The organism is Mucilaginibacter hurinus (assembly GCF_003324525.1).
GTDB classification, from domain to species: domain Bacteria; phylum Bacteroidota; class Bacteroidia; order Sphingobacteriales; family Sphingobacteriaceae; genus Mucilaginibacter; species Mucilaginibacter hurinus.
The window spans coordinates 115344-173014 of the sequence record NZ_QGDC01000005.1; the positions used below are offsets into that span (position 1 = coordinate 115344).

The 57671-nt window shown below is 42.6% G+C and carries 53 protein-coding genes (2 of these 53 cut by a window edge); 37 read left to right on the top strand and 16 right to left on the bottom strand.

From position 1 onward, the window contains the following. From DJ568_RS09890 to DJ568_RS09910, 5 genes are all read right to left on the bottom strand, one after another. Positions 1–10: the start of a quinone oxidoreductase family protein gene (locus DJ568_RS09890; protein WP_114005111.1), read on the bottom strand. 992 nt of this gene lie to the left of the window's left edge; the window shows 10 of its 1002 coding nt (coding positions 1–10); the start codon lies at positions 8–10; its stop codon lies beyond the left edge, outside the window. 101 nt (positions 11–111) lie between these two features. Then, on the bottom strand, positions 112–720 hold the full coding sequence (locus DJ568_RS09895; RefSeq protein ID WP_114005112.1) for a superoxide dismutase: 609 nt from the start codon (positions 718–720) through the stop codon (positions 112–114). Between the two features lie 147 nt (positions 721–867). Then, positions 868–1335, bottom strand: coding sequence for a nucleoside deaminase (locus DJ568_RS09900; protein ID WP_114005113.1), 468 nt, complete (start codon positions 1333–1335; stop codon positions 868–870). Next, positions 1335–1703 carry an SdpI family protein gene (locus DJ568_RS09905; RefSeq protein ID WP_114005114.1) on the bottom strand — a complete coding sequence of 123 codons (369 nt, stop codon included), beginning with the start codon at positions 1701–1703 and terminating at the stop codon, positions 1335–1337. The genes DJ568_RS09900 and DJ568_RS09905 overlap by 1 nt, the downstream gene beginning before the upstream one ends. A 1-nt stretch (position 1704) precedes the next feature. Next, complete coding sequence (locus DJ568_RS09910) at positions 1705–2040, bottom strand: tRNA-binding protein (protein WP_114005115.1); 336 nt, start codon at positions 2038–2040, stop codon at positions 1705–1707. 154 nt (positions 2041–2194) lie between these two features. Here DJ568_RS09910 and rlmF point away from each other — a divergent pair, with 154 nt between their 5' ends. Further along, positions 2195–3160 carry a 23S rRNA (adenine(1618)-N(6))-methyltransferase RlmF gene (gene rlmF / locus DJ568_RS09915; RefSeq protein ID WP_114005116.1) on the top strand — a complete coding sequence of 322 codons (966 nt, stop codon included), beginning with the start codon at positions 2195–2197 and terminating at the stop codon, positions 3158–3160. Positions 3161–3329: 169 nt separating this feature from the next. Here the strand turns inward: rlmF and purD are convergent, their stop codons facing one another. Further along, positions 3330–4604: a phosphoribosylamine--glycine ligase gene (gene purD, locus DJ568_RS09920; protein ID WP_114005117.1), complete on the bottom strand. Its 1275-nt coding sequence runs from the start codon at positions 4602–4604 to the stop codon at positions 3330–3332. Positions 4605–4812: 208 nt separating this feature from the next. Here purD and secA point away from each other — a divergent pair, with 208 nt between their 5' ends. The 5 genes from secA to DJ568_RS09945 all read left to right on the top strand — a co-directional run bounded on the left by secA (position 4813) and on the right by DJ568_RS09945 (position 12765). Further along, entirely contained in the window at positions 4813–8118 is a 3306-nt protein-coding gene (secA, locus tag DJ568_RS09925) for a preprotein translocase subunit SecA (RefSeq protein ID WP_114005118.1), read from the top strand. Between the two features lie 131 nt (positions 8119–8249). Then, positions 8250–8696: an SPOR domain-containing protein gene (locus DJ568_RS09930; RefSeq protein ID WP_114005119.1), complete on the top strand. Its 447-nt coding sequence runs from the start codon at positions 8250–8252 to the stop codon at positions 8694–8696. Further along, positions 8689–9873 carry a M20 metallopeptidase family protein gene (locus DJ568_RS09935; RefSeq protein WP_114005120.1) on the top strand — a complete coding sequence of 395 codons (1185 nt, stop codon included), beginning with the start codon at positions 8689–8691 and terminating at the stop codon, positions 9871–9873. Before DJ568_RS09930 ends, DJ568_RS09935 begins: the two co-directional genes overlap by 8 nt. 45 nt (positions 9874–9918) lie before the next feature. Continuing rightward, complete coding sequence (locus tag DJ568_RS09940) at positions 9919–10857, top strand: hypothetical protein (protein WP_114005121.1); 939 nt, start codon at positions 9919–9921, stop codon at positions 10855–10857. Positions 10858–10977: 120 nt separating this feature from the next. After that, positions 10978–12765, top strand: coding sequence for a glycoside hydrolase family 15 protein (locus DJ568_RS09945; protein ID WP_114005122.1), 1788 nt, complete (start codon positions 10978–10980; stop codon positions 12763–12765). A 217-nt stretch (positions 12766–12982) separates the two neighbouring features. Here the strand turns inward: DJ568_RS09945 and DJ568_RS17545 are convergent, their stop codons facing one another. Continuing rightward, complete coding sequence (locus tag DJ568_RS17545) at positions 12983–13249, bottom strand: TFIIB-type zinc ribbon-containing protein (RefSeq protein ID WP_114005123.1); 267 nt, start codon at positions 13247–13249, stop codon at positions 12983–12985. Between the two features lie 195 nt (positions 13250–13444). Beyond that, positions 13445–15646, bottom strand: a complete 2202-nt coding sequence (locus DJ568_RS09955; protein WP_114005124.1) for a bifunctional alpha,alpha-trehalose-phosphate synthase (UDP-forming)/trehalose-phosphatase — start codon at positions 15644–15646, stop codon at positions 13445–13447. A 111-nt stretch (positions 15647–15757) separates the two neighbouring features. Here DJ568_RS09955 and DJ568_RS09960 point away from each other — a divergent pair, with 111 nt between their 5' ends. Continuing rightward, positions 15758–16861, top strand: a complete 1104-nt coding sequence (locus tag DJ568_RS09960; RefSeq protein WP_114005125.1) for a mechanosensitive ion channel family protein — start codon at positions 15758–15760, stop codon at positions 16859–16861. Between the two features lie 31 nt (positions 16862–16892). Here DJ568_RS09960 and DJ568_RS09965 read toward each other — a convergent pair whose 3' ends face one another. Continuing rightward, positions 16893–17375 carry an SRPBCC family protein gene (locus DJ568_RS09965; RefSeq protein WP_114005126.1) on the bottom strand — a complete coding sequence of 161 codons (483 nt, stop codon included), beginning with the start codon at positions 17373–17375 and terminating at the stop codon, positions 16893–16895. Between the two features lie 65 nt (positions 17376–17440). Then, positions 17441–18877 (bottom strand): asparagine--tRNA ligase, encoded by a 1437-nt coding sequence (gene asnS, locus DJ568_RS09970; protein ID WP_114005127.1) that lies wholly within the window; start codon positions 18875–18877, stop codon positions 17441–17443. A 162-nt stretch (positions 18878–19039) separates the two neighbouring features. Between asnS and DJ568_RS09975 the strand changes: the two genes are divergently transcribed. The 4 genes from DJ568_RS09975 to DJ568_RS09990 are packed head-to-tail and all read left to right on the top strand — an operon-like array spanning position 19040 to position 23357. Next, on the top strand, positions 19040–19912 hold the full coding sequence (locus DJ568_RS09975) for a DMT family transporter (RefSeq protein WP_114005128.1): 873 nt from the start codon (positions 19040–19042) through the stop codon (positions 19910–19912). Positions 19913–19956: 44 nt separating this feature from the next. Further along, the gene (dnaG, locus tag DJ568_RS09980) at positions 19957–21900 is read left to right on the top strand and encodes a DNA primase (protein WP_114005129.1); all 1944 of its coding nucleotides are present in this window, start codon (positions 19957–19959) and stop codon (positions 21898–21900) included. 1 nt (position 21901) lies between these two features. Next, a complete protein-coding gene (locus DJ568_RS09985; protein ID WP_114005130.1) occupies positions 21902–22270 on the top strand; it encodes a YraN family protein in 369 nt (122 codons plus the stop codon). A 4-nt stretch (positions 22271–22274) separates the two neighbouring features. Further along, positions 22275–23357 (top strand): glutaminyl-peptide cyclotransferase, encoded by a 1083-nt coding sequence (locus DJ568_RS09990; protein ID WP_114005383.1) that lies wholly within the window; start codon positions 22275–22277, stop codon positions 23355–23357. Positions 23358–23505: 148 nt separating this feature from the next. Here the strand turns inward: DJ568_RS09990 and pgi are convergent, their stop codons facing one another. Next, positions 23506–25152 carry a glucose-6-phosphate isomerase gene (pgi, locus tag DJ568_RS09995; RefSeq protein ID WP_114005131.1) on the bottom strand — a complete coding sequence of 549 codons (1647 nt, stop codon included), beginning with the start codon at positions 25150–25152 and terminating at the stop codon, positions 23506–23508. Positions 25153–25401: 249 nt separating this feature from the next. Between pgi and DJ568_RS10000 the strand changes: the two genes are divergently transcribed. The 3 genes from DJ568_RS10000 (at position 25402) to DJ568_RS10010 (ending at position 28012) form a co-directional block, all read left to right on the top strand. Further along, positions 25402–25839 carry a hypothetical protein gene (locus DJ568_RS10000; RefSeq protein ID WP_114005132.1) on the top strand — a complete coding sequence of 146 codons (438 nt, stop codon included), beginning with the start codon at positions 25402–25404 and terminating at the stop codon, positions 25837–25839. 125 nt (positions 25840–25964) lie between these two features. After that, positions 25965–27054, top strand: a protein-coding gene (prfB, locus tag DJ568_RS10005) for a peptide chain release factor 2 (RefSeq protein ID WP_114005133.1) whose coding sequence is annotated in 2 segments (ribosomal slippage) — positions 25965–26024 and positions 26026–27054 — 1089 coding nt in all. Because the reading frame shifts where the segments join, the coding sequence is not laid out codon by codon here. 58 nt (positions 27055–27112) lie between these two features. Continuing rightward, positions 27113–28012 (top strand): alpha/beta hydrolase, encoded by a 900-nt coding sequence (locus tag DJ568_RS10010; protein ID WP_114005134.1) that lies wholly within the window; start codon positions 27113–27115, stop codon positions 28010–28012. A 20-nt stretch (positions 28013–28032) separates the two neighbouring features. Here DJ568_RS10010 and DJ568_RS10015 read toward each other — a convergent pair whose 3' ends face one another. Continuing rightward, the gene (locus DJ568_RS10015) at positions 28033–28896 is read right to left on the bottom strand and encodes a transglutaminase-like domain-containing protein (protein WP_114005135.1); all 864 of its coding nucleotides are present in this window, start codon (positions 28894–28896) and stop codon (positions 28033–28035) included. A gap of 42 nt (positions 28897–28938) precedes the next feature. Between DJ568_RS10015 and DJ568_RS10020 the strand changes: the two genes are divergently transcribed. Further along, positions 28939–29724 (top strand): O-methyltransferase, encoded by a 786-nt coding sequence (locus DJ568_RS10020; RefSeq protein ID WP_114005136.1) that lies wholly within the window; start codon positions 28939–28941, stop codon positions 29722–29724. Positions 29725–29779: 55 nt separating this feature from the next. Here the strand turns inward: DJ568_RS10020 and DJ568_RS10025 are convergent, their stop codons facing one another. Further along, positions 29780–30916: a BamA/TamA family outer membrane protein gene (locus tag DJ568_RS10025; protein WP_114005137.1), complete on the bottom strand. Its 1137-nt coding sequence runs from the start codon at positions 30914–30916 to the stop codon at positions 29780–29782. A gap of 189 nt (positions 30917–31105) precedes the next feature. Between DJ568_RS10025 and DJ568_RS10030 the strand changes: the two genes are divergently transcribed. The 19 genes from DJ568_RS10030 (at position 31106) to DJ568_RS10120 (ending at position 50584) form a co-directional block, all read left to right on the top strand. Further along, entirely contained in the window at positions 31106–32089 is a 984-nt protein-coding gene (locus DJ568_RS10030; protein ID WP_114005384.1) for a deoxyhypusine synthase family protein, read from the top strand. A gap of 255 nt (positions 32090–32344) precedes the next feature. After that, positions 32345–33601 carry a cytochrome c3 family protein gene (locus DJ568_RS10035; RefSeq protein ID WP_114005138.1) on the top strand — a complete coding sequence of 419 codons (1257 nt, stop codon included), beginning with the start codon at positions 32345–32347 and terminating at the stop codon, positions 33599–33601. 40 nt (positions 33602–33641) lie between these two features. Then, the gene (locus DJ568_RS10040; protein ID WP_114005139.1) at positions 33642–36719 is read left to right on the top strand and encodes a TAT-variant-translocated molybdopterin oxidoreductase; all 3078 of its coding nucleotides are present in this window, start codon (positions 33642–33644) and stop codon (positions 36717–36719) included. Between the two features lie 28 nt (positions 36720–36747). Continuing rightward, the gene (nrfD, locus tag DJ568_RS10045; RefSeq protein WP_114005140.1) at positions 36748–38223 is read left to right on the top strand and encodes an NrfD/PsrC family molybdoenzyme membrane anchor subunit; all 1476 of its coding nucleotides are present in this window, start codon (positions 36748–36750) and stop codon (positions 38221–38223) included. Beyond that, on the top strand, positions 38223–38759 hold the full coding sequence (locus DJ568_RS10050; RefSeq protein WP_114005141.1) for a DUF3341 domain-containing protein: 537 nt from the start codon (positions 38223–38225) through the stop codon (positions 38757–38759). The genes nrfD and DJ568_RS10050 overlap by 1 nt, the downstream gene beginning before the upstream one ends. Then, complete coding sequence (locus tag DJ568_RS10055; protein ID WP_114005142.1) at positions 38743–39318, top strand: c-type cytochrome; 576 nt, start codon at positions 38743–38745, stop codon at positions 39316–39318. Before DJ568_RS10050 ends, DJ568_RS10055 begins: the two co-directional genes overlap by 17 nt. A 10-nt stretch (positions 39319–39328) precedes the next feature. Next, complete coding sequence (locus tag DJ568_RS10060) at positions 39329–40618, top strand: quinol:cytochrome C oxidoreductase (RefSeq protein ID WP_114005143.1); 1290 nt, start codon at positions 39329–39331, stop codon at positions 40616–40618. 50 nt (positions 40619–40668) lie between these two features. After that, positions 40669–41877: a cytochrome c oxidase subunit II gene (locus tag DJ568_RS10065; protein WP_114005144.1), complete on the top strand. Its 1209-nt coding sequence runs from the start codon at positions 40669–40671 to the stop codon at positions 41875–41877. A 20-nt stretch (positions 41878–41897) separates the two neighbouring features. After that, positions 41898–43781, top strand: a complete 1884-nt coding sequence (locus DJ568_RS10070) for a cytochrome c oxidase subunit I (protein WP_199560952.1) — start codon at positions 41898–41900, stop codon at positions 43779–43781. A gap of 96 nt (positions 43782–43877) precedes the next feature. Beyond that, complete coding sequence (locus tag DJ568_RS10075; protein ID WP_114005146.1) at positions 43878–44939, top strand: COX15/CtaA family protein; 1062 nt, start codon at positions 43878–43880, stop codon at positions 44937–44939. Beyond that, positions 44936–45799: a heme o synthase gene (gene cyoE / locus DJ568_RS10080; protein WP_114005147.1), complete on the top strand. Its 864-nt coding sequence runs from the start codon at positions 44936–44938 to the stop codon at positions 45797–45799. The genes DJ568_RS10075 and cyoE overlap by 4 nt, the downstream gene beginning before the upstream one ends. After that, positions 45796–46380 (top strand): cytochrome c oxidase subunit 3, encoded by a 585-nt coding sequence (locus DJ568_RS10085; RefSeq protein ID WP_317047538.1) that lies wholly within the window; start codon positions 45796–45798, stop codon positions 46378–46380. Before cyoE ends, DJ568_RS10085 begins: the two co-directional genes overlap by 4 nt. 19 nt (positions 46381–46399) lie before the next feature. After that, complete coding sequence (locus tag DJ568_RS10090) at positions 46400–47119, top strand: cytochrome c oxidase subunit 3 (protein WP_114005148.1); 720 nt, start codon at positions 46400–46402, stop codon at positions 47117–47119. A 20-nt stretch (positions 47120–47139) separates the two neighbouring features. Then, entirely contained in the window at positions 47140–47496 is a 357-nt protein-coding gene (locus DJ568_RS10095) for a cytochrome C oxidase subunit IV family protein (protein WP_114005149.1), read from the top strand. 29 nt (positions 47497–47525) lie between these two features. Continuing rightward, entirely contained in the window at positions 47526–48194 is a 669-nt protein-coding gene (locus DJ568_RS10100) for an SCO family protein (protein ID WP_233496672.1), read from the top strand. A 5-nt stretch (positions 48195–48199) separates the two neighbouring features. Continuing rightward, entirely contained in the window at positions 48200–48775 is a 576-nt protein-coding gene (locus tag DJ568_RS10105; protein WP_114005151.1) for a DUF420 domain-containing protein, read from the top strand. A gap of 12 nt (positions 48776–48787) precedes the next feature. Next, positions 48788–49066 carry a hypothetical protein gene (locus DJ568_RS10110; RefSeq protein WP_114005152.1) on the top strand — a complete coding sequence of 93 codons (279 nt, stop codon included), beginning with the start codon at positions 48788–48790 and terminating at the stop codon, positions 49064–49066. 45 nt (positions 49067–49111) lie between these two features. Then, entirely contained in the window at positions 49112–49774 is a 663-nt protein-coding gene (locus tag DJ568_RS10115; RefSeq protein ID WP_114005153.1) for a DUF2461 domain-containing protein, read from the top strand. Beyond that, positions 49775–50584, top strand: a complete 810-nt coding sequence (locus DJ568_RS10120; RefSeq protein ID WP_394339545.1) for an OmpA family protein — start codon at positions 49775–49777, stop codon at positions 50582–50584. It begins immediately after the preceding gene. Positions 50585–50667: 83 nt separating this feature from the next. On the opposite strand, the gene DJ568_RS10125 is transcribed toward DJ568_RS10120, so the two are convergent. Both DJ568_RS10125 and DJ568_RS10130 read right to left on the bottom strand, forming a co-directional pair. Beyond that, positions 50668–50973, bottom strand: coding sequence for a DUF4286 family protein (locus DJ568_RS10125; protein ID WP_114005154.1), 306 nt, complete (start codon positions 50971–50973; stop codon positions 50668–50670). Between the two features lie 14 nt (positions 50974–50987). Next, a complete protein-coding gene (locus DJ568_RS10130) occupies positions 50988–52799 on the bottom strand; it encodes a tetratricopeptide repeat protein (protein WP_114005155.1) in 1812 nt (603 codons plus the stop codon). Positions 52800–52939: 140 nt separating this feature from the next. On the opposite strand from DJ568_RS10130, the gene DJ568_RS10135 reads away from it, so the two are divergent. From DJ568_RS10135 to DJ568_RS10145, 3 genes are read left to right on the top strand one after another with little or no spacing between them, the layout of a single operon-like run. Next, positions 52940–54820, top strand: coding sequence for a S9 family peptidase (locus DJ568_RS10135; protein WP_114005156.1), 1881 nt, complete (start codon positions 52940–52942; stop codon positions 54818–54820). 10 nt (positions 54821–54830) lie between these two features. Further along, positions 54831–56462 carry a sensor histidine kinase gene (locus DJ568_RS10140; RefSeq protein WP_114005157.1) on the top strand — a complete coding sequence of 544 codons (1632 nt, stop codon included), beginning with the start codon at positions 54831–54833 and terminating at the stop codon, positions 56460–56462. 1 nt (position 56463) lies between these two features. Next, entirely contained in the window at positions 56464–57153 is a 690-nt protein-coding gene (locus tag DJ568_RS10145) for a response regulator transcription factor (protein WP_114005158.1), read from the top strand. Between the two features lie 45 nt (positions 57154–57198). Here DJ568_RS10145 and DJ568_RS10150 read toward each other — a convergent pair whose 3' ends face one another. Next, positions 57199–57671: the 3' portion of a class I SAM-dependent methyltransferase gene (locus DJ568_RS10150; RefSeq protein ID WP_114005159.1), read on the bottom strand. It continues 157 nt past the right edge of the window; only the last 473 of its 630 coding nucleotides appear in the window; the start codon falls outside the window, past its right edge; the stop codon is at positions 57199–57201.

A 57671-nucleotide genomic window follows, 5' to 3' on the forward strand; every position in this document is an offset into this window, starting at 1 on the left:
TCGCTTTCATATTAATAATAGTGATCCCTCATCTTCTGCATGAGAGAATAACAAAAAAGCGGCAGAATGGAAAACACCCTGCCGCTCTGTATTTATTTCCTTAAATAGGAGTTATTTTGCTTGCTCGTAAAGTTCAGCAACTTTATTCCAGTTGATAACATTCCAGATAGCAGCCAGGTAATCCGGTCGGCGATTCTGGTATTTAAGGTAGTAGGCATGTTCCCATACGTCTATGCCTAAAATTGGGGTGCCCTTCACTTCAGCAACATCCATCAACGGGTTGTCCTGGTTAGGTGTTGAGGTAACTGCCAGCTTTTTATCTGCGGTAACAATTAACCACGCCCAGCCGGAACCAAAACGGGTAGCGCCTGCGTCAGACATTTTTGTTTTAAGTTCGGCAAATGAGCCGAAAGTGCTGTTGATTGCCTCGGCTAAGGCACCAGTCGGCTCGCCGCCTGCGTTAGGGGCAAGTAATGTCCAAAAAAGACTGTGATTATAGTGGCCGCCGCCATTGTTGCGTACAGCAGGAGGATATTTTGAAATGTTTTTAATAATGTCCAGTATATCGCTGTCAGCCTCAGGCTTGCCTTCCAATGCTTTATTCAGGTTAGTAACGTAAGCCTGGTGGTGCTTCCCATGGTGAATTTCCATGGTAGCAGCATCAATATGTGGTTCTAATGCGTCAGGAGCGTAAGGTAACGCCGGTAGTGTAAAAGCCATAATATTATGTTTTAAGTTCTCGATTATGAACAAATATAAGCGATGAATGTGTGTTTTGTTCTAAATTAATGTCATGTTTTACTGGCGTATCGCGCGGTGTTATAAAGTCGCACTGTAATAATAAGCTATTCAATGCGGCTCAATCGCCTAACGCCTTGCCTTAAAAAAGTTTCGTACCAGTTCGGCGCATTCGTTTTCACGTATACCGCCTACTATCTCGGTTTTTGGGTGGGTTATTTTTTGATTAAGGCGACCAAATCCCATACGTGCGTCATAAGCGCCAAACACAATTTTACCTATCTGAAACCAGTAGGATGCGCCGGCACACATAACACAGGGCTCAAGGGTAACATACAACGTGCAATCTTTTAAATATTTGCCGCCCATATAATTAGTTGCAGCGGTAAGTGCCTGCATTTCTGCGTGCGCCGACACATCATTAAGGCGCTCGGTAAGGTTATGCCCGCGGCCAATGATCTGCCCTTTACATAATACAATAGCACCTATAGGAATTTCATCTTCGGCTAATGCCAGTTTGGCTTCGCGAAGCGCTTCATTCATAAAAAAGTCGTCGGGCGAAATGTTGTCGTCGCCCTCAAAATTGATATAACGCATCAGGTGTCAAATTTTTTTGATAAATGCTTTTCAGTAAGCACTATAAGCAGTATGCAGCTAATGATGGATGTAGCCATTAGTATAATGGCCGATATACCCACCCGTAAATCGTTTTTAATGTTGAGTACGCCAAGTGTTGCTGAGAGCGCTACACCGGTGACAATAAGAACTATACCTATTTTTATCATGAGGATGGCCGAGTACCTGTTAGCAGTGTCCCAGGTTTGCTGTGTTTTCATAGATGATGGCATACGGTAACCATAAAAAGCGTTAATGCTTTTTGGCGGAAAACGTTTTTGAATAAACCCCACCGCTAAAAGGATGATGCCGATAAGCTGTGGCCCAATAAACAAACTCTCTGCATTCATATTAAATTAATTTACTGCCGTTTGGTACCCAACGCTCTATAGCTGCCAGCACGATATCGCCGTTTTCATCGGCAAAGCCGGTAACCAGAAACTCCGACATAAACTTGCCAATTTGCTTATTCGGAAAATTGATCACCCCTATAACCTGCCTGCCGCAAAGTTCTTCCTTTGTATAATGTTTGGTTATTTGCGCGCTCGACCACTTGATACCGAATTCACCAAAATCAACCTTTAACTTGTAGGCAGGTTTGCGGGCTTCAGGATAATCAAGAGCTTCCAGTATGGTACCCACCCTTAACTCTACCTTCTCAAAATCGTTCCACGTTATAGGTTCCATCCTGCAAAGGTAATTTTTTAACGTATCAATTAAGGTTGCCTAAAGCAAAGTGCCTTGGCTTATATACAATATTTCAAGCAAATATGCTCTATCGACATCGTGCAAGCTTATGCGACAATTCTGTTTTGTATCTTCGCGTACTCACTAAATATCCATGTCCGAAAAAAACCAACAACCGCTTATCGAAAAAAGCAACCTTCACCCGCGCAATGCGCATCGCTACGGATATGACTTTAAACAGCTCATCAAAACCACACCTGCACTTAAGCCTTTTGTTAAATTGAGTGAACACGGTGTATTATCAATAAATTTTAGTGACGCCGAAGCAGTTAAGATGTTAAACAAAGCTTTGCTACAGCAACATTATGGCATTAGCGGGTGGGATATACCTGACGGCTATCTTTGCCCGCCTGTACCGGGCCGGGCAGATTATATCCACTATATAGCAGACTTACTGGCAGGGGACAATAGCGGTAAAATGCCTCCCGGGAGAAAAATTAAAATTTTAGATATTGGCATGGGAGCCAATTGTATTTACCCGGTTATAGGCAACAGCACTTATGGCTGGCAATTTGTTGGTACCGACATTGATCCGATAGCTATCAGATCAGCAAAAGATATCCTGGCAGCCAACAAGCAGACAAAAAGTCAAATCTTACTACGCCAGCAAACTAATAAACACAATGTTTTTAAAGGGATAGTACTGAAGGATGAGGGATTTGACGCCACTATTTGCAATCCCCCTTTCCACGCCTCGACCCTTGAGGCGCAGTTGGCCAGCGTGAATAAGTGGAACAAATTAGGCGCTGACGGTAAACAGCGGTCGGCTTTAAATTTCGGCGGGCAAAAAAAGGAGCTATGGTATCCGGGCGGTGAAGCCGCTTTTATCAGGTTAATGGTAGAGCAAAGCGTGCTGGTGGCCAAACAATGCTTATGGTTTACAACGCTGGTGTCAAAAAAAGATACGTTGCCGGGAGTTTATAAAGCAATAAAAAAAGCCGGTGCCGCCGAGGTACGTACCATCAATATGTCTCAGGGTCAAAAGGTAAGCCGAATGGTGGCCTGGACCTTTTTTAGTGAAGCTGAAAGGACGGAATGGGCAGCTACCTGGTGGAAGTGAATTGGAATCAAGATTAAGAGTCAGGAATTGGGAAGGATATTGCCGTAAAATTCCCGCTGGGTCATTGCCAAACGTGGTAACCGTATTTAAAAACGGAATAACTGTTTTTTAAAATACGATTCACACAGCAATTAATCTTATCTCAATTTTTGCTTCTCAATTCCTGAATCTATAGTAAGTCAAACCCTATATCTCTCCTAAAATATACACCGTCATAATATATCCTGCTGGCATCCGCCGTGGCCTGCTGCAGCGCATCAAACATATTATCCTGTAAAGTGGTAATTGCCAAAACACGGCCGCCGGTTGCGTGCACTTCGTCACCTGCCAGGCTTGTACCCGCATGAAACACGTGCGATTCGCGAACATTTTCCATCCCTGTTATAACTTTGTTTTTCAGGTATTCGCCGGGGTAACCACCTGCCACACATACCACAGTGGCGGCAACTTTGTTTGATATTCGTAGTTCCTGTTGGTTAAGGTTGCCGTCGGCTACAGCTTGCAGCAAGTCAACCAAATCATTTTCGATACGCGGCAGCACGCTTTCGGTCTCGGGGTCACCCATGCGACAATTGTATTCTATCATATAAGGATCACCGCCGCAGTTCATCAGCCCTATAAAAATGAAGCCTTTATAACTGATATTGTCTTTCTTCAAACCCTCAATAGTAGGGATGATAATGCGTTGCTCTACTTTATCCAAAAATTCTTTGTCGGCAAACGGTACCGGCGAAACCGAACCCATGCCCCCTGTATTTAAGCCGGTATCACCCTCGCCTATGCGTTTGTAATCCTTCGCGCTGGGTAAAACTTTATAATTATTACCGTCAGTTAGTACAAATACCGATAACTCAATACCCTGCAAAAATCGCTCAACCACCACTTTTGAACTGGCTTCGCCAAATTTGGCGTTGGTAAGCATTTCGGTCAGCTCAAGTTGTGCTTCTTCAAGAGTCAGGCATATCAGCACGCCCTTACCTGCAGCAAGACCGTCAGCTTTTAATACAACGGGTAAACCAACAGTTGGCAGATACTCAAAGCCCTCCTGCAATGTCTCGCGGGTAAAAGTTCTGGATGCTGCGGCAGGTATATTATGCCGCTCCATAAACTGTTTGCTGAAATCCTTGCTGCCTTCCAGCTGCGCCCCTTCAGCTTGCGGGCCTATCACCGGAATGTGTTTGATTTGCTCATCACCTAAAAAGAAGTCATGTACACCTTTTACCAACGGTTCCTCGGGGCCTACCACCACCATATTGATGTTATTAGCCAGCACAAAGTTTTTAATTCCGGCGAAATCAGTAACCTTTATATCTACATTGGTGCCGTATTGGCCGGTACCGGCATTGCCGGGGGCAATAAAAAGATTTTCGCATTTGGGGCTTTGTGTTAACTTCCAGGCGAAGGCGCTTTCCCTTCCGCCCGAACCAAGGAGCAGGATATTCATGGAAGCAAAGATGACCTTTTTAGTATCAAGTAGCAAGCCTCAAGTATCAAGATAGCCTGGGATTAGTGGTTTTAATCAAAAAATCCTGCGTATATACTTTATACTTGCTACCCGATACTGCGCAAAATCCTTACCTTTGCCTGTCAAAATGGCTTTGCTTTGCGCGTGGCGCAATTGTTGAGTTCATAACCAAATATATTTCAAAGTAATGTTAGATTTTTTCAGTAAGCTTTTCGGAAGCAAATCAGAACGCGACGTAAAAGCGATAAACCCGATAGTAGATAAGGTAAAGGCTGAGTTTGCAAAACTTGGCGACATCAGCAACGATGAGCTTAGAGCAAAAACCATACAGTTTAAACAAACCATTAGCGAAAAGCTTGCTGCTATTGACGAGCAAATAAACGGAATAAAAGAGCAAACCGAAAATCCCGAACTGGAAGTAAGCGAGAAAGTTGAGTTATATACCCAACTGGATAGGCTGATTAAAGACCGCGATAAGGAACTGGAAGTTGTTTTACTGGACATTCTTCCCGAAGCGTTTGCGGTAGTTAAAGAAACCGCCCGCAGGTTTACTAATAACAAAACAATTGAGGTTACCGCAACACAATTTGACCGCGACCTGGCATCTAAAAAGAAAAACGTTATTATAAATGGCGATAAAGCCATACATCATAATACCTGGATTGCTGCCGGTAACGAAGTGACCTGGAACATGGTGCACTACGATGTGCAACTAATTGGCGGTATAGTGCTGCATCAGGGGAAAATTGCTGAGATGGCAACAGGGGAAGGTAAAACGCTGGTAGCTACATTGCCTGCTTACCTGAATGCGCTTGCCGGCCAGGGTGTTCACATAGTAACGGTAAATGATTACCTGGCACGACGTGACTCGGAGTGGATGGGGCCGCTATATGAATTCCATGGTCTTGCGGTTGATTGTATAGATAGACATGAACCTAATTCAGAGAGCCGGCGTAAAGCCTATCTGGCTGATATTACTTTTGGAACCAATAATGAGTTTGGCTTTGACTATCTGCGTGACAATATGACACGCAGTCCTGAAGAGCTGGTGCAACGCAAACTTCATTTCGCCATGGTGGATGAGGTCGATTCGGTATTAATTGATGATGCGCGTACGCCGCTGATTATATCAGGCCCGATACCGCGTGGCGATGAGCATGAATTTTATGAACTGAAACCACGCATTGAGCGGTTAGTTAACGCACAGAAAAATTATATACTGGGTATACTCAATGAAGCAAAAAAACAGATAAATGAAGGTAAAACAGGTGTTGAAGAAGGTGGCTTAGCACTACTACGTGCACACCGCGGGTTGCCTAAAAATAAAGCCCTTATTAAATTTTTGAGTGAAGGCGCTAATAAATCTATACTTCAAAAAACAGAGAATCACTACATGCAGGACCAAAACAAGGAAATGCACAAAGTAGATGCCGAGCTGTTTTTTGTGATAGATGAAAAAAACAACCAGGTAGAACTGGCTGAAAAAGGTATCGAACTGATAACAGCGTCAGGTGAGGACCCGCACTTTTTTGTAATGCCCGATGTGGGTACTGAGATTGCAGAAATTGAAAAATCGACGCTAAGCAGCGAGGAAAAGATAGCCAAAAAAGACTCATTGATGCGCGATTTCTCCATCAAATCTGAGCGTATACACTCGGTTAACCAGTTACTAAAGGCGTATACTCTATTTGAAAAGGATACAGAATACATCCTTGACGACGGGAAGGTAAAAATAGTTGATGAGCAAACCGGCCGCGTGCTGGATGGCCGCCGTTATTCTGACGGACTTCACCAGGCTATCGAAGCTAAAGAGAATGTAAAAGTAGAAGACGCTACACAAACGTTTGCTACCATTACCCTGCAAAACTATTTCAGGATGTACCACAAGCTTTGCGGTATGACGGGTACAGCTGTAACCGAGGCCGGGGAGTTCTGGCAGATATATAAGCTGGATGTAGTAGAGATACCAACCAATACTCCTACACGCCGCGAGGACAGGCAGGATTTGGTGTATCGTACAGTACGCGAAAAGTACAATGCAGTTGCTGATGAGATAGTAAAATTAACCCAGGCAGGTCGGCCGGTACTGGTGGGTACTACATCGGTTGAAATATCTGAGTTGTTGAGCCGCATGCTTAAGCTTCGTGGTATAAAACATAACGTACTTAACGCCAAGATGCACCAGAAAGAGGCAGACATTGTTGCCGAAGCAGGTAAATCAGGAACGGTGACTATTGCCACCAACATGGCAGGCCGTGGTACGGATATTAAATTGGGCGAGGGCGTTAAGGAAGCAGGTGGTTTGGCCATAGTTGGTACTGAACGCCATGAATCGCGCCGGGTTGACAGGCAGCTGCGTGGCCGTGCCGGACGGCAGGGTGACCCGGGCTCTTCTCAGTTTTTTGTATCGCTTGAGGATAACCTGATGCGTTTATTCGGATCTGAGCGCATATCAAGCCTGATGGTACGCATGGGTATCGAGGAAGGCGAGGTGATACAACACTCCATGATTTCAAAATCTATCGAGCGCGCTCAGAAAAAGGTAGAAGAAAATAACTTTGGTATTCGTAAACGCCTGCTGGAGTATGACGACGTAATGAATTCGCAGCGTAGTGTTATTTACGCTAAACGTAAAAATGCCTTGTTTGGTGAGCGTTTGGAAGTTGACCTGAGCAATACGTTTTACGATGTGGTAGAAGATATAGCCACTGAGTATAAAGAGGCAAATAATTACGAGGGGTTTAAATTAGAGATCATCCGCATATTTTCGGTTGATACCGAGACTACAGAAGATGAATTCGGCAGATTGTCAGTAAATAATCTTGTTGAAAAAACATTTGCCGAAGTAACTGAATTTTACAAGCGTAAGTCAGACGCTATAGCCAAGCAAGCCTACCCGGTTTTAAAGGATGTATTTACTACACGCGGTGAACAGGTTGAGCATATAGTGGTGCCGTTTACTGACGGTGTGCATGGCATACAGGTTGCGGTACCGCTTAAAAAGGCGGTTGACAACCATGGTGCCGAAGTATTTAAAGCATTTGAAAAAAATGTTACCCTGTACCTGATAGATGATGCCTGGAAAGAGCACTTGCGTGAAATGGATGAGCTGAAGCAATCAGTTCAAAACGCGGTATATGAACAAAAGGACCCGCTGCTGGTATATAAATTTGAAGCTTTTGAGTTATTCCGCCAAATGCTGGCCAATGTGAATAAGGAACTGGTAAGTTTCTTGTACAGGGGTGGCATACCGGTGCAGCAACAGGCGGAGGAAGTACGCGAAGCAAGGCCGCAGCCACGTACTGATTTTAAAAACGTAAAAACATCAAAAGCCGAAGTTGTGAACGAAAGTAATGGCGTACCGGTTGACGATACCCGCGAATTGCAGCGCACCGCGCCGATACGCGTTGAGCAAAAGATAGGAAGAAATGATCCCTGCCCGTGCGGTAGCGGAAAAAAATATAAAAACTGTCATGGTGTAGGAATGGCGTAGCCCACCCCACCCCTCGGCGAGGAGAAAAATGATAAAGCGTCATTGCGAGAAACAAAGCAATCTCCCAGGGTTATTCGGCCTGTTTAATTGAGAGTTGCTTCGTTCCCCGCAATAACGGGAAAGAAATAAATATGAGAAAAGCAGTATCCACATACAAAGCCATAAGCAAAGTAACCGGGTGCTGCATTTTTTTTATCTTTTGTTCGGTATTGGCAAATGCCCAAACCCGCGGAAAAGTTGAGGTAATAAAAGACGCACGTTTTGATACGCTTATAAACCGCTGGTCAGACTTGAATAAAGGCAAGGTACGCTCATCAAACTGGGGCTATCGCGTGCAGATTTTCAGCGGGTCCAGCCGCAAGGATGCCTTTAACGCGCAGGCCAGATTTCAGCAGGAGTATCCCGAAATGCGTACGTACATTAGCTACCGCGACCCTAACTTTAAGGTGCACGCAGGTGATTTCAGGTCAAGACTTGAAGCACGCAAATTAATGGAAGATTTAAAACCCTTTTTTTCGGGTATGTTTATCATTTCAGGAAAAATAAATCCCCCCAAACTCCAGGCGACTAATGATTAAAAAAAAAATACAGGAATTAGCTAAAAACATCTACAATGATGTGGTAGCCAATCGCCGTCATTTACACGCTAACCCCGAGCTCTCATTTCATGAAGTGGAAACTTCTGTTTTTGTTGCCCGTAAACTGGAAGAACTTGGATTAGAATATCACAAAATGGCTGATACCGGTTTAGTGGCCTTAATTAAAGGTGATAAACCATCGGAAAAAGTGATTGCCCTGCGCGCCGATATGGATGCCCTGCCTATTACTGAAGCCAATGATGTACCGTACAAGTCAACAACCCCAGGTGTTATGCATGCCTGCGGCCATGATGTACATACATCGTCACTGCTGGGGACAGCAAAAATACTAAGCGCGCTTAAAAGTGAATTCGGAGGAACTGTAAAACTGATATTTCAGCCTGCGGAAGAAAAGCTGCCCGGCGGTGCCAGCCTGATGATAAAGGCCGGTGTGTTGGAGAATCCGAAGCCCCAGGCCGTTTTAGGCCAGCACGTTATGCCGCTGATAGACGCTGGAAAAGTAGGTTTCCGTTCGGGTAAATACATGGCCAGTACTGATGAGCTGTATGTTACTGTACGCGGCAAAGGCGGCCATGGTGCGCAGCCTCAGCAGAATGTTGACCCTGTGATTATTACAGCGCATATATTAACCGCTTTACAGCAGGTGATAAGCCGTTTTAACGACCCCAAAAGCCCTTCGGTATTGTCATTCGGAAAAGTTATCGCCAATGGTGCTACCAATGTTATACCAGATGAAGTGTATCTGGAGGGAACGTTCCGCACCATGGACGAGCAATGGCGCGAGGATGCCCATAAGCGTATGAAAAAAATGGCCGAGGGGATTGCCGAAAGCATGGGTGCAAGCTGCGAGTTCAATATCATGAAAGGTTATCCGTTCCTGATTAATGAGGAGAGATTAACGGCTGCTGCCCGCACATCTGCTGAAGAATATTTAGGAAAAGAGAATGTGCTAGATCTGGATATATGGATGGCTGCCGAAGATTTCGCCTATTACTCGCAAGCGGCACATAGCTGCTTTTACCGCCTGGGTACGCGCAATGAAGCGCGCGGAATAACGTCATCTGTACACACCCCTACTTTTGATATAGATGAAACCGCGCTGGAGGTAAGCACAGGGTTAATGGCGTACCTGGCTGTTAAAGAGTTGGGTAATTAGTGCTTGAGTGTAGTTAACGGTACGAGTTCAAAGTGTATGGTCATCATGATTAAAAAATCATTGTTAGTTTTCCTGTTCAGCGTAATTTGTTTTGGTGTAAAAGCCCAGCAAATAGACCGCTACAATCCGGATACTTTAATGACTGTGACAATAGATTCGGCCATTAACATCAATTCGCACCGACTAAATGCGCAGGATTTTATAGATGCTGTGCTAGCTGACACCAGTTTTTACAAGGCTTTTAGAGACATGAAGCGATATGGCTTCACCGCCGAGAACCGGATATATACTTATGACAAAAAGAACCGTGTAAACGGAAAGATATACCGAAAGATAAGGCATAGCAACAGCGGTAAGAAGCACAAAGTACAGTATTTAGCCAAACAAGATAGCGGCGCATTGTACAAAAAAAATGGCAAATACCAGATGTATACCGTTGAGATGTTCGACTACATCTTTATGAACGCTTACCAATCTGACTTTATGCAGGGGCCCGCATTGCCCGGAGGCGATGGCAGCAAAAACGCCGGGTACAAAAGCAAGCTTAAAACGCTGATTTTCCGTCCGGGTGTAAAGGTAAAGGGCATACCGTTTATTAGCGGTAAAACCGAAATATTCTCAAAGGATATGCGCCAGTTTTATAACTACCAGTTTGCCCGCGGCAAATACCTTGATACCATACCTGTTTATCGTTTTAAAGTTACGCGCAAACCCAGTACGGCACCGGGCGATGTAGTGATTAATGAAATGACTACCATTTTTGATACCCGCACTTTCCAGATATTGGGCCGGTACATTGACATGAAATTTAATAACTTGCTGTTTGAATTTAACGTGCAGATGAATATTGAGATGAACACTTTTGGCGGCGAACTATTGCCTGTTAAAATAAGTTATCAGGGCAATTGGGATATTCCTTTCAAAAAAGAAGAACGTGCGAGTTTTTTGATACTGCATAAAGATTATACCCCGCTTAGGCCATAAGGGGCAGGGATTTCATAACAATCAACTTGTTTTAGTAGCATTGTCGGGGTTAATTTACATTCCCTAAAACAAAACCTTTTCTCGCTGTTATTTATAAGGTTGCATTACTGCTAATACTTTATGGAAAAACACACCTATGAAACAGGCCTTATAGGCAATTGCGCTTTTTTGGCGCACATACATAAAAACACCAATGTAGCCTGGCTGTGCTGGCCACGCTTTGATAGTACTTTTGTATTTGGCAGCCTGCTTGACAAGCAAAAAGGCGGCGAGTTTTCCATACTTCCCGAAGGAGATTACACATCCGACCAATATTACCTGGAAAATACAAACGTATTATGTACCGAGATAACTTGCGATGGAGGCCGATACAAGGTAACTGACTTCGCGCCGCGCTTTCACCAGTATGAGCGTTACTTTAAGCCGCTTATGCTGATACGTAAGATTGAACCGGTAGAAGGCCTGCCACGTTTACGGGTGCGTTGCAAACCGGTTTGTGATTACGGACGAAGGGAACAAAAGGCCCGCCGCGCCAGCAACCATATTGATTACTCAGGCTGTGGCGAAACCATGCGGCTTACTACCGATATTCCGTTAAGTTACATATTAGATGAGCATTACTTTCAGCTTAATGAGCCAAAATATCTTTTGTTATCATATGGCGACCCATTGGAAGCGCCGCTGGTAAGCACGTCAGAGTTTTTCCTGCGTTCAACTATTGATTATTGGCGTCGTTGGATAAAGCACTCGGCTATTGCGGGATTCTTCCAAACGTATGTGATCCGTTCAGCACTTGCTTTAAAAATTCATCAGTACGAGGATACGGGCGCCATTATAGCAGCGAGCACCACCAGCCTGCCGGAGTATCATAACAGTACCCGTAACTGGGACTACCGTTATTGCTGGTTACGCGACACATACTATGTGCTTACGTCACTTAATCATATTGGCCATTTCGAAGAAATGGAAAGATATTTTAATTACGTAGCGGATATATCTTTTTCTGAAGGTGAGGATTACCGGTATCAGCCGTTATATGGCATTACCGGGCAAAAGAAGCTCTATGAAGAGGTGATGGATCACCTTGAAGGTTACTTGGGCAATCAGCCCGTACGCGTAGGCAACCAGGCGTATGAGCATATTCAAAATGATATTTATGGCCAGGTACTGATATCATTGCTTCCGCTGTATACCGACCACCGTTTCGTTTTCAGGGAACGTAAAGATTCCGTGCGCTGGATCGAGTCAATACTAAATAAGATAGACCGTACGATTGATGAAAAAGATGCCGGTATCTGGGAGTTCCGTAATATGGCTAATATCCATTGTTACAGTAACCTGTTCCAATGGGCGGGTTGTAAAGCCGCTGCAAAAATGGCGGCCTATATTGGCGACAAGGCGCTTGAAGCAAGAGCAAATGCCTTAAAAGAGCGCGCGGCAGCACATATTGAAAGTTGCTACGATCCAGTACGCAAGGTATATACTAACGCCGCAAACAGCCCGCACCTGGATGCCAGCACCCTGCAGCTCATCATGATGAACTACCTGGACCCGGCATCACAAAGGGCGAAAGACCACCTGGCAGCCTTAGAGGCAGAACTTAAAACGTCAAAAGGGCTATTTTACCGTTATCTGCATGCTGATGATTTCGGCAAGCCCAAAACCACCTTTTTAATATGTGCTTTTTGGTACGTTGAGGCATTGGCCTGTGTAGGCAGGGTTGACGATGCTGTACGTGAATTTGAAAATCTGATGCAGTATTGTAATCACCTTATGCTATTTAGCGAGGATGTTGATGAGGAAACCGGAAGCCAGTGGGGTAACTTTCCGCAGGCCTACAGCCACGTGGGTTTAATGAATGCGGCATACCGGATAGCCATAAAACTGGATAGGCCGGTGTTTTTGTAACGGCACGTTAATACTATATTGAATGCTGGTTTTGAACGATACCGCAACTAAACTACCGTGATGCCGATACAGAATGAGGTTTTTTTGTGAGACAGGATATCGTACTCAACTGCACGCAAAATTCGACTCAGCTATAACGTGCTGAGCAGTTGCTTTTTTAAAATTGTTGAGATGTCAATGATATCTGTAGCACAGCATATATCAAATCTTTATCCCATTAAAAGTCAAAGATGTCGCCAAGGAAAGACTTCTTTTTATGATGATGGGTTCTTTTATAATAGTCGTCGTTACGATCGCTGCTACCGTACCTATTATAATCTTCATTATAATTTTCTTTTTTGGAGTAATGTTCAGCAGATCGCTCTATGATTTTATCAAGTTCTCCACGATCTAACCAAATTCCGCGGCAATTTGGACAGTAGTCGATCTCTATTCCATTCTTATCGCTCATTAACAGATTCACGTCACACGTAGGGCACTTCATATCGTTTTATTGTTTAAAGGTGTTTTGATTAAAAACGTCAGAAATACTGTTTTGTATGTTGTACATCTGTAACTATCTGGTTACAGGTGGTATGCAATCGCGTTTTAAATTTTGATCAATAATAAAAACTGCTGCGTTATAAACTGTTCCATTTTTCTGTGAGGAAAATGAGATAGATTAATTTTATAAAATTGACTATTTATCAAGGTAGCCAGCTGCGACCGGTTGCACCAGGTTATGTAAAAGCTGTCTAACCTCGTAATGATTACGCAAGTAGAAACGAGCTGCCGAGATATTACTTCCCACCTTTATAGTGAGCGAATTATCAGGCATAGCTTTAAAAATATCTTCATCGGTATGGTCGTCGCCCAGCGCCATTATAAAATCATACTCACAATTGTGCAGTAAAGCTGACGTGGCTTTCCCTTTATTTATCTCGATATTTTTTATTTCGACAACCTTATTGCCGGGTAGTAACTGTAAGCCGCGGTCGTTGATAAGATAGCGCAGGTTGTTCATCAATTCATTGGTACGCAATTCGCCCAATCCTTTTTCAACCTTACGGTAATGCCAAACCAACGAAAAGTTTTTCTCTTCTATAAAAGCCCCGGGAGTACGATCTACATAGGTTTCAAGCACCGGATAAATGTCTTGTTTCCACTGATCATTTAAACCGGGTATGCTTTGCCATTTGCCATGTTGTTTTTGCCACGCTCCATGCTCGGCTACCAGGTCCAACTGGGTATGGCCAAACCAATTTTCAAGGTTTTGGTGGCTGCGTCCACTCACCAGGATAATTTTGTTGTTTGGATCGCCGCTTAGTTTCTCAAGTAACTGATACAATTCCTGGTCAGGCATAGCAGCATTTATATCTGTTTTAAAGCCCACTAAAGTGCCGTCATAATCTAAAAAGATAATACGGTTGGTTGTTTTGTTATATATTTTTTTGATGGCTTGCGTGGTCACTTCAGTTATATGTCGTGTATGCATAGCCTGCTGCATTTGCTTTACCTCTTTCATCCGTTCCATAAATATGCGCACCCAGTGCGAAATATTAAATTTTGATACTACCTGGCGCATCAGCCGCATGCGCCGTTTTTGCTCATCTGCCGGCATAGTTAACCCTGTCACCATAGCCTCCATCATCGAGTTGATATTGCTCGGGCTTACAATTATAGCGTCTATTAACTCTTTTGATGCCCCGGCCATTTCGCTAAGGATAAGTACGCCGGTGTCCTGTGTACGACTGGCTACATATTCCTTGCTTACCAGGTTCATACCATCACGCATTGGCGTAACCAGGCATATATCAGCGGTGTGATATAGTGCAGATAAGGTTTCGAGGGGAAATGGCCGGTAAAAGTAGTTTACCGGGCTCCAGTCTATAGTACGGTATCGAGCGTTAATGTCTCCTACTTTGCGGTCAATATTTTCTTTAAGCTCGCGGTACTGGGGCACGCTATCACGCGATGGTACGACTATCATGTGCAGTACAACTTTCTCTATATACTCCGGATAGGTTTCTAATAACAGCTCAAACGCCTGTAAACGCTGTAAAATACCTTTACTGTAATCAAGCCTGTCAATGCATAGCATTAGCTGCCGTTTTTTAAAGGTATCCTTTAAATGGGTAACCTCTTTTAGCACGTCATCACTCCGGGTCAACGCCGCGTATTTTGCATCGTCAATACCCATAGGAAACGACTCTACCACTACCGGCCTGTCGTCCACTGTAACCACATTTGATGTGGTGTTAACCGGCAGCAAACGGGTGGCGGCCGTTATAAAGTGACTGGCATCATCAAAGGTGTGAAAACCAACCAGGTCGGCACCTAAAATCCCCTCAATCAGTTCACTTCTCCACGGTATCAACCTGAACATTTCAAACGAAGGAAACGGGATGTGCAGAAAAAAACCAATTGTAGCGTCGGGCTTTACACTTCGCAATAATCCCGGCAACAGCAATAACTGGTAATCATGTATCCAAATGGTATCTTCCGGTTCGGTAATCTCCAACAACGCGGTCAGAAACTTTTTATTTACATGTTTATAGCACTCCCAATCGGCTTGTTTATAGTTGGCGTAAGTAGATGCGTAGTAATGAAATATAGGCCATAATATTCCATTTGAAAAGCCTTCATAGTACCCTGATATTTCGTCGGCAGTTAAAAATACCGGAACAAGATTGGCTTCTGTAAGCTGTTGCTTAATCTGGTTTTGATCATGTTCGCCATTTACTTCAATTCCCGGCCACCCTAACCAAAGGTTGTTACCAGACTGGTAAACGGAGCCTAAACCAGTAGCCAACCCGCCTTCGCTGCTTAAAATATCAAACTTTCCGTCGGCTTCAGTTATTTTTACAGGCAACCTGTTCGAAACTATAATCGTTTTACCCATATCTCCTAAATATCCATGCAGGCAAGTTGGCTGCAATCTGATTTTTCATGGTGGTAAAAGCCAGCTAACAAAATACCTGCAATTTGAGTTATACAATTTAAAGGAATAAACATGAAAGAAGTTTTAGAAAATTGGTCGGAAACGATTCCTCCGTGGATTTGGAACCTCATTGTTACACTAAGCGCTGTTGTTATCGGCCTTATTATAAAATTGATAATTAGGGCTATACTTATATTTTATCGCAACCGTAACGATTATTCGCTTTTTAAAAGTATTATCACAAATGTTGGCCGACCATTGAATCATTTTGTTCCCCTTCTGGTGCTCAACCTGATGTTGCCCATGATGGAACTTTCGAAAAAGCTATATGTTCCGGTTAGCCGCGCTGTTGAAATAGCGCTTATAATTTCATTTGCATCGTTACTCGTGAGTGCCATTAAGGTGTTTGAGGATTATACTTACCACGTATATGATTTAAATAAAGCGGATAACTTAAAAGAACGTAAGATACGTACGCAGTTACAATTTATCCGCCGTATTGTTGTCACCGTCATTGTATTGATAACTATAGCAGTTGTGTTATTGAGCTTTGATAATGTGCGTAAAATTGGTGCAGGCTTGTTAACCGGCGTAGGTATAGGTGGTATTATAATAGGGTTTGCAGCCCAAAGATCATTGGCTAACTTTTTGGCGGGTTTTCAGATAGCATTTACCCAACCGATACGTATTGATGATGTTTTGGTCGTTGAAGGCGAATGGGGTCGAGTGGAAGACATTACCTTAACCTACGTGGTGTTAAATATATGGGACCAGAGAAGACTGATACTGCCAATTAATTACTTTATTGAAAAGCCGTTTCAAAACTGGACCCGGGTATCGTCTGAACTATTAGGCACGGTAATTTTATACCTGGATTATAATATGCAAATGGATAAGTTGCGCGAAGAGTTTGACCGGTTGCTTGGCAATACCCCGCTTTGGGATAAGAGAGTAAAAGTGATACAAGTTACTGATGCTACCGAAAAAACAATACAGGTGCGCGTATTGGTAAGTGCACTAAATTCATCACATATGTTTGACTTGCGTTGCTACCTGCGCGAAAACCTGATAAAATATATCCAGGAAAATCACCCCGAAAGCTTACCGGCCAATCGTTCGGTGCTGGTAAATGCCAGTGCTGAAGTAAAAGAGATACCGGGCGCGGGGCGGGTGTAATTTTTTTACGGCAATTATAATATATGCGATATTAAACAGCCAAAACCTTTTCCCATTCATTGCTCTCTGCTATAGTTTTAATAACTTTATTACGAGTTGCAAGCAGCCGGGCCATGTAGCGTTTAAGTATCAGCTTATTGAATATCACTCCGGCCAAACCAAAAGGAACTTCATAAATGAATATATCTTTCATTAAAGTTATCCCTTTTATAGCTTCAAAATGATGCTCATGACAGATGCTTTTGAATACGCCCTTTACCATTTCATCAGTAAAGTGATTAGGTGGGTCAAACTCTGTGATAATCGTAGTTAATTGTTGCCAAACACCAAAATGCTTTGCCCGCCAGGTAACAGTTTCACCCAGGCCTATAAGGCCGCTGGTAACTCCCGCAATGGCTTGTTCGCCCGTCTGTTCAGTTGAGATAACGTGCAGGTCAATACTGCGTGATAAGTCAAATACACGTCCGATTGGCGCGTTAATTTCGGTAACAAGCCGAATTGTAGTTGCTTTCATCTTTACGCTTTAACCAAGAAGCTTCAAGGGCTTCAGCACAAGTAGGATTACCGTAGATCAGCAGTCTAAAATTCCGCGTTCTTCGGGAACCGTGGGAAAGGGATTACATCCCGTATGTTACCCATGCCCGTAACAAATAATACTAAACGCTCAAATCCTAAACCAAAACCGGCATGCGGGCAGCCGCCAAAACGACGGGTGTCCAGGTACCACCAAAGTTCATCTTTTGGGATACCTATCTCGTCCATGCGTTGCTCCAGTTTTTCTAAACGTTCTTCGCGCTGTGAACCGCCTACTATCTCGCCAATGCCCGGGAAAAGAATGTCCATGGCAGCTACCGTTTTTCCGTCATCATTCTGGCGCATGTAGAAAGATTTTATTTCCTTGGGATAATCTGTTAATATCACCGGTTTCTTAAAATGCTTTTCAACAAGATAACGCTCATGTTCTGACTGGAGGTCGGTGCCCCAGCCTTCAACCAGGAACTGGAACTTTTTCTTTTTGTTTGGCGTCGAATCTTTTAATATATCAATAGCCTCGGTATAGGTAAGGCGCTCAAAATCATTATCCAGGCAAAACTGCAGTTTTTCAAGCAGGGTCATTTCACTGCGCTCGTTTTGTGGTTTCTGCTTTTCTTCATCAAGCAGCCGGGTACTTAAAAACTCAAGGTCATCTTTATTTTTATCCAGCGCGTACTTAATAACGTATTTCAACAATGCCTCGGCAGTATCCATATTGTCTGTAATATCTGCAAACGCCATCTCAGGTTCTATCATCCAAAACTCCGCCAAATGGCGTGTGGTGTTGGAGTTTTCCGCACGAAAAGTAGGACCGAAAGTATAGATATCGCTTAATGCCATAGCACCCAACTCGCCTTCTAACTGGCCGGAAACGGTAAGATTAGTAGCCCGCCCAAAAAAGTCTTGCTTGTAATCTATCTCCCCATTCTCGGTTTTCGGTATATTCTCCAGGTCGAAGTTAGTGACGTGGAAGGTCTCGCCCGCGCCTTCGGCGTCTGAGGCAGTTATTACGGGTGTATGGAGGTACACAAAACCTCTTTCCTGGAAAAACTGGTGAATGGCAAACGACAATGTATTACGTACTCTGAATATTGCGCCAAATGTAGTGGTGCGAAATCGTAAGTGTGCTATTTCGCGCAAAAACTCCAGGCTGTGCTTTTTAGGCTGCAAAGGATATTTCTCAGGGTCACTATCGCCCAGTATTTCTATCTCTTTGGCTTTTATATCAATCTTTTGTCCCTTGCCTAATGACGGTACAACGGTACCCGTAACGCTTAATGCGGCGCCCGTTGTTATGCGTTTAAGTAGGGCTGCATCGGTGTTTTCAAAGTCGACAACAATTTGTACATTATTATTGGTTGAGCCGTCGTTTAAAGCTATAAACTGGTTGTTGCGGAAAGTACGTACCCATCCTTTAACCGTTACATCTACGTTGGTTTCATCACTCTCCAGCAATGCCTTAATTTTTGTGCGCGTGCTCATAGTATTCAATTGTATCTGAGCGGCAAAAATACAAATCTGTATCAGAATTTACAGAATTATAGAATTAACAGGATATATCAGTAGCATTAAAAATTTAATTCTAAAGATTCTATAATTCTGCAAATTCTGATTCAAGACAATATTACCTAAGTTTGTATTGCTATGAAGCTCAACCCCAAAGTAGCCCTTGTTGCAGGGCTGCTGTTCATATCCTTTTATCCCATTTTTATTAAACTGGCTGACGAACCGCCCTTTACTGCGGCGTTTTACCGCATTTTTACCGGGTGGCTGTTTCTGCTGCCCTATTGCTTAAAATATAAACTCTACCGCATAAGCCGTAAAGATATGTGGATGGCTATGCTGGCAGGCGTAATATTTGCGGCCGACATTGCTACCTGGAATATGTCTATGTCAAAAATCAGCGCTACTATATCAACGCTGGTAGCCTGTTGCGCGCCGGTTTGGGTAGGTTTAATATCCTGGCTGGTTTTAAAGAAAAAATCCAGCTGGTTGTTTTGGCTAGGTACTATTGTATCTATTGTAGGCATGGTTGTTTTGGTTGGCTATCAAAATGTGCTTAACCTGCACATCAACGCGGGTATTTTGCTTGCAACGCTTACCAGCTTTTTTTACGCCCTGTATATTTTAGTAAGTAAGGGTGTTCTGCGTCGCCTTAAGCCTGTAACGTTTATGTTTTACAGCATGATAGGTGCGGGAATTTTTTTGCTCGGGGGCGCTTTACTGCAAGGTGATGAGCTTATATGCTTTAGCGGGTCATCATGGTTTTACTTTATAGCTATGGGGGTTATGTCGCAGGTATTGGGCTGGTTATCGTTAAGCCACGCGTTGAAGTACCTGCCGCCTACAGAGGTATCCATCACCCTTCTTAGTCAAACGGTTACTACCGGCCTGCTGGCTGTTTGGTTGCTTAACGAAAATTTAGACACAGCGGAGATTATTGGGAGCAGCATTGTGCTGGTAGGCATTGCAATAACATTTTTAAAGCCTAACAATGCAAATAAAATTGTAAATTAACTTTTGTAACAGGTAAAAGCTCAATTGCTATAACTTTGCAAAATATGATCACCAAAACTACCGTAGACCGTATTATGGAGGCCACCGATATTGCGGAGGTGATTGGCGATTTTGTGCAGTTAAAAAAGCGTGGTGCAAATTACGTAGGGCTTTCGCCTTTCGCTAACGAGCGAACCCCATCATTTACGGTGTCACCGGCAAAGGGCATTTTTAAAGATTTCTCATCAGGTAAGGGCGGTTCGGCTATTACCTTTTTAATGGAGCATGAAAAGTTCACTTACCCCGAGGCACTTAATTGGCTGGCCAAAAAGTATGGAATTGAGGTTGAAGAAACAGTAGATACCACAGAGAACCGTGAAGAGGAAAATCACCGCGAAAGCCTGATGATCGTCTCTGGTTTTGCTGCCAAATTTTTCCAGGAAAGCATGTGGGAAACGGATGAGGGTAAAAGCATCGGTCTTAGCTATTTTAAGGAGCGCGGATTTACTACAGAAACTATAAAAAAGTTTGAGTTGGGCTACTCGCCCGATCAATGGGAGGCTTTTAGCAGTCATGCGCTTAAAGAGGGTTACCAGCAGCAGTTCCTGGTAGAGAGCGGGCTGTCTGTACTTAGGGATAATGGCAGTTTGTACGACCGTTATCGCGGCCGGGTAATGTTTCCTATACATAGCTTTACCGGCCGCGTTATCGCATTTGGCGGCCGTACACTCAAAAACGATAAGAGCGTACCAAAGTATGTTAACTCCCCTGAGTCGGAGATCTATCATAAGTCTAACATCCTGTACGGGTTATACTTTGCCAAAAAAGCTATTCGCGATGAGGATAACTGCTATTTGGTTGAAGGTTATGCCGACGTACTATCGGTACACCAGGCGGGTATAGAGAATGTGGTGGCATCCTCGGGCACATCATTAACTGTTGAGCAGATTAGGCTTATAAGCAGGTTTACCAAAAACATCACCATATTATATGATGGGGATGCAGCCGGCATTAAAGCCTCTCTTCGCGGGCTGGATATGATACTTGAAGAGGGGCTGAATGTAAAGGTAGTGCTGTTTCCGGACGGTGATGACCCGGACAGTTATGTGCGTAAAGTAGGCACCAATGCCTTTAAAAAGCACATAGACGAAAACAAGAAGGACTTTATTTTATATAAAACCGACATCTTGCTGAAGGAGGCCGGTACTGACCCTATCCGTAAAGCGGATGTTATACGCGAGGTGGTGGAGAGTATTGCGAAAATACCCGATTCCATTAAGGCATCGGTGTTTATTAAAGAGTGCTCGCATATTATGCAGATAGATGAGCGCTCGCTGCTATCTGAATTAAATAAAATGCGGCTGGCGAAAGCCCGTAAGGATGGACAGCAGCAAGGTAATCGAACATCACGGCAAACCCCCAACCCTGATATGCCGCCGGAAGATTTATTCCTGGATGAGCCCCAGGAGATAAAAAAGCAGGAGGATTATAACCAGGAAAAAGAAATTATCAGGCTGCTGCTGCTGTATGGTAGCCGTATGATTGATTGGGACGGTATTGCCAATACCTATATTGGCCCTTTTATGATAGCTGAGCTTAGCGATGTGACTTTTGAAAATGATGCCTGCAAGGCCTTTGTTGAAGACTACCGGAAAGAAGTTGAAAACGGTGTACTACCGGATGAGCAGTACTTTATTCATCATGCCAGTAAAGATGTGGTGGATTTAGCAGTTACTCAACTGGCCACTAAATATACCCTTAGCGATAATTGGTATGAGATGCATAAGATACACGTAAGTGATGAACAGGCTAACATGAAGGCTACCGTTTTGGGGGGCATATTTCATCTTAAAAAGCATAAGGTTGGTAAAATACTTGAAAACCTGCGTAACGAATTGCAAACCACCAGTAATGAGCATGACCAGGAAATATTGCTAAACCAATACATGCGGATGAAGAAGGTAGAAAAGCATATATCAGACTACCTTGGCTCGGTGATAATTAAATAATATGGCCGGGCATAATGATCTTGGCCGCCAGGGTGAAACAATAGCTAAAACTTACCTGGAAAGCCATGGATACGAAATACTTGACGAGAACTGGTGTCACGGCAAAGCCGAAGTTGACCTTATTGGTTATAAAGACGGCATTATTATATTTGTCGAGGTAAAAACGCGTACCGGAACAGGTTTTGGCATGCCTGAGGACTTTGTGGATATGCGTAAGCAACGCCTGCTGACAGAAGCGGCAGACGAGTATATTTATTTAATGAACCACCAGGGCGAAGTGCGGTTTGATATAATTGCAATACTATTTAATAAAAACGTCACTTATACGTTAAAGCATATTGAGGATGCCTTTTGGCCATCAGCAGAGTAAATTTATGAAGAACAGATTAAGTACAATTTTAGCCGCTGCGATTTTATTGACTGCTGGCTGTAAACAGGATAAACAAATAACAGAATTTACCATCAGCCCTGAAGCTGGTACAACTTACAACTCCGGCAAAGATGTTACGGTAAAGGTAAATTTTCCGGCTGATGCCAAAGTTGATTCAGTAGTATACCTGGTTGATTCTGTTCGGATTTTATCACGCAACGATACTCAGTCGGTCAGCATAAAAACGGATGGTATGAAACTGGGCAGCAAGGTAATTACCGCCCGGGTGTTTGAAGGCACAACCCATCATGAAACATCTACCAATATAGTGGTGCTGGCGGCAAAAGCGCCCGAGCTGTTAAGCTTTGTAGTTGAGAAGGTTTTTCCGCACGATACAAGTTCATATACCGAAGGGCTGGAGTTTCATGATGGCTTTTTATATGAAAGCGATGGTGGTTACCTGGAACCACCGCCTGAATCCATAGTGGATGGACAATCCAGTTTGCGTAAAGTTGACCTGGCTACGGGTAAAGTAGTTCAATCAGTATTGAACGATCCTAAAGTTTTTGCTGAAGGCATCACTATAGTTGGCGATAAGATTATCCAGTTAACCTATCGGGAAAAAACAGGGTACGTATATGATAAAAAAACCTTCAAGCTCCTTAACACATTTTCATATACAGCAGGCCGCGAAGGCTGGGGTTTGGCCTTTGATGGCGAAAAAATATATAACACCGATGGTACCAACCGCATATTGATACTGGACAAGGACAATTACCGTCAGATCGACTATATCGACGTTTACGATAATGAGAAACAAATAGATATGGTAAACGAACTTGAATATATTGACGGAAAACTATACGGCAATGTTTACCAGAGCAACGATATTTTAATCATCGACCCTAAAACAGGTGCGGTATTGCAAAAAGCAGATATGAGCAAACTGTACCCATCATATGCACGCAATGACAACGCCGATGTGTTAAACGGCATTGCCTGGGACGCAAAAGGTAAACGGCTGTTTGTTACCGGGAAAAAGTGGGATAAATTGTTCCAGGTAAAACTTCTTCCTGCTGCAAAGTAGTCGCTTTAGCTGTTTGACAACATCATACGCTACTTGCGAGGGACGAAGCAATCTATGGACTATCCAGGCTACTTAATCGCGCATATTTAGAGGTTGCTTCGTACCTCGCAAGGACGAATGAGGGTAGCCAACAAACAGTAAAATTGACTTACCTCCAGCTTTTATATTGGTTGATCAACCCGTTAGTTGATGAATCATGCGACTCAATCTCATCAGCTGTTCTTAGCTCAGGTAATATTTTGCCGGCAAGCTGTTTACCCAGCTCAACGCCCCATTGGTCAAAACTGTAAATATTCCAGACGATGCCCTGTACAAATATCTTATGCTCATACATGGCTATCAATGCCCCCAGCGTACGCGGGGTAACCTTTTTAACGAGTATAGAGTTGGTGGGGCGGTTGCCGTCAAATACTTTAAAAGGCGCCAGTGTTTCTATCTCGGCATCTGATTTTCCGGCGGCTTTCAGTTCAGCTACTACTTCGTCGTAGGTTTTGCCGTTCATTAAAGCTTCTGTTTGGGCAAAAAAGTTTGAAAGTAATAAGGTATGGTGCTCCCCGATTGGGTTATGTGATTGGGCCGGTGCTATAAAATCGCACGGTACTAACTTGGTTCCCTGGTGTATCAATTGGTAAAAAGCATGCTGGCCATTGGTGCCCGGTTCGCCCCAAATTAGCGGGCCGGTTTGATAATCAACCACGTTGCCGTTACGGTCTACATACTTGCCGTTGCTCTCCATATCCCCCTGCTGAAAGTACGCGGCAAAGCGGTGCAGGTATTGATCGTATGGCAGGATAGCATGACTTTCAGCCTCAAAAAAGTTATTATACCAAATGCCCAGTAACGCCAGTATAACCGGGATATTTTCTTCAAACGGCGTATCTCGAAAGTGCAGGTCCATGGCATGTGCACCATCCAGCAAAGCCTCGAAATTATCAAACCCGATACCTAAGGCAATAGAAAGGCCTATAGCGCTGCAAAGCGAATAACGACCGCCTACCCAATCCCAAAATTCGAACATGTTTTTAGTGTCAATGCCAAAATTTTCAACTGCGGTAGCATTTGTTGAGAGGGCCGCAAAGTGTTTGGCAATGTCAGCCTGGCTTGCCCCATTTGCTAAAAACCAGTCGCGTGCGCTATTGGCATTGGCCATAGTCTCTTGCGTGGTAAAGGTTTTTGAAGCTATCAGGAACAAGGTTGTTTCAGGGTCTACCTTCTTTAATGTTTCGGCGATATGCGTTCCGTCCACATTTGAAACAAAATGCAGGGTTAAATGCGTTTTATAAGCCTTTAAAGCTTCAGTAACCATTACCGGTCCCAGGTCTGAGCCGCCTATGCCTATGTTAACTATATCGGTTATAGCTTTACCGGTATAACCTTTCCAGGTACCGCTGATTACCGCCTCACTAAATTCTTTCATATGCGCAAGCACGGCGTTAACACCGGGCATCACGTCTTTACCTTCAACAAGTACCGGTGTGTTGCTGCGGTTACGCAAGGCGGTGTGCAGCACTTCACGGTTTTCGGTAACGTTTATTTTTTTTCCGGCAAACATAGCTTCTGTTGCCTCTTTTACACCACACTCTTTTGCCAGCTGTACTAATAAAGCTACTGTTTGCCCGTCTATCCTGTTTTTTGAGTAGTCAAGCAAGATATCCTCAAACCGAAGGGAGAATTTATCAAATCGTTGGTTATCGGCAGCAAATAATTCTTTTAACCCGGTGCCGGCAATATTAATGTAATGGTCGGCAAGATATTTGAAAGCATTTGTTTGAGTAAAATCGATTGCAGGGAGCATATATTTTTTATTTGAAGTACAAATTTAAAATTTTAGACAGCAAAACTGCTTTTAAATAACATAAACAGGTTTTAATACTTATTAAGTAAACATACATAGTGTTATGTATAAACTAAGTAAATTATAATTTTTACAATACAATTGAATTTTAATTTTGAAAATTAAAAATTTTATTTAATATATTTGTTGTATTGATAATCAATATAGCGTTTTATAATCAAATTGACAATCTGCTAAATCTTAAAAGAAATGTTTGAGAAACTTTTTCTTCTTGTAAAAGATAACGCCGGGATGGCTGTTATAGATAATCCTGTGATTCCTGTTAAATATCATGAAGCGGTTATTAACGAGGCATCAAGTTCTATTATTGAGGTTTTGAAAACGCAGGTTGAAGGCGGTAAGATTAAAGACCTGATTAAATATTTTAAATATCCGGCTATTTACCAGGCGCCGGTTGTGTCGGTAGTGGTAAATAAGTTTGCTAACAGGCTAAATAAATACTATGGCATTGAGCCGGCTGCAGCCATCACAACGGCCAGAAATCTTATTCCGGCGGTAATGCAACAATTAGTGGAGCAATCGCAAAACGGCCAAAACACAGATTTCGGACTAGCTAATTTCTTGTCAAAATTTACAGGTGAAAGCGCAAGCATTAATACGCTTGTTAATAAATTGGTTGCCGCCTAAGTCTTCCTATATCTTCCTGAAGGGAGAATCTGATATAAAGAAAAGCTTGCAGCATATTGCAGGCTTTTCTTATTTTACTGGTCTCTTATCACCAACCTCTAATCACTAAACATTATATTTGCCATATGACCAAAGAACAGATACAGGATTTGAGGGATAGAACAGCTTCCCTGAGGAGGCATCTTTGACATTGATGCCAAGCTTGAAAAACTAAGTGAAGAACAGGAAATAACTGTCGGCCCCCATTTTTGGGACTCACCTAAAGAAGCCGAAAAGGTATTAGCCTCTATTAAAGCAAAAAAAGTGTGGACGGATGCGTACCAGCGTGTTCATTCGGTAGTAGATGATACCGGCGTATTGTTTGAATTTTTTCAAAGCGGCGACGCTACCGAGGGTGAAATGCAGGAGCAATATGATAGCACGCTGAAAGCTATTGAAGAACTGGAGTTTAAAAATATGCTTTCGGCTGAAGAAGACCAGTTGAACGCCGTGTTGCAAATTACCGCCGGCGCCGGCGGTACCGAAAGTTGCGATTGGGCGGGCATGCTGATGCGTATGTATATTATGTGGGGCGAGAAAAACGGATACAAGGTTACCGAGCAGGACTACCAGGAGGGTGACGTAGCCGGCGTTAAAACAGTAACACTGCAAATTGAAGGAGAATTCGCTTACGGATATTTAAAGGGCGAAAATGGCGTGCACCGGCTGGTGCGTATATCCCCTTTTGATTCAAACGCAAAGCGCCATACTTCGTTCGCATCGGTATATGTTTATCCATTGGTTGATGATACAATTGAAATAGAGATAAACCCAGCAGATGTAGAATTTGAAACCTTCCGCTCGGGCGGTGCCGGCGGGCAGAACGTGAATAAAGTAGAAACCGCCGTTCGTTTATATCATAAACCATCCGGAATTATCATAAAAAACCAGGAAAGTCGCTCACAATTGCAGAATAAAGATAACGCCATGCGTTTGCTTAAATCGCAGTTATATGAGATAGAAATGCGTAAACGCCAGGAAACCACTAACGCTATTGAGGGCAGCAAGAAAAAGATAGAGTGGGGTTCGCAAATACGCAACTATGTGCTGCACCCGTATAAACTGGTGAAAGACTTGCGCACGGATCATGAAACGTCAAACGCCCAGGCTGTACTTGACGGCGAACTGGATGATTTTTTAAAAGCGTATTTGATGGAGTTTGGAGGGACGAAGTAGTTCTACTTATGATTGCCGGTTGGTCCGAAACCTTTACTGTCATTGTGAAAACCGTTAAATGAGAATTATATATCTTGCCATTATAGTGTTCACTGCCTTGAGCACTTATGCACAGCAAAAACCCGTTGCCCTATATCCTAACGGCGTACCCAATTCAAAACCTGCTCCGGCTGATTATGCCGAGATTACCGATAAGGGCTGGATAGGCAAGGTTACGGTACCAACCATAATACCTTATCTACCAGAAAAATCAAAGGCCAACGGCGCGGCTGTAATTATTTGCCCCGGCGGCGCTTATGCCGGTTTAGCCGCAGATCACGAAGGTAAAGCAGTTGCCGAAGCATTTACTAAGATTGGCGTCACCGCTTTCGTGCTAAAATATCGCCTGCCTAATGATGCCATTATGGTTAATAAATCCATTGGACCTTTGCAGGATGCCCAGCGAGCCCTGCAACTGGTCCGTGAACATGCAAATGAATGGGGCATTAATCCTGCTAAAGTAGGTATCATCGGTTTTTCTGCAGGCGGGCATTTAGCCTCCACAGCGGCCACTCACTTTAATAACGCGGTTATTGATAATCCGGGCAGTACAAGCCTCAGGCCGGATTTTGCTATACTCGTTTACCCGGTAATAAGTATGAGCCCGATAGGGCATCAATACTCCAAAGAAATGCTATTGGGCAAAAACCCTTCGCAGCAAATGATCGATTTTTACAGCAACGAAAAACAGGTAACGGCTAACACGCCGCCAACGTTTTTAACCCATGCCACCGACGACAACGGAGTGCCGGTACAAAACAGCGTGATGTTTTATGATGCACTTGTAAAGCACAAGGTTAAAGCTGAGATGCACCTGTACCAGGAAGGCGGGCATGGCTACGGCCTTAATAATCCAAAATCCAGGGATCCCTGGTTTGAAAGATTAAAACATTGGATGGACGCTAACGGATGGTTGTAATTTGCTGAGCTTTTTAGTAATTACGGCTGCTCCACTATTGCCAGCAGTTCATTTAACTCGGCAACCTTTTCCGCTGATCCCAGGTTTTCGTAAGCACTGATCAGATTTCGCAATACACGTTTTATGATATCTGTATTGGTACAAGGCTCGTAAAACTGTTTATCAGGGTTAAGTTTTAGTTGTTTTAAAAACATGTCTACATCCCTGCGGCCAAATACAAAGCCTTTATTGAATGCGTTAATGTAAAAAAGTATACCGCTTTCAAACTCGCTTTGCATGCTTTCATCAAGGTAGGCCAGTATAAAATGTTGCGGCAGGTTTACGCCGTATACCGGTATATCCAGCTTTTGAGCAATAATAGAGTAAATAATAGCCAGCGAAATCTGGTTACCCTTCCTGGTTTCCAATACCTGGCTAATGTAGCTGTTCTGCGGGTCCTGGTGGTTGGTGGTATTGCCGCTAAAGCCATATATATTATACAATACATGATTTATCAGTTTTACCTGCTCAACCGGGCTGCCCTCATTCATCATCTGCAGCCACACATCGCGTTTTATTGCCTCTATCTGGTTAATTACTTTTTGTTCGTCAAGGTCGGGGTATTGGTAGCGGTTAATTATTAATATGCCTTGCAGCATATCAAAGGTGCCGCCCTGGAACCATAATTTTAAATCATTCTTTAGCAGGCTAAATTGTATCTCGTGCACAAGGTTGGCAATACGTTCCTGCAGCAAGGGGTCAAACGCCTGTTCCCAGGCGGCCTCCAGGTATTCAACCACCTCACCACCGTACGATAAGAGTTTGCCGTGCACATGGTCAAATATTTCCTGGTCCGGGTCGTCCAGCAATTTTATGAGTGAATTTACTTCTGCTGTATTTATCATGCGTATAAGCTAATATACCAGTATTTATATACTTTTACAACCATGTTTAACGTAAGGTTTGTTATCGATTACCTGCTGCACAGGCTTAAAGCTAAAACCAGGCACGGCATACATTCGCCCTTTGTTTACAGGTTGGTTGATAAAGTTATATACGATTTTGATGCCAAAAAAGTATACGGCGAAATAGAGGATAGGCGCAATGAGTTGCTGGCTGATAACCGGGTAATTACCGTTACTGATTTAGGTGCAGGTTCGCACCTGAATAACAACAAGCAAAAAAGGGTAAGCGCCATCGCGAAAAACGCTTTAAAGGCTCCTAAGCTTGCGCAGTTGTTAGCCAGGCTCGCCAGCGATGTGAAACCCGATAGTATTATTGAGCTGGGCACCTGTTTAGGTATTACCAGTATATATTTGCAAAAGGCTGTACCTGCGGCTAAAGTTTATACCCTGGAAGGTTGTCCGCAAACTGCCGGTGTAGCTAAAGAACAGTTCACAAAGGAGGGTTTAAACGATATCAATCTTACTGTAGGTAATTTTGATGATACCCTGCATGGCATCATTGAGGGTTTACCCAAACTAGACTTTGTATTTGTTGACGGCAATCATCAGAAAGAAGCTACGCTTAAATACTTTGAATGGTGCCTGCCCAAGGTGCACGAAAATACCCTGCTGATATTTGATGACATTTACTGGAGCCAGGGCATGAAAGAAGCGTGGGCACAGATAAAGGCACACCCGAAAGTAACCGTTACTGTAGACCTGTTTTGGATAGGACTGGTGTATTTTAAACCGGGTATGACAAAAGAAGATTTTTTAGTGAAGATTTAAGTTTAGTCCATGGTCGATAGACCATAGATGCGCTGCTTTTACTGTGATCTGCTGCCTAAAACGCCTCCGCTAAACTCAAATACAAGCCGCTCTGCCTGGCTTCACCGGGGCGCTGTTCACCATAGGCATAGTCAACACGCATGCTAAGTCCCTTTTCAACGTCAAAGAAATAGCGGCCACCGCCACCAATAGTAGGTTTCAGTTTAGCAAAGCTGAAAGATTTATCGAATACCTCGCCCCAGCCTAAAAAGCCAACTATTCCAAAACGGTTGCTTATGCGGTAGCGTAGTTCGCCCTGCCCTGCTACCAGGTTACGGTCGCGGAAACGGCCATTATAATAGCCCCGCATAATCTCGTCATTACCCAGTGATGGGAGCAGGAAAAAAGGTTCCTTACTACCAACCAGGCTTTGCGCCTGAGCGTTAAAGCCCAGCACAAGCTTTTTTGTAAGTGAAAAAAACTGCGATGCCTCAATATTGAATAGCCCGCCCCGATAACCATTAATACCATACAGTCCCTTCATGAGCTGGAAGTATGACGTAACAAGCGTACCTTTTGTAGTATAGGTATTATTATTCCGGTTATCAAATACAAAGCTTGGGCCCGCAAATAACACAGAGCCACCAGCTGGCCTGCTATTTGCAGGCAACTGTCCGTAGATGCCTCCCGGAGCTTTATCATTAAATTTATAATCAAGCCCGCCCGCTACTACACCTAAATAAATGTTTTTGCCAAAGCGCTTTTCGGCTGTAAGGTTAATACGGGTTCGCTTGTGGCCTAATGGGTCCTTGTCGCTGCTATTGGTTTCGTTACCTATGCCGTAAAAATTAAACGGAAAATTAATGTAGCTCACCAATGCGGTATAATGATATTTGTTTTGAGAGGTCCAGTAATTGGTACTTAAACTTAGCCTGCTTTGGCCTTTTGTGGTTAAAGTAGCATAACCAAATATATTGGATACCCGCTGGCCGGGTGCAACAGTATCTGTATAAAAGGAATATAGCGCCGAGCCGCCGCCTTCAAAACCTGTTTCGGGCGCGGAGGCTACCACCGGCAAAATAAAGAAACTGCTGCCTTTGCTGGTATCCTGCTCAAATAACATTTTACGCACAAATTTAGGCAACAGGTGTTTTTGAGCATATGAAGGCTTAAAACAACAAAGAACAACAATAAGAAGGAGTAATTTTTTCATCTGCGCAATAAAGCCGCTAAGATGCGAATTTTAATTTACTAGTATATGCGTGGTAACTTACACAGTGTTGCCGTAGCCTGGCAAAGCCATTAGTGTTGCCTTTAAATGGGTGCTGTGGCTTATTTGATAATTCAAAATATCTATATCATCAAAATGCCTATTTTTGGCAATTATTTTAATTATACCATCATGAGTAATACAGCAAGAGGCCCGATATCAAACTTTATTGAAAAAAATTATCTGCATTTTAATGCCGCAGCATTAATGGATGCGGCAAAAGGCTACGAAACGCATTTGTTGGAAGGTGGTAAAATGATGGTAACCCTTGCTGGTGCCATGAGTACGGCTGAATTGGGAATATCCCTTGCAGAAATGATACGCCAGGATAAAATAGATATTATATCATGTACCGGGGCTAACCTGGAAGAGGATATAATGAACCTGGTGGCACATTCACATTACAAACGCGTTCCAAATTACCGCGACTTAAGTCCGCAGGATGAGTGGGATCTTTTAGAAAATCATTATAACCGTGTTACTGATACATGTATACCCGAAGAGGAGGCTTTTCGTCGTTTACAAAAACACATCCATAAAATATGGAAAGATGCAGATGATAACGGCGAGCGTTATTTTCCGCACGAATTTATGTATAAGATATTATTAAGTGGCGAGTTGGAACAGTATTACGAAATTGATCCTAAAAATTCATGGATGCTGGCCGCCGCCGAGAAAAACCTGCCAATTGTGGTACCCGGCTGGGAAGATTCAACCATGGGTAACATCTTCGCATCGTATGTAATAAAAGGGCAGATCAACGCCACCACGATGAAAAGCGGTATTGAATATATGGCCTGGTTAGCCGATTGGTACGTAAAAAACTCAGAAGGCAAAGGTATAGGCTTTTTCCAGATAGGCGGCGGCATAGCCGGCGACTTCCCGATATGCGTTGTGCCAATGTTGTACCAGGATATGGAAATGGAGAATATACCTTTCTGGAGCTATTTTTGTCAGATATCGGATTCAACAACCTCATACGGCTCCTACTCGGGGGCTGTGCCAAACGAAAAAATCACCTGGGGAAAACTTGATATTAATACACCGAAATTTATAGTAGAAAGCGATGCTACAATCGTCGCCCCACTAATATTTGCGTGGATATTAAAACAATAACAAAAAAATCAAAAATTATTTTGTTAATAAAAACTGAGCTTGTCTATACAAGATAGCATAAAAGGCGTATTAAAGTGGTTTTAAAAGCATTCTGACGCTTGTTTAGAACGATTATAAATTGTGGATAACTGTCATTTATTTGTCAGCCATACTGTAATAAATTTTACTTTTGTGGCTGGAAAAATTAGGACAAACCGCGAAATATCGGTCGGGTTTTAAAATTTTAATAAATATTATTCAGTATAAATACATTGTATGAGAAATATCTCATTAATCTTTAAACAAATCACAAGGTCAGTTTTACTGGTTGCCGGTTTGGCTTTATTGGGTAGTTCAGCCAGTGCGCAGGATGATGCGGCCAAAGGCGAAACCATATTTAAGGCAAAGTGCTCGGCATGTCATAAAATAGACCAACGGTCTACAGGTCCGGCATTGGGTGAGCGAATGGCATCAGAAACTGATGATGCTTACCTTGTAAAATGGATTCAGAACAGCCAGGCTCTGGTAGCTGCGGGCGATAAAAGAGCTGTTGCTGTTTTTAAAGAGTTTAACGAGGTAATGATGCCTCCGTTTGCTGATTTGGCCGAGGCTGATATCAAAAATATCATATCATACGTACGGGCTGAAAAAGCGAAGGCGGCAGCTGCTCCGGCAGCAGGCGACGCGGCCGCACCAGCTGAAACAGGCCCCAGCGGATTGCTGATATGGGGCTTAATAGGCGTTATCGTGATTGCGTTTATCGTAATCATTGTACTTAACAAAGTAATCGTTACGCTGGAGCGTGTAGTTGTTAAAAACAAAGATCTGGTACTTGAAGAGGTAGAAGAGCAACCGGAAGTTGATAAACTGGCAGGCATTAAAAAGGCTTTAAAAAATAAAAAACTTGTATTTTTTATCGTATTGTGCGGCATTGTCGCTTTGGGCAGCTGGAGCTGGGTTACCATGTGGAATACCAATATGCACCAGGGATATCAGCCTGTGCAGCCTATAAAATACTCGCATGAGTTGCATGCCGGCGCCATGAAAATTGATTGCCAGTACTGCCACACAGGTGCATACAAATCTAAAAATGCGTCAATACCGTCATTAAACGTGTGTATGAATTGCCACAAAGCCGTTAAAACGGAGTCTCCTGAAATACATAAGATATATGACGCTTTAGGTTACGATCCGGAGACGGCTAAGTATGACGAATCAAAGGCTAAGCCTATTCAGTGGGTACGCGTACACAACCTGCCTGATTTTGCATATTTCAACCACTCACAACACGTAGTGGTAGGCGGTATCAAATGTCAGCAGTGCCACGGCCCTATCCAAACCATGGAAGAAGTTTATCAATACTCGCCTTTAACCATGAAGTGGTGTATACAGTGCCACAAACGTACCGAGGTGAATAGCAAGGGTAACGCCTATTATGATAAGGTACTTGCCACGCATGACCGTATTAAGAAAGGTGAGAAGCCAACGGCTGCAGCACTGGGTGGTTTGGATTGCGCCAAGTGCCACTATTAATAAAATTAAAAAGTTAGCAATTACAGTTTATATAGCTTAAATGGATAGCAATAAAAAATACTGGAAAGGTTTAGAAGAGCTAAACAAAACGCCGGAATTTGTTGAAAAAAACAAACACGAATTTGCTGAGCCGCTACCTATTGAAGAAGTATTGAGCGGCGCAGGCCTGGCTTCAAAAACACCTCGCCGTGATTTCCTGAAGGCGCTGGGTTTTGGTGTAGGCGCGGTAACGCTGGCGGCTTGCCAGAAAGTGCCTGTGCATAAATCAATACCATACCTTATTAAACCTGAAGAGGTTACCCCAGGTGTAGCCAACTATTATACTTCAACGTACAACGGTCATGCCATATTGGTAAAAACCCGTGAAGGCCGTCCTATAAAAATTGAAGGTAATCCTAATGACCTGCTTGCAGGCGGTGGCTTAAGTGCACAGGGGCAGGCATCGGTTTTGGATTTATATAACAGCAACCGTGTAAAAGATCCGAAAATTAATGGCGGCGATGCCGGTTGGGAGCAACTTGACGATTTTGTTATTGCACAGCTTACGGCTATCCAAGCTGCTGGCAAAGGTATACGTGTTATTACTTCAACAGTACATAGCCCGTCAACCCAGGCGGTTATTGCTGATTTCATAGCTAAATATCCTGCTACAAAACATATCAATTACGACGCGTACTCATACAGTGGTATTATACGTGCTAACCAGCAGAGTTTTGGGAAGGCGGTAATACCGCATTACAATTTTGATAAAGCTGATGTTATCGTAAGTTTTGCGGCTGACTTCCTTGGTTCATGGATATCTGGCGAAGAGTTTACACGCCAGTATGTATCAAACCGGGGCAGCAAATCGCTGGAAGAGAAAAAGATGTCTCGCCATATCCAGTTCGAAAGCGGCATGAGTGTTACAGGCACCAATGCTGATAATCGTTTCCCTATCAAACTTTCAGAAGAAGGACTGGCTCTTGTTGCTTTATATAATGCAATATCAGGCACTACGCTTCCGGGTACTAAAAAGTTAACCAGTGCTAATGCCGATACGGCCATTGTACTGGCGGCTAAAGAACTGCTTGCTGCAAAAGGCAAGGCTCTTGTAGTTTGTGGCTCAAACAGCGTATCAAAACAAGTACTTGTAAATGCCATCAACTCATTGCTTGGCAGCTACGGCACAACTATTGATTTGGATAACCCATCAAACCAGTATAAAGGTAACGATGCTGAATTTGTAGCATTTATTGAAGAAGCTAAACGCGGCGAAATTGGGGCGGCTTTGTTTTTAGACGCAAACCCGGCTTACGACTATTTTAACCGCAAGGATTTGAAAGATGCTTTAGCTAAAATCAAATTAAAAGTTTCTTTTTCAGACCAAAGCGACGAAACAGCCTCGCTTTGTAATGTGATTGCGCCCAACCACCATTATCTTGAATCATGGGGCGACGACAATTCAATAGCGGGTTATTACACCGTTGTACAGCCAACTATAAACCCGGTTTACAATACACGCCAAGCTGAGCAAAGCTTACTTATTTGGAGTGGCAGCACGGTACAGGATTACTATACTTACGTACGAAACAACTGGACCACAAACCTGCTTGCTTTAGGTGGCCTGTCGGGCGAGGCCGGTTGGGAGAGTCTGTTACAAACCGGTTTTATAAAAACTACTCCTGCAACGGCATCGGCTTACGCATTTGCCGGTGACATTAATACCGCGGCACAAAATGTGATTACTAACAGTGCTGCGCTTGCGGCGCCAGAAGATAAGGTAGAAGTACAACTTTATCAAAGTACAGGTGTTGGCGATGGCCGTTACGCTAATAACCCATGGCTGCAGGAACTGCCCGATGCGGTTTCAAAAGTAACCTGGGACAACTATGCAGCAATAGCGCCTAAATATGCCGAGAAGCTTGGTTTAGAAGAAGGTGATGTTGTTAAAATTGAGGCTAACGGTTATGCAGTTGAAGTACCGGTATTGTTCCAGCCGGGGCAGGCACAAGGTACTGTTTCAATTGCAGTTGGTTATGGCCGCACACATGCCGGCATGGTTGGCAATGGCGTAGGCGCTAACGTTTATCCGTTTTCAAGTTTCAGAGGCGGAACTATTCATAAAGCGTTGGTTGCTTCATTATCTAAAACGGGGGATGTATCGCCTTTAGCACAAACACAAACACACCACTCTTTTGAAGGCCGCGATGTAATCCGCGAAACTACTTTCAAAGATTATGTAAAAGATCCGGCTTCGGGCAGCGGTCACGGTCAGCATCACAAAATGTACGACCTGTGGGAGAACTCGAAATTTGAAAAGCCAATACACCATTGGGGTATGGCCATTGATTTGAATGCGTGTACCGGTTGCGGTGCCTGTATTGTGGCCTGTAACGTTGAAAATAATATCCCGGTAGTGGGCAAGGACGAGGTGCGCCGCCGCCGCGAAATGCACTGGATACGTATTGACCGTTATTATAGCTACGCTAACGCTGGTAAAAAAGCCGAAGAAGTTGAAGAAAACGGCACCGTTACCAGGGAAAAGGAAATAGAAAAGCTGGACGACCTTGATAATGTTACTGTAGTACACCAGCCAATGCTTTGTCAGCATTGCGACCACGCACCTTGCGAAACAGTTTGCCCGGTACTGGCTACAGTTCACTCGTCAGAAGGTTTGAACCAAATGGCTTACAACCGCTGCGTAGGTACCCGTTATTGTGCAAATAACTGCCCATATAAAGTGCGTCGTTTCAACTGGTTTAATTACTGGAATGATTCGCGTTTTGATAATTACCTGCAGAACGAGCATACACAGTTGGTACTTAACCCAGATGTTACTACGCGTTTCCGTGGTGTTATGGAAAAATGCTCTTTCTGTGTACAACGTATACAGGCAGGTAAGCTGAAAGCCAAAATAGAAAAACGCCCGCTTAAAGATGGTGATGTTAAAGTTGCCTGTGCGCAAACCTGCTCGGCAAATGCTATCATATTCGGCGATCTTAATGATCCTAACTCTGAACTATCAAAAGCATTAAAGAGCGAAAGGACTTATTATGTACTGCAGGAACTTAACGTACAGCCGGGTATAGGTTACCAGGTAAAGGTTAGGAATAACATTGAAACTGAATTACAAGCTTAATAAATACAACAGAGATATATAAATACATATGGCATCTCACAGCGAATCGATAATCAGGGAACCGTTAATTACCGGCAAGGATATAACCTACGCCAAGATAACTAACGACGTACTTTTCCCTGTTGAAAATAAACCCAACAAAGCGTGGTGGATAGGTTTTACCGTAGCCGCATTAGGCGCAATGCTTTGGGTAGTTTCAATCAGCGTTACATTTTGGTACGGGTTGGGCGAATGGGGTTTAAATAAAACTGTAGGATGGGCATGGGATATCACCGGCTTCGTATGGTGGGTTGGTATCGGCCACGCAGGTACGCTTATATCCGCGGTATTATTACTGTTTCGTCAAAACTGGCGTAACTCTATTAACCGTTCGGCCGAGGCCATGACGATATTCGCTGTAATTTGCGCGGCCACTTACATTGTGGCGCACATGGGCCGTCCATGGCTGGCGTACTTTACTTTACCATTGCCAAACCAGTACGTATTATGGGTAAACTGGAACTCGGCATTGATGATGGACGTGTTCGCCATCTCAACTTACTTCTCTGTATCGTTACTGTTTTGGTACACAGGTTTATTGCCTGATATTGCTACTATACGTGACCGGGCGGTACCAGGACTTCGTCGCCGCATTTATTCCATACTGTCATTCGGTTGGACAGGTTCGGTAAAAACATGGCAGCGTTTTGAAACCGTGTCATTAATTTTAGCCGGTATATCAACCCCGCTTGTACTTTCGGTACACACCATCGTATCCTTTGACTTTGCTACGTCGTTGATGCCGGGCTGGCACACCACCATCTTCCCGCCATACTTCGTTGCGGGTGCTATCTTCTCCGGTTTTGCCATGGTGCAAACCCTGTTACTGGTAACACGTAAAGTGCTGGGCCTGGAAAACTATATTACCATGTTCCACATTGAGTCGATGAACAAGATCATCACGCTTACGGGCTCAATTGTTGGTGTGGCTTACATCACTGAATTTTTTATCGCGTGGTATTCAGGTGTTGAGTATGAGCAATACGCTTTCCTTAACCGTATGTTCGGGCCGTACTGGTGGGCTTACTGGAGCATGATGTCATGTAACGTAATATCGCCACAGCTATTTTGGTTTAAAAAGCTGCGTACTAACATTGCGTTCTCATGGGTACTGTCAATTGTAGTAAACATAGGTATGTGGTTTGAGCGTTTCGTAATTATCGTAACATCACTGCACCGCGATTATATTCCGTCAAGCTGGGTGATGTTCTACCCAAGCTGGGTTGACGTAGGCGTGTTTATCGGTTCGATAGGTGTGTTTTTCACCTTGTTCCTGTTATTCATACGCTTCCTGCCGTCAGTAGCTATGGCTGAGGTTAAATTGTTATTGAAAACATCAAGCGAGCAGGCTAAGAAAAAGCTGATTGATAGTGGCAAACTGGATAAAGAACAAGTTCAGGATTACGTAAAAGAACTAGGAAAATACGACAGTGTTGATCTGGCGGACTACCAAACACAAAAGTAATGAGCAAAACAAAATTTATATTAGGCCTTTTTGACGACCCGGACGATATGATGCACGGGATTGAGAAACTGCAAAAAAACAGTATTCCTATTTATGACGTATACTCGCCAATGCCGGTACACGGTATCGAGGCTAAGTTAGGCGTTAAGGAATCACGTTTAGGGTATGCCGCGTTTTGCTTCGGCTGCCTGGGCGCGTCGGTGATTTTTAGCATTGTATATTATACGCTGGTGCATGACTGGCCTATGGATATTGGCGGCAAGCCAAACTTCCCTATCCCAGTTTTTGTGCCGTTTACGTTTGAGTGGACTATTCTATTCACCGCTTTTGGTATGACGCTGACATTTTTTGCGGCGACCCACCTTTTCCCTGGCCGTGCGCCAAGGGTAATGGACCTAAGAGCTACCGACGACAGGTTTATAATAGCCATTGATGCGAAAGGAAATGTTCCGCACGAGGATATCAACAATTTATTAAAAGAAGCAGGAGCTGTAGAAATAAAGCATAACGACAGAAAATATGTTAGCTATGAATAAGTTTAAACTATTGGGGATTACAGCAATCTCTATCGCTGCATCGGTACTTGTTACCGCATGTAAGGATAAGAGAAGCACAGGTTGGGAATACGCCCCCAATATGTACAGGCATATAGCGTATGACCCCGATCAGGAGAACCTTAATTTTGCTGACGGCAAAACTGCACAGGTTCCGCCAAAAGGTACTATACCGGTAGGTTTTACCCGTTTTAATTACGCCAACACTAACGCCGGATATGATAGCGCAAGCCGCACCTTGGTAAGTCCGAAAGTGTATAACTTTAAAGATGGCGAAGTTTTGTATCAGCATTTTTGTGGCCCATGCCATGGTATGACGGGCCAGGGCGACGGATTAGTGGTTAAGCATGGTTACCCTGCTCCGCCTTCATATTCAACCGGCCAGTCATCGCGCGGCGGTGCTATGAAAGACCTAACAGACGGTAAAATTTATCATACAATCACATACGGCTTAAACGCAATGGGATCATACGCATCGCAGCTGTCTCCTGAAGAGCGCTGGAAAGTAGTAGCCTACGTTCGCCATTTACAAACTTTATAATATTATATTAATGGGTACTCATACTGATATTAACCAACAATATGAATTTTCAGGAAAGATAAAAACCTGGAGTTTAATAGCTATTGTTATAGGTGTAGTTGGTGTTCTATACGGTTTCCTTATCGATCCGAGCGATATTGCCGTACAGCGTACTTTCAGCAACCTGCTGCTTATGTCATACTATTTTGCCTGTGTTTGTATTGCAGCGGTTTTCTTTTTATCGTATCAATATCTGGCGCAGGCCGGCTGGTCGGCATCGTTATTAAGATTGCCGCAGGCTATGGCTAAGGTGTTACCGATAGCTGCTGTTATTTTAGTAGTAGTTATTGTTGCAGGCTTGTTCACTACGCATGAAGTTGTGGTTGACGGGGTAAAAGAACATGCACCATATTTATATGCACATTGGGCTACTCATGGGTTAACCGATCCGGCAAGTGCTAATTACGACCCTATAATTGCAGGTAAATCGGGCTTACTTAACATTTACACTTTCCTGGGCTTACTACTGTTATTCCTGATAGCTTACACGGTATCAGGGCTTAAACTTGTAAAATTTTCAAATGACGAGGACGAGCGCGGTGGTATGTTTAACTACAACAAAAGCTTTAAAGTAGCTGCTATATTCCTGTTAATATTTGGCTTCACTTTTCCCGTTTTCGCTTTTGATACCATCATGTCATTAGATGCGCATTGGTTTTCAACCATGTTTGGCTGGTATAACCTGGCAGCCATGCACGTAAGCGGATTAGCTATCATTGTTCTGTTTTTAATATACCTGCGTAAAAAGGGTTATATGCAATGGGTTAGCCAGGATCACCTGCACAACCTGGGTCAGCTGATGTTTGGTTTCTCTATCTTTTGGACATATGTATGGTTCGGCCAATTCTTCCTGATATGGTACGCCAACTTACCTGAAGAAACAGTTTACTTTTATAAAAGGTGGGAGCCGGAGTACAAGTTTTGGTTTTGGTTAAATCTTGTGTTAAACTTCCTTGCGCCGTTATTACTGTTAATGTCTCGCGACGCTAAGCGTTTAACCGCCAGGCTTAAAATAACAGCTATTATCCTAATCATCGGTCACTGGCTTGATTATTATATAATGATAATGCCCGGAACAATGCACTATCATGAAGGCCATACGCCTCACCTTTGGGAGCAGTTTGGCATACAGGAAGTATCGATAGCTGTTGGATTTGGCGGATTATTGATTTATTTGACGCTAAGCGCGTTAAGCAAGTTTAAGTCGCTTGTGCCTAAAAAGCACCCATTCCTTGATGAGAGCTTACATCATCACATATAATAATTGTTAAATTTGCACTCTAAATAAAAGAATACCAAACAAGCAGTAAAATGGCATTCAACAAACTAATAAATTCTAAAAAAATACTTTCGCTGTTCGCGATGCTTACCCTGTTTGGCACCAATGTGCTGATGGCCGCCCAGGAGGCAGCAGCAGATGCAACAACAGCTGCAACTTCACAATCAGGTGATAAACCGGATGTGTGGACAGGGGTTTTCTATTACGTACTGCTATTTTTCATAGTGTGTATCATAGTTGCTGTTATTGGTAAAATATTAAAGGTTTACGATTTAACCCAGCAAATTCAACGCAAAAAGCCACTTAACTGGAACAATGTTATGGGCGTGCTTTTTGCCATATTCTTGATTTTAGGTGCGATAGGTACGTATTGGTCATTTACCGTACATGGAAAAATGACCCTGCCTGATGCTACATCACTACATGGTGTAAAAATAGACACCATGTTTACCGTAACTACGGTAATTACTTTAATAGTGTTTATCATCACTCAGATATTGCTGTTCACCTTTGCATTTAAATACAGGGGATCTGATAAGCGCAAGGCTACTTATTATCCGCACAACAACACGATTGAAGCCGTTTGGACGATAGTACCCGCCATTGTACTTACTGTATTGGTAGTGTTTGGCTTTACAACATGGCAAAAAATAACCAATAGTGTTGATGCTAAAGACGAGCCGGCCTCAATTGACATTGACATTACAGGCCATCAGTTTGCCTGGGAATTGCGCTATCCGGGTACGGATGGAAAATTAGGTAAAATGAAGTATACGCTGGTAACGCCAAGCAATAAAGTAGGTGTTGATTTTAAAGATAAATATAGCTTTGATGACCTGGTGGCTGATACACTAGTATTACCTGTAAATAAATCTATTCGTTTAAATATACATTCTCAGGATATTATTCATAGCGTATATATGCCGCACTTTAGGGTTCAGTTAAACGCTGTACCGGGACTACCAACCTTTTTCAAATTTACGCCTACGCTTACTACCCGCCAAATGAAAGCAAAAGAGGGTAATCCTAAATTTGAATACTTGTTATACTGCAATAAGATATGTGGTGGCGGACACTACAATATGCAAAAAGTAGTAGTTGTTGTTACAGAAGCCGAATATCAAAAATGGCTTGCAAGTCAAAAGCCATATTTAAACGAGCAGCTTAAAAAGGATTTGAAACTTGCTGATGCAACGCAGGTTTCAGGTGAGGAAAACAACAAATTAGCGTCAAATAATTAATATATATAGAATTAGCGATTATGTCAACATTATCAGTTCAGGATCACGGAGTACATCACGACGAACACGGTCACGAACATCATCATGATACCTTCCTGTCTAAATATATATTTAGCATGGACCATAAGATGATTGCCAAGCAATTCCTGATAACAGGTATTCTAATGGCAGTTGTCGCCATGATATTATCTATCTTATTCAGGATCCAACTGGCCTATCCTGATAAAGCTTTCCCGTTAATGGAAGTATTGCTGGGCCGTTTTGCACCCGGCGGATTAATGGATCCAAATTTTTACCTGTCCCTGGTTACCATTCACGGTACCATCATGGTATTCTTTGTACTAACAGCTGGCTTAAGCGGAACATTCAGTAACCTGCTTATTCCATTACAGGTAGGCGCGCGTGATATGGCTTCGCCTTTCATGAATATGCTTTCTTACTGGTTTTTCTTTTTGGCCAGTGTTATCATGTTAGGATCGTTTTTTGTTGAAAAAGGACCTGCCGGACCGGGTTGGACTATTTATCCCCCTTTATCGGCCTTACCTAAAGCTATGCCTGGTTCTGATATGGGTATGACGTTGTGGTTGATAAGTATGGTGCTTTTTGTGGCATCATCTCTAATGGGCGGCATTAACTACGTTAGTACCGTGTTAAATATGCGTACCAAAGGTATGGATCTCTGGAAAATGCCTTTAACAGTATGGGCTTTCTTCCTTACAGCTATCTGCGGGGTGTTGGCATTCCCGGTACTGGTTGCCGGCGTGGTATTGTTGATATTTGACAGAAGCTTTGGTACTAGCTTTTATTTATCTGACATTGTATTAGGCGGTGTGCCGCAATCATTTGAAGGCGGAAGCCCTATATTATTCCAGCATTTGTTCTGGTTCTTGGGTCACCCGGAGGTTTATATTGTAATTATGCCTGCGCTGGGTATCTCGTCAGAGATTATTGCTACCAATTCACGCAAGCCAATCTTCGGTTACCATGCAATGGTATACTCGCTGATAGGCATTACCGTATTGTCATTTATTGTATGGGGTCACCATATGTTTGTTACGGGTATGAATCCGTTTTTGGGTGGTGTGTTTATGATCACTACGTTGATCATCGCGGTGCCGTCGGCGGTAAAAACGTTTAACTATCTGGCCACTTTATGGCGCGGTAACATCAGGTTTACCCCTGCAATGTTATTCGCTATCGGCTTGGTTTCATTCTTTATTTCAGGTGGCTTAACAGGTATATTCCTGGGTAACGCCGCTCTTGATATCAACTTACACGATACTTATTTCGTGGTTGCGCACTTCCACCTTGTAATGGGTTCTGCAGCTATATTTGGTATGCTTGCCGGTGTTTATCACTGGTTTCCTAAGATGTTCGGTCGTTTAATGGACGAAAGACTAGGATACCTTCACTTCTGGCTTACTTTCGCCGGTGCTTACCTTGTATTTTTCCCAATGCACTTCATGGGTCTGGACGGTGTTCCGCGTAGGTATTATGCCTTTACGGAGTTTGAATCTATGGAGCGTTGGTTATCTGTAAACGTATTTATTACCTGGGCAGCTATTATAGCCGGTTTGGCACAGGTAGCGTTCTTGTTCAATTTCTTTTATTCTATATTTTTCGGTAAAAGAAGCCCGCAAAACCCTTGGAATTCAACTACCCTTGAATGGACAGCGCCTGTTGAACACTACCATGGCAACTGGATAGGTGAAATACCAACAGTATACCGCTGGCCGTATGATTACAGCAAGCCTGGCCACGACGAGGATTTTATACCGCAAACAGTTCCGTTCTCTGAAACCATGAGCTCAAACCTGCCACATGATTTTGAAGACAACCCAGTTGGTTTAGAAGAGTACAACAAATGGACAAGCGCGCAAAAATCTAACGAAGAAGTAAAGTAATTTTTAGAGAAATTACCGATTAGATATATAGGGTATCTGTACCGGAATTATTTCCCTGTTCAGATACCCTATTTTTTTAGGCAGACATAAGCGATAATGAGTAGATCCACCCCGAAAAGCAAGTTTCTTAAAGTCAATTTGATAACCGTGGTTTCGCTTTTTTTAACAATACTGGCCGGAGGGGTGGTACGCAGTACCGGCTCAGGGATGGGCTGCCCTGATTGGCCTAAGTGTTTCGGTGGCTACATTCCGCCTACCCAGGTATCGCAACTACCGGATGATTATAAACAGCATTACGCCGACAAAAGGCAGGCAAAAAACGTAAAGTTTTCAAAAATGCTTGATGTTTTTGGTTATAAGGACCTCGCCCGCCGTATCCGCGAAGATCGATCAATACTGGTGCCCGAAGAATTTAACGCTGCTAAAACCTGGACCGAGTATATTAACCGGCTGGTAGGCGCAGTTACAGGTATATTTTTAATTGTCAGTGCTATATACTCGTTTAAGTTATGGCATACCAGTAAGTGGATAACAATACTCAGTGTATTCAACGTGTTTTTGGTGGGTTTCCAGGGATGGCTTGGTTCAATAGTGGTATCCACCAACTTGGTTGCCTGGATAGTAACCGTGCATATGCTGCTTGCGCTGGCTATATTAGCAATAACTATTTCGGCCTATCACATAGCAAAAACTGCGGGCAGGCCACCAATACGAAAAAGAGGTTTTGTAACGGTGCTTACAGTTATAGCTTTGGTATTATCGGTTGTGCAAATTGCCATTGGCACCGAGGTAAGGGAAAAAATAGATGCTGTATCCGGACATTTAGCAGGTGGCTACCGCGACACATGGGTACAAAATGCAGGGGAGATTTTTATTAACCACCGTAACTTAGCCTGGCTGGTAATTATTGTAAACGTGCTATTATACGCACTTATACGTAAAAGTTTTTCACGACACTCATTGCATCAACAGCTAATGAGTTTTAGTTTTCTTATTATCATGCTTCAGATAGTTACAGGTATTGTATTATCATACTGGGCTTTGCCACCCTTCGCGCAAGCATCGCATATTGTGCTGGCGAGCCTTATTTTTGGTGTGCAGTTTTATCTATTGTTAAATTTATACCGTACAGCTAATGTACAGGGAGGGCATGCATGAGGTGGAGTGATTTTTCGAAACTGGTGAAAATGCGCCTGACGCTTTTAGTAGTGTTCTCGGCCTCTATATCCTTTTTAATTGGCAGCAAGGTAAACGGCCAAATTATATGGGGCGACTGGCTTATACTAATAGCGGGTGGTTTCCTGGTTACTTCTGCCGCCAATTGCTTTAACGAGATTATCGAAAAAGACCTTGATAAACTAATGCGCCGTACGATGGACCGGCCTATTCCTTCAGGGCATATGACAACCGGGCAGGCGCTTATTATCGGTATGTTGATGGCTATTTTCGGTGTAGTATTGTTGGGTAAACTCAACCCAACGGCAGGCTACCTATCTATATTTTCTATACTACTGTACGCTTTCGTTTATACCCCGATGAAGCGTAAATCGGCAGTAGCAGTGTTTGTAGGGGCTATACCCGGGGCTTTACCTCCGCTTATTGGTTACGTAGCCGCCCATCCAAAAATTGATGAGATAGCACTTATATTGTTCGGGATACAATTTGTTTGGCAGTTCCCCCATTTTTGGGCTATTGCCTGGGTATTGAATGATGATTATAAACTCGCAGGCTTCAGGCTGCTGCCATCGGGTAAGCGCGACGCGGTAAGTGCCGTATTTGCCTTTGCGTCAACCGTAATTTTACTGCCGGTAAGTTTAATGCCAACTTATTACGGTTATGGCGGTTATTATGTTGGTGGCATTTCGTTACTTATTAGTTTAGTATTTTTATACCAGGGTACCATGCTTATGCTTAAGCAGGATATTAAATCGGCAAAAAGCCTTATGTATGGCTCGTTTTTATATTTACCTGTTGTGCAGTTAATGTTTTTATTTGATTTTATAGGAAAGGTGAAATGATGATGGCTCAAATGCAGCAAGAACAAGACAGACTAAACCTGGCGCCCAAAAAATTTGTGATGTGGCTTATCATATTTGCCTCATTTATGATTTTCGCGGCGCTGACAAGCGGCTTCATAGTTTACAGCGGCGGCAGTGGCCGTGGGCTTAATACCACTATGCCGCCTATTTTTATTTACAGTACCATTATTATAGCTGTAAGCAGCTTAACCATGATATTGGCTGCAAGAGCCGCCAGGCAGCTTAACTTTGCATTGCAGCGTTTATTTTTATGGGTTACCATTGCCCTGGGAATAGGCTTCTTCGCCGCTCAAATTTTTGCCTGGGGTGAGTTGATTAAGATGGGCGTGTATTTTGTTAATACCAACGCATCACAATCATTTATATATGTATTTACCGGCATGCACCTGTTGCACATTTTAGCCGGTATACTGTTGCTTATAAACGCACTAATTAAAAGCTATGTAAATGTAGCTCAGGTGAAAAACCTGTATTATATGGAGTTATCCGGTATATTTTGGCATTTTGTCGATATTGTATGGATTTATCTGTATGTTTTTTTACTTTTGAACCAGAATTAATAATCTACAACAAGTACAAATGAGTACACACGTAACACAAATTGATGAAGTAAAAACAACGCCTTGGGCGGGCGGCCGTTCTCCCTTTGCTGTTGAATATGGTAAAATGATGATGTGGTTTTTCCTGTTATCAGATGCCTTCACATTCTCGTCCTTGCTAATAGCTTACGGTGCGCTGCGTTTCAGCGCCGCCAGCTGGCCATCTGCCGAGTTGGTTTTTCAATCAATACCAGGCATTACCGACCATGGTCAACCGCTGGTGTTTGTGGGTATCATGACATTTATCCTCATCATGAGCTCCGTTACTATGGTACTTGCTGTTGAGGCAGGTCACCGCAACTCAAAAAAAGAGGTAGCCTGGTGGATGTTTGCCACCATTATAGGAGGTTTTACCTTTTTAGGTTGCCAGGCTTTAGAGTGGTCGCACCTGCACCATGAAGGTTTTTGGTGGGGAAGCATACCGCATGCCGAAGAACTGAAACACCTGTTCAGGGGCGGTGAAGAAGCTACTTTCCATGTATCAGCGCAGCAATTCGCTAATTTGTTTTTTACCATTACTGGTTTCCACGGTTTCCACGTATTCAGTGGGGTTATTATAAATATAATAATCTTTGTTAACATCCTGGCAGGCACGTATGAAAAGCGTGGCAGTTACCTGATGGTTGAAAAGGTTGGTTTGTACTGGCACTTTGTTGATTTGGTGTGGGTATTCGTGTTTACCTTCTTCTATTTAGTTTAAAAATTTAAAAGATATATAATATGTCATCACATATAGAGGCTCATGAGCACGGCGAAGAACATGCTTCGATGAGCAAAGGAAAAATTTGGCAGGTGTTCTTTATCCTGTTAGGTATTACCGTAGTAGAATTTTTTATTGCACTATACATGGTACCTAAAGATATAATAGGTGTTAATATAGCTAACCCGGTTTATATCATCCTTACACTGTTTAAAGCGTTTTACATAGTGGCCTACTTTATGCACTTAAAGTTTGAAAAGGTAGGTTTGGTTTATTCTATTGTTGTGCCTATCCTATTTATTATAGGGTTGATTTTGGTGTTAACTAACGAAAGTCATTACTGGGTCGACTTGAAAAAGGTGTTTGAAAACCTGTAATGCGTAATTCCGGTATAGGAAAAAAAATAATGATCCTGGTATGCATTTTAGCTGTACCGGGATTTTTATATTATTTGCTTACCGTAGGCGGCAAAAACCGCTATAAAAGCTTGCAATATTTTGGCCCCAAGCATCTGTCGGGAACCTTCCACAAGTTTCATGGCGAAAAGATTCCTGACACGGTTTACCATACCTTACCTGAGTTTGAACTTATCAACCAAAGCGGTGCTATCGTAACTTCGAAAGAGTTCGATAAAAAGATTTTTGTTGTAAACTTTTTTTATTCGAGGTGCCCCGATATTTGCAACCAGATACACGGTAATGTAAAACGTCTTGCAGATAAGTACGCCAAAAATAAGATGGTTAAATTTGTCAGCATCACAGTAGATCCCCTACGGGACAGGCCCAAAACGCTGAAAAGTTATGCAGCGCAATATAAAGCTGACCCCAATAATTGGCACTTTTTAACAGGCGACACTACGGGGGTATACAACCTGGCACGCAAGGGCTTTTTGGTAAATACGCTAAAAGGGGATGACGGGAACTTCATATTCAGTGATAAACTGATTTTAATAGATGCCGAGAAGCGAATACGCGGATATTATGCGGGTACATCAGATACTGATGTAAACAGGCTTTATAATGAAATAAAAGTGCAGATAGCGGAAGAACTGCGCAAAATTAAAGCACCGCGTTAGATATTATGAGTGATAAGTTTATATTTAGATTTGTAGCAGCCGTTTCAATATTTGTATTACTGGTAGTAATTGTATTGAACAGAAAAATAATACCGGGCCCGGCAGAAATTCCGTCGTTTACTTATTTCTTACCTAAGCTAAACGCTATATTAAATGGTAGCTGCACAGTGTTACTGCTTATCTCTCTTTATTACATAAAGCAAAAAAACGTTACCATGCACAAGCGGTTGAACATCATGGCGTTTTGCTTTTCGTCCCTTTTTTTGGTGTCATATATCCTTTTCCATTACCTAGCGCCCGAGACGAAGTATGGCGATTTAAATGCGGACCATATAGTAACGCCTGAAGAGAAAGACACAGTGGGCAGCATACGGTATGTTTATTTTGCGATACTAATAAGCCACATTATACTTGCAGCAGGCGTTTTACCGTTAATATTATTAAGCTTTTATCGCGGCTTGCAAATGCAGGTAGAAAAGCATCGCAAGCTGGTTAGATGGGCGTATCCTATATGGCTTTATGTAACTATAACCGGTGTGATAGTTTACCTTATGATCTCGCCGTATTATCAAATTAATTAACTTTATAAGCGAATGACCAGGGCCTTCAAAATAATCTTTTTTATCCTTTTGTTGGGCTTAACAATCGGCGTTTATGTACCTGCCCGGTCGCAGTGCGCCCAATGCGCGGCTACCGTTGAATCAAACAATCAAAGCGGTGACAATAAAACTGCCGGGATAAACAATGGCATTTTATATTTACTTGCTATGCCTTACATAGCCGTTGCCCTGGCAGGTTTTATCTGGTATAAAAAATACCGCCGTAAAAACGTGGCGCTGAACATGCGCGATGAAAAATTAAACCTCAACTAAAGGGTTTCAGAATAGTTGCCAGGTAATATATTGCCTGATTATAATATGATTAAAAAGGAAACGCTTGATTTTTTAAAGGAGCTGGGTGATAATAACAACCGTGATTGGTTTATGGCCAACAAGCAACGCCATGATGATGCAAGGCAAAATGTTATTGACTTTACACAGGCTGTAATAAAATTGTTGGCGAAAACTGACGCTAACCTGAATGCCGAGGCTGACCCGAGAAAGTGTGTACTGCGTATATATCGTGATATACGGTTTAGCCTAGATAAAATACCTTACAAACGTAATTTTGGTATAAGCCTGATGCAAAATCCCGGCGGTGGGCGTGGTTCAGAGTATTACATACATATTGAACCGGGTAAAGCTTTTTTAGCCGGAGGTTATTGGATGCCCGAGGCGTCGCACCTGAAAGCGATAAGGCAGGAAATAGACTATAATGCCCATGACCTTAAACAAATAGTTGATACACCTGAGTTTATAAAACTTTTTGGCAATATAAGGGAGCAGGACAGGCTAAAAACCGTGCCGCGGGATTATAATGCCGACCATCCGGATATTGACCTGTTAAAGCTAAAAAGCTTTATAGCCCAGCACCCGTTAAAGGATGAAGAATTATTGAAAAAGGATGCTGTTGAGAAAATAGTGGCACTTTGCTGCAAAATTTATCCGCTTAATGTTTTTTTAAATAACGCAATTGCTTAGATGATGAAAATAAAAAACCTTTTCCTGGCGCTGTTTATTTTGTTAGCGGCGCAGTCATGTGTAATATTATCCCCTAAAAAGCACAAGGCTATGCTAGCGCAAATAGATTCGCTAACTACGCGTACCGGCACCCTGGAAGAGCAGCTTGCAAAACTGCAATCAGACACTGCCCGCCTGCATCGCGAAATGGCAGAATTACAGGGTAACTACAATACGCTGAACAACAATTATACAAGCAGCTCATCAAAGGTAAACGAGCTTTCTGAAAATCTTAAAAAGCGCGAAGCGCGTTTGAAAGAGGTGGAGGAGATACTGCGTAAGCGTGACGAGGCCACCAATGCCCTGCGCGATAAACTCCAAAAAGCACTGCTGGGTTTTCAACAAAGCGGGTTGTCTGTTGATATACGCAACGGCAAGGTATATGTATCACTAACTGATAAGCTGCTTTTTCCATCCGGTAGCATTATTATTGACGAAAAAGGGAAGCAAGCGTTAAAGCAACTGGCTGTAGTGTTAAATAAAGAACCTGATATTAATATTGCCGTTGAGGGGCATACTGATGTTAAAAAGATAATTAACCTGGGCCAGATAAAAGATAACTGGGACCTGAGTGTATTACGCGCTACCTCGGTTAGTCGGCATTTAACTGAAGTAGAAAAGGTAGACCCGCAGCGGTTAACCGCCACAGGAAAAAGTCAATACCAACCGATTGATCCGGGTACAACCGCTGAGGCGCTCTCAAAAAATCGTCGTATCGAAATCGTACTTAGTCCTAAACTGGATGAATTGTATAACTTAATAAAGAAATAGCCCCTGAGGTAACCAGACTTATTAACTACGTACATCGCGCATTATGCATACGCGATAACGTGCCGGTTTGGCTAATAATATGACTAAGAATTCACCGTTTCCATCAAAGTATTAAACATTACAAACTGATTTGCGAACCGCTGATTAAGCGCGTGTTGGAAGGCTGTAAAGTGCTGTTGATTATACCGGTTATATTTGTCCCTGTCGTCTGTTAAATATTGTATACAATAAGTCACCCCTTCGTTAGGTGAGTCTATTACCGTAAGCACCTTGTGCGATGTAAAGCAGCCGGTAGCCATAATACCCGGTATCTGTTCTTGTTGCATCCATGTTAGCCACTCCTGGTGTACGGCTTCCTCAATAATTACTGTCTCGTTGTATATAATCATATTTTAATAAGTAACTACGCACCGGGTGTATCCCCGCGCAATATTCTGAAACGTTTTCTGGCCTCGTTTATCCAAAGGCTTCCCGGGTAGTCGGTAATAATTTTTTGATAGTATGCCTGTGCCTGTGCTTTATCCGGTAAATAGTTATCATAAATATCACCCAGCATAAACACGGCGTCATCGGCCCAAAGGTCGTTACTATGAAACTCCGCGATTTTTTTTAAAGCCATAACCGCGTTGTTGTAATCCTTGCTACCAATGTGCAGCCGCGCCCGCGCCATCAAAATATCATCCGCCAAAGTATTCCCTGGAAACATTTTATCAATACTGTCTAATATCTTTATCGCTTTTTGGGGTTGTTCGGCAAATATTTGCAGGTCGGCACGGGCATACATTTTAAGTGCTTCTCCTGTGGTATCGGCAGTGGTGTTATCGGTTATAAGTAACTGAAGGTTTAAGGCATCATTAGCAATAAGTTTAGATGTCGCCGCCTTCAAAACGCCTAATTGCCCTTTTGCCCAGGCGAAATCGCCTGTAAAATACGCCAGTTTAGCGTTACGGAGTTTAGCTTCCTCTTCCATTTCGGTATTGGTAAAACCTTTTTCAACCTGGCTGTATAATAAAGTAGCGTCCCATGGGCGGTTATTAAGCAAACACATATCACCCAAGTCAAGCTTACATGCAGCGAGTATTTGGGCGCTAATACCAGGTATGGCTATCGCCTCTTCAAGCAGTTTTTGCGCGCTATTAAGCTTATTCAATTTAAATCCCTGCAAGGTTGCCAGTTTTTGCATAGCAAACGCGGTGCTCCGGGTTTTACCAAATTCACTGAGCAACTCATTGTAATCTTTTTCAAGGCTGTATAAATCGGCCTCAGCATATTTCCCGGTGGTAACTTTTAAGTTTTTAGTATTAATCAGTTCAATTTTTGCTGAGATGTAAAAAGGATCGTTCCTGCCCTTGCTCAGCAGATATTCATAACCACGTATGGCAGCGTTGTAAGCTGAGTTATTGTTCAAGGAGCGGCATAATTCAAATACCCGGCTGCCATCGCCATTAGTACGCCGGTTTAATGCAATGGCCTGGGTAAGTGCCTGGTCATAATCTTTTTGTTGCAGAAATTGCCATATAATCAAGTCAACATAAATAGTTTGTTGCGGATCTTTCTGTATCTTTTTAAACAGCGCAGATTTAAGCGCGTCGTAATCATCATTACCTTCATATAAGCCTGCTAGCGTATGTTGGGCCTGTTTTACATAACCAGGGTTTCTGGGTAAGAAATTCAAATATTCGTCAGTAAGTGCCCCCTTATCTCGCTTTTGCCCGTAAAGCGTAATAAGTTCGTGCGCAAAAGCGGTTTCATCATTAACCGCCTTGCGCCCTTGCTTAAATGTCTTAATAGCATACTCTATATTGCCGTTCTGATAAAACTGCATGCCAAGGTTGGCTATCACTGCAACATCAGGTGCTAAATTCTTAATCAGTTCGTCGTATAATTTAGCTGCATCTTCACCCTTGCCCTGGTGTGTGTAAACAGATCCGAGTTTTAAAACATAGTCGACTTCGCCCGGGTGCCTGCGCAGCATTTTTTTAGTGATGCTTTCTGCTTCGTCAAGCTTTTTAAGTGTTATAAGATTGTTAATAAAGAAAGGGTAATAAGCATCGTTATCCTGCTTAAAAAGTTTTTGATAAAGTTCATAGGCTTTCGTCAGTTCGCCATTGGCACTATACTGCTGGGCTAGTTGAAGTTCGGGGCCCTGGGCTAAAGCATTGGCCCAGACAAGTGTAAAAAATATTAAAAAGAGATTTTTATGTAAGCGCCTCATCTAATCAAAAATACTCATTTATAAAGCAAACGGACAATTGATGAATATAATGTTTGCAAGGGTAAAATTGTAGTGACATTACAACCTCCTAGGCTTAAAAAGTATTACTTTAACCGATTGTAAAACGGTTTTGTAACAATATGCATCGGTTACGATTTTTTCTTTACATACTGATAGCCGCAAGCATTTTCTCCTGCGATGAAAAGGTTGTAAAAATTCCTGTGGTTGATTTTTTTAAAACTCCTGAAAAAACATTTTTCCGCATTTCGCCTGATGGCAAGTATATTTCGTATTTAAAGTCATATAAGAGCAAACAAAACCTTTATATCCAATCGCTTGAAAGCGGTAAAGGCTTTATGGCCACGAGCTTCACAGATAACCCTGTAACCGACTATTTGTGGACACTTAATAACAAGATAATTTTTACGCAGGATATTGTAGCGAGCGATAGTCTGAAGATGTTTGCACTTAATGTGAAAACATTAAACACTTATCCCATTTTAGCCGAGCACAACGTACGATACAGGTTATTTAACGCTAATAAGTTACAACCGGATGTGTTAACCATATCCTTAAATAAGCGCGACGAAGCTATTTTTGATGTTTATCATTTAAATATTAACACCGGACTTCTTAAACCCTATATCATTAATCCAGGAGATGTAGTAGAATGGTACACAGATGTCGACGGTAAAATAAGGTTGGCGAGAGCATCTGACGGTGTAAATGCTACAATCATTTTCAGGCCAAATGAAAAGGCAATGTTTAAGCCGGTTATTACCAGCAACTTCAAAAATAGCGTGCGGCCTATAGCATTCATTGGTAAGTCAAATAATTTTTATGCCTTGTCAAACCTCGGTAGAGACAAGATGGCGTTGGTTGAAATTAACGCTCAAACCGGTAAAGAAAAGCTTATTTACAAAAGAGACAATGCTGATGTAGCCGGGATAGAATACTTTAGGGATAAACACAGGCTTGATTATGCATCATGGGAAGAGGCCACACCCCGCAAACACTTTTTTAACGATACGCTTAAAAATGTATTTAATACCCTGCTCAATCATTTAAGAAGTAATGAAATAAGGGTTGTTGACCGTGATTCGACAGAAAAGAAGTTTGTTATTCTTACCTACTCAGATCACAATCCCGGCAGCTATTATCTTTTTGACGTAGGCGAAAACAAGCTATCTAAACTGGGCGACGTAAACTCAAGCATAAAACCTGCTGATTTAAGTGATATGCAACCCATAGCATTTAAAGCAAGTGATGGTTTACAAATAAATGGCTATTTAACGCTCCCCAAAGGCCGTGGCAAAACAAATTTGCCGTTAGTTGTTATGCCGCATGGAGGGCCATGGACACGTAATACGTGGGGTTATAACGCCGAGGTGCAATTTTTGGCCAACCGGGGGTATGCTGTTTTGCAGGTAAACTTTCGCGGGTCAACCGGGTATGGTAAAGCTTTTCGCAATGCTGGCTTTAAACAAGTTGGCGGTAAAATACAACAGGATATAACCGATGGAGTTAACTGGATGGTATCGCAAAAAGTTGCTAACCCGCAAAAAATCGCTATTTACGGGGGAGGGTTCGGCGGCTTTTCGGCACTGCACGGGGTTTCATTTCATCCCGAATTATATAAGTGCGCAGTAGTACAGCACGGCCTGATAAACTTTTTTACTTATATTAAAGATGCGCCGCCGTTTTATAAGCCATATTTAAAAATGATTTACGAAATGGTTGGTAATCCTGAAACTGATGCTGAACTTTTCCGGGCTATATCACCGGTATTTCATGCTGATAAGATAAAAGTTCCACTCATAATTTTCCAAGGTGGTAAAGATACCCATACCAACATAGCCGAACTGAATCAATTTGTACTGGAACTGCGTAAAAAAAATGTTCCGGTAAATTATATTCTGAAAAACGACGAACGTACCATTTTTAGTAATGAGGCCAACAGGATTGAGATGTATACCGAGATAGAAAAATTCTTGGAAGCTAACTTAATGGGTAAAAACTAAATTCCCCGGGGTGAAAGCACACAAAAATGTATACCGGAAGAATTTCTCGTTGATCATTGTTTTCCTGATACTGATCACCGTTATCCTTGTAATAGCATTTATTACAGCTTACAACCTCACCGGTAAAAATGTCGAAGGTGAATTCGCCTCCAAAAAGATAGATGTACTAGAGCAAACTATAAAGCCTTATAACGAATTCTTTGAGAATAAAATTAAGGAGATCACTTCTTACCAGGGCTTTTTAGATTCTGCGTCTGCCGGAACTTATGCCGCTTCAGTTTTTGAGAGTTATCCGTTTGTACGCCGAACAGTGTTTTATGATATACGTATAGGCAACGCTGTTGAAAATGGCAATACTTTAAATATATCGGTAAAATCAGCTTTTGAGTACTATCCCCCCGATCCAAAAATAAAAATTGTAAAAAAAACCAATTTAATTCAGGGGAGCGATTTTAAACAAATGGCTGCTAAGTTAAATGACTTTATTGTTCAGTCAGACACCATAAGTGTACCTACGCAGGATGAGTTATTCAGGGCTTTTTATGATGTTAAGCCTGATAAAATATCATACATGAATATCCCCCGCCGCCAGGATATAAAAATGTATCAGGATTTAATTGAGCATCCGCAACCAACGGTATTTAAACAAAACATGATAACCTTTTATCTTGACCCGGGTTATCTGAAGATAAAGAACGTGCATAACGAGCTCTACCAAGAAATTACCGTGCAGCCCGTAGTTTATGATCCGCTTGAGGTACAGGAGGAGAAACTGGTTACTGAAGTTGCTTTGCCGGGAGCTTTTTCAAACTACAAACTTTACTTTGCCTCTGACAAATCCTATCTAACCGATGAAATAAACAGGCGGTTTATGCCTCTTGCAGGGTTAGTGATGCTTATATACTTTTTCCTGGTACTTACAGGGTGGCTTATATACAGGAACCTGAATGTGAACATTAAACTCTTTAAGTTACAGTACGACTTTATAAACAACTTTACGCACGAATTTAAAACACCGGTGAGTGTTATAAAAATTGCAGGCTCAAATTTAAGAGGCGAGAGCCCGATGAGCGAACGGCAGCTTAAGCATTATGGCAAGATATTAGATGAAGAAGCAGATAAGCTTAACGACCTGATGAACAGGCTGCTCTCATTCACACAGTTAGAGAACCGTTCAATAGCAATTAACAGGGAAGAAGTAGATGTTGCAAAATTTGTTAACGGGTATATAGAAACCTTTAAAATCAAATATCCCGACTTTAATATTACACTTGATATTTTAGGAGTTAAAACGTTTTTTACTGACCCATTACTACTGGGCAGCGTTTTTCAAAACCTGATGGAGAATGCGTATAAATATTCGCACAGGGATAAAAAGCATCTCGATATAAAAATATGGCAGCAAAAAAAGAGTATCTTCTTTACTTTTTCTGATAAAGGTATTGGAATACCAGGCACCGAATTAAGTAATATATTTAAAAAGTTTTACCGGCTGGAGAACCAGTATAATCAAAACGGCAGCGTTGGACTGGGTTTGGCTTTTTGTAAAGAACTGGTTAACTTTATAAACGGAGATATAACGGTAAAAAGTAAATTGAACCAGGGTTCAGTTTTTACCGTTATACTACCATATCAATTATAATATGAGCAAAGAGATAAAGATTGCGCTGATTGAAGATGACGAAAACCTTCGTTTCCTGGTAGCAGAACGTCTACAGTCCGAGGGATATAAAGTACTAGAAGCCGGCAATGGCGACGACGCTGAAAAAATAATATTGGAGCATGATCCGGATATTGTATTACTGGATTGGATGCTGCCCGGCAAACAAGGGTCTGATGTGTGTATCAGCATACGCGAAAGCGGATTTGATAAGCTGGTGATAATGATGACGGCTAAAGCCCAGGACGTGGATAAAATCGAAGCGTACAACTTTGGCGTATCAGATTACATTACCAAGCCATTTAATATGGATGTGCTGATAGCGATGATAGACAATAAAATCAAATTCTCGCTGAATAGCGACAAGAGCGAATCATATAAGTTTGCTAATATGGAGCATCATCCTAATACGCATCTTTTAATAAAAGACGGCAGGAAGGTAGAGCTTACCATACTTGAGAACCGCATATTGTTGTATTTCCTTAAAAATAAAAATAAGGTAATTAACCGCGAGGAGCTGATGATGGAGGTTTGGGGCTACAATGCCGATGTAAATACGCGTACCCTTGACATGCACATTGTGCGGTTGCGTAAAAAAATAGAAAGCAACCCGGATTCGCCGCAGTATTTGCAAACTGTTAGAGGTATTGGTTATAAGTTCGCCTACGAATAAATACCGTTTAACGCCTGGCAGTTCTGTTTCAAGTGTTCTGTATTTTTATGAGTTTAAGGCTTTTCTCCATGCCTGGGTTTGTACAAACCCGCTGTAAAAGTCCTTCTCTTCAATGAGTTGGCACCCTGCTTTGCTTAAGCACTGTTTAATATCGGGTATTCGTGATGTTGGTATGTCGCTAAAAAGTTTAAAAAAAGCGTACATCCCTTTTAATAATAGCCACTGCCACCACTTTCCTGTAAACTGGAAGTCGGTATTTAGCCACAATCCACCTGGTTTTAATTGCCTGCTGATGTGTGGAACCATAGTTTTCAAAACCTCATCACTATAATTGTCGAATAAAAAAGGGGTAATTACGATATCGAACTCGCCAGGTGTATCAACGTCTTCGATAGCCGAATGCACAAAATTAATTTTGTTGCCGCCTGTGTTTCGCTTTCGGGCTCTTGTTATCATTTTTTCTGCTACCTCTACATATGTTATTGACAAACTCCCTGGGTGTTTTTTAGCAATACTTT

Coding starts and splice junctions, on each gene's coding strand:
- DJ568_RS10090 (WP_114005148.1), top strand. CDS start 46,400: ATGAGTACACACGTAACACAAATTGATGAAGTAAAAACAACGCCTTGG.
- DJ568_RS10135 (WP_114005156.1), top strand. CDS start 52,940: ATGCATCGGTTACGATTTTTTCTTTACATACTGATAGCCGCAAGCATT.
- dnaG (WP_114005129.1), top strand. CDS start 19,957: ATGATCACCAAAACTACCGTAGACCGTATTATGGAGGCCACCGATATT.
- DJ568_RS10085 (WP_317047538.1), top strand. CDS start 45,796: ATGATGATGGCTCAAATGCAGCAAGAACAAGACAGACTAAACCTGGCG.
- DJ568_RS10100 (WP_233496672.1), top strand. CDS start 47,526: ATGATCCTGGTATGCATTTTAGCTGTACCGGGATTTTTATATTATTTG.
- DJ568_RS10030 (WP_114005384.1), top strand. CDS start 31,106: ATGAGTAATACAGCAAGAGGCCCGATATCAAACTTTATTGAAAAAAAT.
- DJ568_RS09900 (WP_114005113.1), bottom strand. CDS start 1,335: ATGCGTTATATCAATTTTGAGGGCGACGACAACATTTCGCCCGACGAC.
- DJ568_RS10050 (WP_114005141.1), top strand. CDS start 38,223: ATGAGCAAAACAAAATTTATATTAGGCCTTTTTGACGACCCGGACGAT.
- DJ568_RS09985 (WP_114005130.1), top strand. CDS start 21,902: ATGGCCGGGCATAATGATCTTGGCCGCCAGGGTGAAACAATAGCTAAA.
- secA (WP_114005118.1), top strand. CDS start 4,813: ATGTTAGATTTTTTCAGTAAGCTTTTCGGAAGCAAATCAGAACGCGAC.
- DJ568_RS10125 (WP_114005154.1), bottom strand. CDS start 50,973: ATGATTATATACAACGAGACAGTAATTATTGAGGAAGCCGTACACCAG.
- DJ568_RS10025 (WP_114005137.1), bottom strand. CDS start 30,916: ATGAAAAAATTACTCCTTCTTATTGTTGTTCTTTGTTGTTTTAAGCCT.
- DJ568_RS10010 (WP_114005134.1), top strand. CDS start 27,113: ATGAGAATTATATATCTTGCCATTATAGTGTTCACTGCCTTGAGCACT.
- DJ568_RS10115 (WP_114005153.1), top strand. CDS start 49,112: ATGATTAAAAAGGAAACGCTTGATTTTTTAAAGGAGCTGGGTGATAAT.
- DJ568_RS10095 (WP_114005149.1), top strand. CDS start 47,140: ATGTCATCACATATAGAGGCTCATGAGCACGGCGAAGAACATGCTTCG.
- rlmF (WP_114005116.1), top strand. CDS start 2,195: ATGTCCGAAAAAAACCAACAACCGCTTATCGAAAAAAGCAACCTTCAC.
- DJ568_RS10055 (WP_114005142.1), top strand. CDS start 38,743: ATGTTAGCTATGAATAAGTTTAAACTATTGGGGATTACAGCAATCTCT.
- DJ568_RS17545 (WP_114005123.1), bottom strand. CDS start 13,249: ATGAAGTGCCCTACGTGTGACGTGAATCTGTTAATGAGCGATAAGAAT.
- DJ568_RS09965 (WP_114005126.1), bottom strand. CDS start 17,375: ATGAAAGCAACTACAATTCGGCTTGTTACCGAAATTAACGCGCCAATC.
- DJ568_RS10075 (WP_114005146.1), top strand. CDS start 43,878: ATGAGTAGATCCACCCCGAAAAGCAAGTTTCTTAAAGTCAATTTGATA.
- DJ568_RS09935 (WP_114005120.1), top strand. CDS start 8,689: ATGATTAAAAAAAAAATACAGGAATTAGCTAAAAACATCTACAATGAT.
- DJ568_RS10000 (WP_114005132.1), top strand. CDS start 25,402: ATGTTTGAGAAACTTTTTCTTCTTGTAAAAGATAACGCCGGGATGGCT.
- DJ568_RS10120 (WP_394339545.1), top strand. CDS start 49,775: ATGATGAAAATAAAAAACCTTTTCCTGGCGCTGTTTATTTTGTTAGCG.
- nrfD (WP_114005140.1), top strand. CDS start 36,748: ATGGCATCTCACAGCGAATCGATAATCAGGGAACCGTTAATTACCGGC.
- DJ568_RS10105 (WP_114005151.1), top strand. CDS start 48,200: ATGAGTGATAAGTTTATATTTAGATTTGTAGCAGCCGTTTCAATATTT.
- DJ568_RS09905 (WP_114005114.1), bottom strand. CDS start 1,703: ATGAATGCAGAGAGTTTGTTTATTGGGCCACAGCTTATCGGCATCATC.
- DJ568_RS09940 (WP_114005121.1), top strand. CDS start 9,919: ATGATTAAAAAATCATTGTTAGTTTTCCTGTTCAGCGTAATTTGTTTT.
- DJ568_RS10070 (WP_199560952.1), top strand. CDS start 41,898: ATGTCAACATTATCAGTTCAGGATCACGGAGTACATCACGACGAACAC.
- DJ568_RS10145 (WP_114005158.1), top strand. CDS start 56,464: ATGAGCAAAGAGATAAAGATTGCGCTGATTGAAGATGACGAAAACCTT.
- asnS (WP_114005127.1), bottom strand. CDS start 18,877: ATGAGCACGCGCACAAAAATTAAGGCATTGCTGGAGAGTGATGAAACC.
- DJ568_RS10040 (WP_114005139.1), top strand. CDS start 33,642: ATGGATAGCAATAAAAAATACTGGAAAGGTTTAGAAGAGCTAAACAAA.
- DJ568_RS09930 (WP_114005119.1), top strand. CDS start 8,250: ATGAGAAAAGCAGTATCCACATACAAAGCCATAAGCAAAGTAACCGGG.
- DJ568_RS09945 (WP_114005122.1), top strand. CDS start 10,978: ATGGAAAAACACACCTATGAAACAGGCCTTATAGGCAATTGCGCTTTT.
- DJ568_RS10060 (WP_114005143.1), top strand. CDS start 39,329: ATGGGTACTCATACTGATATTAACCAACAATATGAATTTTCAGGAAAG.
- DJ568_RS09960 (WP_114005125.1), top strand. CDS start 15,758: ATGAAAGAAGTTTTAGAAAATTGGTCGGAAACGATTCCTCCGTGGATT.
- DJ568_RS09955 (WP_114005124.1), bottom strand. CDS start 15,646: ATGGGTAAAACGATTATAGTTTCGAACAGGTTGCCTGTAAAAATAACT.
- DJ568_RS10035 (WP_114005138.1), top strand. CDS start 32,345: ATGAGAAATATCTCATTAATCTTTAAACAAATCACAAGGTCAGTTTTA.
- DJ568_RS10015 (WP_114005135.1), bottom strand. CDS start 28,896: ATGATAAATACAGCAGAAGTAAATTCACTCATAAAATTGCTGGACGAC.
- purD (WP_114005117.1), bottom strand. CDS start 4,604: ATGAATATCCTGCTCCTTGGTTCGGGCGGAAGGGAAAGCGCCTTCGCC.
- DJ568_RS10065 (WP_114005144.1), top strand. CDS start 40,669: ATGGCATTCAACAAACTAATAAATTCTAAAAAAATACTTTCGCTGTTC.
- DJ568_RS09895 (WP_114005112.1), bottom strand. CDS start 720: ATGGCTTTTACACTACCGGCGTTACCTTACGCTCCTGACGCATTAGAA.
- DJ568_RS10110 (WP_114005152.1), top strand. CDS start 48,788: ATGACCAGGGCCTTCAAAATAATCTTTTTTATCCTTTTGTTGGGCTTA.
- pgi (WP_114005131.1), bottom strand. CDS start 25,152: ATGCTCCCTGCAATCGATTTTACTCAAACAAATGCTTTCAAATATCTT.
- DJ568_RS10020 (WP_114005136.1), top strand. CDS start 28,939: ATGTTTAACGTAAGGTTTGTTATCGATTACCTGCTGCACAGGCTTAAA.
- DJ568_RS09990 (WP_114005383.1), top strand. CDS start 22,275: ATGAAGAACAGATTAAGTACAATTTTAGCCGCTGCGATTTTATTGACT.
- DJ568_RS10130 (WP_114005155.1), bottom strand. CDS start 52,799: ATGAGGCGCTTACATAAAAATCTCTTTTTAATATTTTTTACACTTGTC.
- DJ568_RS09910 (WP_114005115.1), bottom strand. CDS start 2,040: ATGGAACCTATAACGTGGAACGATTTTGAGAAGGTAGAGTTAAGGGTG.
- cyoE (WP_114005147.1), top strand. CDS start 44,936: ATGAGGTGGAGTGATTTTTCGAAACTGGTGAAAATGCGCCTGACGCTT.
- DJ568_RS09975 (WP_114005128.1), top strand. CDS start 19,040: ATGAAGCTCAACCCCAAAGTAGCCCTTGTTGCAGGGCTGCTGTTCATA.